Source organism: Streptomyces sp. TOM-9 (assembly GCF_056858595.1).
In genome coordinates this window covers 57,672-113,691 of the sequence record NZ_JBXEQB010000001.1, presented here as the reverse complement: position 1 = coordinate 113,691, position 56,020 = coordinate 57,672, and the positions used below count along the sequence as shown (strand labels likewise).

The 56,020-nt window shown below is 67.5% G+C and carries 52 protein-coding genes and 9 pseudogenes (2 of these 61 only partly in view); 28 read left to right on the top strand and 33 right to left on the bottom strand.

The annotated features are described in order from the left end of the window. From AC1VWI_RS00545 to AC1VWI_RS00530, 4 genes are all read left to right on the top strand, one after another. Positions 1-489, top strand: partial view of a TRAP transporter substrate-binding protein gene (locus AC1VWI_RS00545; RefSeq protein WP_499508861.1) — the final stretch only. 891 nt of this gene lie to the left of the window's left edge; only the last 489 of its 1,380 coding nucleotides appear in the window; its start codon lies beyond the left edge, outside the window; its stop codon occupies positions 487-489. Between the two features lie 101 nt (positions 490-590). Then, positions 591-926: a response regulator gene (locus AC1VWI_RS00540; protein WP_499508860.1), complete on the top strand. Its 336-nt coding sequence runs from the start codon at positions 591-593 to the stop codon at positions 924-926. A gap of 7 nt (positions 927-933) precedes the next feature. After that, the gene (locus AC1VWI_RS00535) at positions 934-2,475 is read left to right on the top strand and encodes a sensor histidine kinase (RefSeq protein WP_499508859.1); all 1,542 of its coding nucleotides are present in this window, start codon (positions 934-936) and stop codon (positions 2,473-2,475) included. Then, positions 2,472-3,122, top strand: a complete 651-nt coding sequence (locus AC1VWI_RS00530) for a LuxR C-terminal-related transcriptional regulator (RefSeq protein WP_499508858.1) — start codon at positions 2,472-2,474, stop codon at positions 3,120-3,122. Before AC1VWI_RS00535 ends, AC1VWI_RS00530 begins: the two co-directional genes overlap by 4 nt. 180 nt (positions 3,123-3,302) lie before the next feature. Here the strand turns inward: AC1VWI_RS00530 and AC1VWI_RS00525 are convergent, their stop codons facing one another. The 4 genes from AC1VWI_RS00525 to AC1VWI_RS00510 all read right to left on the bottom strand — a co-directional run bounded on the left by AC1VWI_RS00525 (position 3,303) and on the right by AC1VWI_RS00510 (position 6,656). Continuing rightward, a complete protein-coding gene (locus tag AC1VWI_RS00525; protein WP_499508857.1) occupies positions 3,303-3,845 on the bottom strand; it encodes a DUF302 domain-containing protein in 543 nt (180 codons plus the stop codon). 96 nt (positions 3,846-3,941) lie between these two features. Then, positions 3,942-4,445, bottom strand: coding sequence for a winged helix-turn-helix transcriptional regulator (locus AC1VWI_RS00520; RefSeq protein WP_499508856.1), 504 nt, complete (start codon positions 4,443-4,445; stop codon positions 3,942-3,944). A gap of 335 nt (positions 4,446-4,780) precedes the next feature. Next, positions 4,781-6,187, bottom strand: a complete 1,407-nt coding sequence (locus tag AC1VWI_RS00515; RefSeq protein WP_499508855.1) for an amidase — start codon at positions 6,185-6,187, stop codon at positions 4,781-4,783. 100 nt (positions 6,188-6,287) lie between these two features. Next, positions 6,288-6,656 carry a hypothetical protein gene (locus AC1VWI_RS00510; protein WP_499508854.1) on the bottom strand — a complete coding sequence of 123 codons (369 nt, stop codon included), beginning with the start codon at positions 6,654-6,656 and terminating at the stop codon, positions 6,288-6,290. 26 nt (positions 6,657-6,682) lie between these two features. Here AC1VWI_RS00510 and AC1VWI_RS00505 point away from each other — a divergent pair, with 26 nt between their 5' ends. Then, entirely contained in the window at positions 6,683-7,288 is a 606-nt protein-coding gene (locus AC1VWI_RS00505) for a TetR/AcrR family transcriptional regulator (RefSeq protein WP_499508853.1), read from the top strand. Between the two features lie 324 nt (positions 7,289-7,612). Continuing rightward, positions 7,613-8,383, top strand: coding sequence for an SDR family oxidoreductase (locus tag AC1VWI_RS00500; protein ID WP_499508852.1), 771 nt, complete (start codon positions 7,613-7,615; stop codon positions 8,381-8,383). A gap of 545 nt (positions 8,384-8,928) precedes the next feature. On the opposite strand, the gene AC1VWI_RS00495 is transcribed toward AC1VWI_RS00500, so the two are convergent. The 9 genes and pseudogenes from AC1VWI_RS00495 to AC1VWI_RS00455 all read right to left on the bottom strand — a co-directional run bounded on the left by AC1VWI_RS00495 (position 8,929) and on the right by AC1VWI_RS00455 (position 17,191). After that, positions 8,929-10,155: an acyl-CoA dehydrogenase family protein gene (locus AC1VWI_RS00495; protein ID WP_499508851.1), complete on the bottom strand. Its 1,227-nt coding sequence runs from the start codon at positions 10,153-10,155 to the stop codon at positions 8,929-8,931. Continuing rightward, positions 10,152-10,574: a hypothetical protein gene (locus AC1VWI_RS00490; RefSeq protein ID WP_499508850.1), complete on the bottom strand. Its 423-nt coding sequence runs from the start codon at positions 10,572-10,574 to the stop codon at positions 10,152-10,154. Before AC1VWI_RS00490 ends, AC1VWI_RS00495 begins: the two co-directional genes overlap by 4 nt. Beyond that, positions 10,571-10,990 carry a hypothetical protein gene (locus tag AC1VWI_RS00485; protein WP_499508849.1) on the bottom strand — a complete coding sequence of 140 codons (420 nt, stop codon included), beginning with the start codon at positions 10,988-10,990 and terminating at the stop codon, positions 10,571-10,573. Before AC1VWI_RS00485 ends, AC1VWI_RS00490 begins: the two co-directional genes overlap by 4 nt. Beyond that, positions 10,987-12,597, bottom strand: coding sequence for a hypothetical protein (locus AC1VWI_RS00480; protein WP_499508848.1), 1,611 nt, complete (start codon positions 12,595-12,597; stop codon positions 10,987-10,989). Before AC1VWI_RS00480 ends, AC1VWI_RS00485 begins: the two co-directional genes overlap by 4 nt. Further along, positions 12,585-13,265, bottom strand: coding sequence for a nitroreductase (locus tag AC1VWI_RS00475; RefSeq protein WP_499508847.1), 681 nt, complete (start codon positions 13,263-13,265; stop codon positions 12,585-12,587). The genes AC1VWI_RS00480 and AC1VWI_RS00475 overlap by 13 nt, the downstream gene beginning before the upstream one ends. Beyond that, the gene (locus AC1VWI_RS00470) at positions 13,262-14,758 is read right to left on the bottom strand and encodes an arsenate reductase/protein-tyrosine-phosphatase family protein (RefSeq protein WP_499508846.1); all 1,497 of its coding nucleotides are present in this window, start codon (positions 14,756-14,758) and stop codon (positions 13,262-13,264) included. Before AC1VWI_RS00470 ends, AC1VWI_RS00475 begins: the two co-directional genes overlap by 4 nt. A 339-nt stretch (positions 14,759-15,097) precedes the next feature. Continuing rightward, a pseudogene (locus tag AC1VWI_RS00465) lies at positions 15,098-15,496 on the bottom strand (IS701 family transposase); the annotation flags it as partial. A gap of 449 nt (positions 15,497-15,945) precedes the next feature. Beyond that, complete coding sequence (locus AC1VWI_RS00460) at positions 15,946-16,656, bottom strand: TRADD-N-associated membrane domain-containing protein (RefSeq protein ID WP_499508845.1); 711 nt, start codon at positions 16,654-16,656, stop codon at positions 15,946-15,948. A gap of 253 nt (positions 16,657-16,909) precedes the next feature. Then, positions 16,910-17,191, bottom strand: coding sequence for a hypothetical protein (locus tag AC1VWI_RS00455; RefSeq protein ID WP_499508844.1), 282 nt, complete (start codon positions 17,189-17,191; stop codon positions 16,910-16,912). Positions 17,192-17,441: 250 nt separating this feature from the next. On the opposite strand from AC1VWI_RS00455, the gene AC1VWI_RS00450 reads away from it, so the two are divergent. Together AC1VWI_RS00450 and AC1VWI_RS00445 are read left to right on the top strand one after the other, a co-directional pair. Further along, the gene (locus AC1VWI_RS00450) at positions 17,442-18,455 is read left to right on the top strand and encodes a helix-turn-helix domain-containing protein (protein ID WP_499508843.1); all 1,014 of its coding nucleotides are present in this window, start codon (positions 17,442-17,444) and stop codon (positions 18,453-18,455) included. Positions 18,456-18,774: 319 nt separating this feature from the next. Continuing rightward, positions 18,775-19,758, top strand: coding sequence for a helix-turn-helix domain-containing protein (locus AC1VWI_RS00445; RefSeq protein ID WP_499516688.1), 984 nt, complete (start codon positions 18,775-18,777; stop codon positions 19,756-19,758). A gap of 140 nt (positions 19,759-19,898) precedes the next feature. On the opposite strand, the pseudogene AC1VWI_RS00440 reads toward AC1VWI_RS00445, so the two are convergent. Together AC1VWI_RS00440 and AC1VWI_RS00435 are read right to left on the bottom strand one after the other, a co-directional pair. After that, a pseudogene (locus AC1VWI_RS00440) lies at positions 19,899-20,093 on the bottom strand (transposase); the annotation flags it as partial. A gap of 24 nt (positions 20,094-20,117) precedes the next feature. Then, on the bottom strand, positions 20,118-20,639 hold the full coding sequence (locus AC1VWI_RS00435; protein WP_499508842.1) for a carboxymuconolactone decarboxylase family protein: 522 nt from the start codon (positions 20,637-20,639) through the stop codon (positions 20,118-20,120). Between the two features lie 46 nt (positions 20,640-20,685). Here AC1VWI_RS00435 and AC1VWI_RS00430 point away from each other — a divergent pair. Further along, positions 20,686-21,087 (top strand): annotated as a pseudogene (locus AC1VWI_RS00430) (3'-5' exonuclease); the annotation flags it as partial. A 93-nt stretch (positions 21,088-21,180) separates the two neighbouring features. On the opposite strand, the gene AC1VWI_RS00425 reads toward AC1VWI_RS00430, so the two are convergent. From AC1VWI_RS00425 to AC1VWI_RS00410, 4 genes are all read right to left on the bottom strand, one after another. After that, entirely contained in the window at positions 21,181-21,642 is a 462-nt protein-coding gene (locus tag AC1VWI_RS00425; protein WP_499508841.1) for a hypothetical protein, read from the bottom strand. 269 nt (positions 21,643-21,911) lie between these two features. Next, positions 21,912-22,703 carry a helicase associated domain-containing protein gene (locus AC1VWI_RS00420; protein WP_499508840.1) on the bottom strand — a complete coding sequence of 264 codons (792 nt, stop codon included), beginning with the start codon at positions 22,701-22,703 and terminating at the stop codon, positions 21,912-21,914. Then, a complete protein-coding gene (locus tag AC1VWI_RS00415) occupies positions 22,700-23,347 on the bottom strand; it encodes a helicase associated domain-containing protein (protein WP_499508839.1) in 648 nt (215 codons plus the stop codon). Before AC1VWI_RS00415 ends, AC1VWI_RS00420 begins: the two co-directional genes overlap by 4 nt. A gap of 287 nt (positions 23,348-23,634) precedes the next feature. Then, entirely contained in the window at positions 23,635-24,003 is a 369-nt protein-coding gene (locus AC1VWI_RS00410; RefSeq protein WP_499508838.1) for a DoxX family protein, read from the bottom strand. 1,897 nt (positions 24,004-25,900) lie between these two features. Here AC1VWI_RS00410 and AC1VWI_RS00405 point away from each other — a divergent pair. The 4 genes and pseudogenes from AC1VWI_RS00405 to AC1VWI_RS00390 all read left to right on the top strand — a co-directional run. After that, positions 25,901-26,233: a MerR family transcriptional regulator gene (locus AC1VWI_RS00405; protein ID WP_499508837.1), complete on the top strand. Its 333-nt coding sequence runs from the start codon at positions 25,901-25,903 to the stop codon at positions 26,231-26,233. Positions 26,234-26,388: 155 nt separating this feature from the next. Further along, positions 26,389-27,192, top strand: coding sequence for a PAQR family membrane homeostasis protein TrhA (gene trhA / locus AC1VWI_RS00400; protein WP_499508836.1), 804 nt, complete (start codon positions 26,389-26,391; stop codon positions 27,190-27,192). Between the two features lie 41 nt (positions 27,193-27,233). Continuing rightward, positions 27,234-27,422: a hypothetical protein gene (locus tag AC1VWI_RS00395; protein WP_499508835.1), complete on the top strand. Its 189-nt coding sequence runs from the start codon at positions 27,234-27,236 to the stop codon at positions 27,420-27,422. 71 nt (positions 27,423-27,493) lie between these two features. Further along, positions 27,494-27,943, top strand: a pseudogene (locus AC1VWI_RS00390) (helix-turn-helix domain-containing protein); the annotation flags it as partial. Positions 27,944-28,667: 724 nt separating this feature from the next. Here AC1VWI_RS00390 and AC1VWI_RS00385 read toward each other — a convergent pair. Continuing rightward, a complete protein-coding gene (locus tag AC1VWI_RS00385) occupies positions 28,668-28,940 on the bottom strand; it encodes a hypothetical protein (RefSeq protein WP_499508834.1) in 273 nt (90 codons plus the stop codon). 1,025 nt (positions 28,941-29,965) lie between these two features. Between AC1VWI_RS00385 and AC1VWI_RS00380 the strand changes: the two genes are divergently transcribed. The 4 genes from AC1VWI_RS00380 to AC1VWI_RS00365 all read left to right on the top strand — a co-directional run bounded on the left by AC1VWI_RS00380 (position 29,966) and on the right by AC1VWI_RS00365 (position 33,861). Next, complete coding sequence (locus tag AC1VWI_RS00380) at positions 29,966-30,262, top strand: hypothetical protein (RefSeq protein WP_499508833.1); 297 nt, start codon at positions 29,966-29,968, stop codon at positions 30,260-30,262. Between the two features lie 88 nt (positions 30,263-30,350). Continuing rightward, positions 30,351-31,046: a hypothetical protein gene (locus AC1VWI_RS00375; protein WP_499508832.1), complete on the top strand. Its 696-nt coding sequence runs from the start codon at positions 30,351-30,353 to the stop codon at positions 31,044-31,046. 328 nt (positions 31,047-31,374) lie between these two features. Further along, positions 31,375-32,508, top strand: a complete 1,134-nt coding sequence (locus tag AC1VWI_RS00370) for a hypothetical protein (protein ID WP_499508831.1) — start codon at positions 31,375-31,377, stop codon at positions 32,506-32,508. A 72-nt stretch (positions 32,509-32,580) separates the two neighbouring features. After that, positions 32,581-33,861, top strand: coding sequence for an IS701 family transposase (locus AC1VWI_RS00365; RefSeq protein WP_499508830.1), 1,281 nt, complete (start codon positions 32,581-32,583; stop codon positions 33,859-33,861). A 97-nt stretch (positions 33,862-33,958) separates the two neighbouring features. On the opposite strand, the gene AC1VWI_RS00360 is transcribed toward AC1VWI_RS00365, so the two are convergent. The 4 genes and pseudogenes from AC1VWI_RS00360 to AC1VWI_RS00345 form a co-directional block, all read right to left on the bottom strand. Further along, positions 33,959-34,639, bottom strand: coding sequence for an alpha/beta hydrolase (locus AC1VWI_RS00360; protein ID WP_499508829.1), 681 nt, complete (start codon positions 34,637-34,639; stop codon positions 33,959-33,961). A gap of 62 nt (positions 34,640-34,701) precedes the next feature. Further along, positions 34,702-35,320, bottom strand: a pseudogene (locus AC1VWI_RS00355) (transposase); the annotation flags it as partial. Between the two features lie 359 nt (positions 35,321-35,679). Continuing rightward, positions 35,680-35,868: a hypothetical protein gene (locus tag AC1VWI_RS00350; protein WP_499508828.1), complete on the bottom strand. Its 189-nt coding sequence runs from the start codon at positions 35,866-35,868 to the stop codon at positions 35,680-35,682. Positions 35,869-36,157: 289 nt separating this feature from the next. Further along, positions 36,158-37,363: an MFS transporter gene (locus AC1VWI_RS00345; RefSeq protein ID WP_499508827.1), complete on the bottom strand. Its 1,206-nt coding sequence runs from the start codon at positions 37,361-37,363 to the stop codon at positions 36,158-36,160. 134 nt (positions 37,364-37,497) lie between these two features. On the opposite strand from AC1VWI_RS00345, the gene AC1VWI_RS00340 reads away from it, so the two are divergent. Both AC1VWI_RS00340 and AC1VWI_RS00335 read left to right on the top strand, forming a co-directional pair. Continuing rightward, complete coding sequence (locus AC1VWI_RS00340) at positions 37,498-37,851, top strand: MerR family transcriptional regulator (RefSeq protein WP_499508826.1); 354 nt, start codon at positions 37,498-37,500, stop codon at positions 37,849-37,851. A 319-nt stretch (positions 37,852-38,170) separates the two neighbouring features. Then, positions 38,171-38,737 (top strand): TetR/AcrR family transcriptional regulator, encoded by a 567-nt coding sequence (locus AC1VWI_RS00335; protein WP_499508825.1) that lies wholly within the window; start codon positions 38,171-38,173, stop codon positions 38,735-38,737. Positions 38,738-38,758: 21 nt separating this feature from the next. On the opposite strand, the pseudogene AC1VWI_RS00330 reads toward AC1VWI_RS00335, so the two are convergent. Next, positions 38,759-39,337 (bottom strand): annotated as a pseudogene (locus tag AC1VWI_RS00330) (leucine zipper domain-containing protein); the annotation flags it as partial. A gap of 857 nt (positions 39,338-40,194) precedes the next feature. Between AC1VWI_RS00330 and AC1VWI_RS00325 the strand changes: the two are divergent. The 3 genes from AC1VWI_RS00325 to AC1VWI_RS00315 all read left to right on the top strand — a co-directional run bounded on the left by AC1VWI_RS00325 (position 40,195) and on the right by AC1VWI_RS00315 (position 43,169). Further along, positions 40,195-40,575 (top strand): hypothetical protein, encoded by a 381-nt coding sequence (locus AC1VWI_RS00325; RefSeq protein WP_499508824.1) that lies wholly within the window; start codon positions 40,195-40,197, stop codon positions 40,573-40,575. Between the two features lie 624 nt (positions 40,576-41,199). Further along, on the top strand, positions 41,200-42,276 hold the full coding sequence (locus AC1VWI_RS00320; RefSeq protein ID WP_499508823.1) for an NADH:flavin oxidoreductase: 1,077 nt from the start codon (positions 41,200-41,202) through the stop codon (positions 42,274-42,276). 155 nt (positions 42,277-42,431) lie between these two features. Then, positions 42,432-43,169, top strand: coding sequence for a mycothiol-dependent nitroreductase Rv2466c family protein (locus AC1VWI_RS00315; RefSeq protein WP_499508822.1), 738 nt, complete (start codon positions 42,432-42,434; stop codon positions 43,167-43,169). An 86-nt stretch (positions 43,170-43,255) separates the two neighbouring features. Here the strand turns inward: AC1VWI_RS00315 and AC1VWI_RS00310 are convergent. Then, positions 43,256-43,514, bottom strand: a pseudogene (locus AC1VWI_RS00310) (IS5/IS1182 family transposase); the annotation flags it as partial. A 259-nt stretch (positions 43,515-43,773) separates the two neighbouring features. Here AC1VWI_RS00310 and dxs point away from each other — a divergent pair. Beyond that, positions 43,774-45,705 (top strand): 1-deoxy-D-xylulose-5-phosphate synthase, encoded by a 1,932-nt coding sequence (gene dxs, locus AC1VWI_RS00305; RefSeq protein ID WP_499508821.1) that lies wholly within the window; start codon positions 43,774-43,776, stop codon positions 45,703-45,705. A 417-nt stretch (positions 45,706-46,122) separates the two neighbouring features. Here the strand turns inward: dxs and AC1VWI_RS00300 are convergent, their stop codons facing one another. After that, the gene (locus AC1VWI_RS00300; protein WP_499508820.1) at positions 46,123-46,257 is read right to left on the bottom strand and encodes a hypothetical protein; all 135 of its coding nucleotides are present in this window, start codon (positions 46,255-46,257) and stop codon (positions 46,123-46,125) included. 334 nt (positions 46,258-46,591) lie between these two features. On the opposite strand from AC1VWI_RS00300, the gene AC1VWI_RS00295 reads away from it, so the two are divergent. Further along, positions 46,592-47,290: a DsbA family oxidoreductase gene (locus tag AC1VWI_RS00295; protein WP_499508819.1), complete on the top strand. Its 699-nt coding sequence runs from the start codon at positions 46,592-46,594 to the stop codon at positions 47,288-47,290. Positions 47,291-48,243: 953 nt separating this feature from the next. Next, positions 48,244-48,552, top strand: a pseudogene (locus AC1VWI_RS00290) (transposase); the annotation flags it as partial. Positions 48,553-48,699: 147 nt separating this feature from the next. On the opposite strand, the gene AC1VWI_RS00285 reads toward AC1VWI_RS00290, so the two are convergent. From AC1VWI_RS00285 to AC1VWI_RS00270, 4 genes are all read right to left on the bottom strand, one after another. Continuing rightward, positions 48,700-49,077, bottom strand: a complete 378-nt coding sequence (locus AC1VWI_RS00285; RefSeq protein WP_499516687.1) for an ATP-binding protein — start codon at positions 49,075-49,077, stop codon at positions 48,700-48,702. Positions 49,078-49,821: 744 nt separating this feature from the next. Then, entirely contained in the window at positions 49,822-50,010 is a 189-nt protein-coding gene (locus AC1VWI_RS00280) for an alpha/beta fold hydrolase (RefSeq protein WP_499516686.1), read from the bottom strand. Positions 50,011-50,037: 27 nt separating this feature from the next. Next, the gene (locus AC1VWI_RS00275; RefSeq protein WP_499508818.1) at positions 50,038-50,196 is read right to left on the bottom strand and encodes a hypothetical protein; all 159 of its coding nucleotides are present in this window, start codon (positions 50,194-50,196) and stop codon (positions 50,038-50,040) included. 48 nt (positions 50,197-50,244) lie between these two features. Next, positions 50,245-50,862, bottom strand: coding sequence for a CGNR zinc finger domain-containing protein (locus tag AC1VWI_RS00270; RefSeq protein WP_499508817.1), 618 nt, complete (start codon positions 50,860-50,862; stop codon positions 50,245-50,247). Between the two features lie 439 nt (positions 50,863-51,301). On the opposite strand from AC1VWI_RS00270, the gene AC1VWI_RS00265 reads away from it, so the two are divergent. From AC1VWI_RS00265 to AC1VWI_RS00255, 3 genes are all read left to right on the top strand, one after another. Next, positions 51,302-52,141 carry a sulfurtransferase gene (locus AC1VWI_RS00265; protein WP_499508816.1) on the top strand — a complete coding sequence of 280 codons (840 nt, stop codon included), beginning with the start codon at positions 51,302-51,304 and terminating at the stop codon, positions 52,139-52,141. A 249-nt stretch (positions 52,142-52,390) separates the two neighbouring features. Then, on the top strand, positions 52,391-53,185 hold the full coding sequence (locus AC1VWI_RS00260) for an alpha/beta fold hydrolase (RefSeq protein ID WP_499508815.1): 795 nt from the start codon (positions 52,391-52,393) through the stop codon (positions 53,183-53,185). A 556-nt stretch (positions 53,186-53,741) separates the two neighbouring features. Next, complete coding sequence (locus AC1VWI_RS00255; protein ID WP_499508814.1) at positions 53,742-54,200, top strand: acyl-CoA thioesterase; 459 nt, start codon at positions 53,742-53,744, stop codon at positions 54,198-54,200. 157 nt (positions 54,201-54,357) lie between these two features. Here the strand turns inward: AC1VWI_RS00255 and AC1VWI_RS00250 are convergent, their stop codons facing one another. Then, positions 54,358-54,501 (bottom strand): hypothetical protein, encoded by a 144-nt coding sequence (locus AC1VWI_RS00250; RefSeq protein WP_499508813.1) that lies wholly within the window; start codon positions 54,499-54,501, stop codon positions 54,358-54,360. Between the two features lie 484 nt (positions 54,502-54,985). Continuing rightward, positions 54,986-56,020: pseudogene (locus AC1VWI_RS00245) on the bottom strand (IS256 family transposase) (its annotated part continues 124 nt past the right edge of the window); the annotation flags it as partial.

The following is a 56,020-nucleotide window of genomic DNA, read 5'->3' as shown; positions in this document are numbered from 1 at the left end:
GCCGTGGCACCGGTCTACGCCAGACTGCGCAAGAACAAGCAGACGGCCGACTGGCTCGAGCAGATCCAGTACCTCAAGGAGACGACCGGCGTCGGACCGGACACCGCCTCATGCCCAGCCAAGTCGACCACCGCCGGCCCCCTGGAAGGACGCTGGACGCGCACCATGACCGAGGGCGACTGGCGGCACTGGCCAGGAGACGAGAACTGGACCGAGCACCCGCCGGCGGGCACCTGGACACTGACCTTCGACAGCGGCATCGTCACCAAGACCGACCCGGACGGCGAGGTGGAACGGTGGCCCTACCAGACGTTCCGCGACCGGATCCATCTTGCAGGGTCCTTCACGTTCAACGCCACCTTCCGCCTGACCGGCGACCAACTGACCTTCGACAACTTCGACTTCGGCGGCTGCACCGACTGCGGCGGCTACGCCGTCACCTTCGGCGGCTCCAAACAGCCCTGGACCAGGACCTCATCGGCGAGCTGAACAAGACCGGCTGTGACGGCGGCCGCGCGTCGGGGACAGCCCTGATGCGCGACCGCCGCCGGTGCTGCCACCATCGGGCTGTGGGCCCAACGCTGCTGATCGTGGACGACCACGCAGGCTTCCGTACCTTCGCCAGAGCACTGCTGGAGGCGGAGGGATTCGACGTGGTCGGGGAAGCCTCGGACGGCGCGTCGGCCGTGCTCGCAGCCGAGCAACTGGCCCCCCGGATCGTGCTGCTGGACATCGTGCTGCCCGACCTCGACGGCTTCGAAGTCTGCGCACGCCTGACCGCCCACGCACGCACTCCGCCCGCGGTCGTCCTCACCTCCAGCCGTGACGCCACGACCTACGCGGACCGGCTCCGCCGCTGCGCCGCCCGCGGGTTCATCGCCAAGGACCAGCTGTCGGGCACCTCACTGCTGGCACTGGCGGGGTGAGCTCGCCATGCCCGACCGGATCCTGACGGCGGCCGACGTCGCGGTCGGCACGATTCTGCTCACCTCCGGCACGGTGGCCTGGGCGGGCCGACGCCACAGCCGTGCCGGCCTGCTCATGGCCGTGGCCGGGGCCTGTTGGTTCCTGGGCAACGCCTTTGCCGCCCTGGTGTTCCTCCACCGCGGACCGCTCATCCATCTCCACCTGTCCTATCCGACGGGACGACTGCATCGGCGGCCGGCCACCACCGCGGTCGTCATCGCCGCCTACGCCGTGGCCGTCTACGAGGGCTACACGCAGACCCCGTGGCTGACTGCCGGACTGTCGGCCCTCGTCGTCGTGGCCGCCCTCGACGTCTTCGCCCGCACCTCGGGACCCACCCGCAGGGCAGGGCGGCCGGCGCTGGCTGCCGCACTGGTCTTCGCCGGCGTCCTCGCCCTGGGCAGCGCCAACGTGGCCCTGCAATGGGGTGCGGACCGCGCCGTCCTGCTGACCTACGACGCGGCCGTCGCCGTGGTGGTGCTCTGGCTGACGGTGGATCTGCTCCACGGGCGCTGGAGCGAGGCCACCGTATCCGACCTCGTCACGCAACTGGGCCGGCGTACGGACACCTCGGGACTCCAGGCCCAGCTGGCCAGGACGCTGGGCGACCCCGGCCTGACGCTGGGCTACTGGATGCCGCAGCAGCAGGCATACGTCGACGAGGCCGGCCGGCCGCTGGACGTCGAACGCCGCGCCGCCGGGCGGGTGACGTCGGCTGTCGAGGACGACGGGGAGCCCGTCGCCATCCTCATTCACGACCCCGCGGTACTCGACGACGAGAAGCTGGTCGCCGGGGCGACCGCGGCGCTGCGCCTGGCCGTCGCCAACGCGCGGATGAGGGCCGAGGTCCGCGCCCGCGTTGCCGAGCTCGCCGCTTCCCGCCGCCGCGTCGTGGAGGCGGCGGACGCCCAGCGACGGGCCCTGGAAGCGGAGCTGGCAGCCGGCGCACAGCAGCACCTGACCCAGGCGGCGCACCATCTCGCCGCCCTTCAGGCCGAAGCGGACGACGAACTGCGAGCCATGCTGCCGCAGGTGCTGAGCGAAGTGACCGCAGCTCGGTACGAACTCGCGGAGTTCGCCCAAGGGGTGCGGCCGCACAGCCTCACCGCGGGCGGACTTCACGCCTCCCTGCCGCTGCTTGCCGTCCGGTCCGGGGTGGAGGTCAAGGTGGTGGTCGGCGTCGGCCGGCTACCGCCCCCGGTCGAGGCCGCGGCGTACTTCCTCTGCGCCGAAGCACTGACGAACATCGCCAAGCACGCGGCAGCCACATCCTCGAGCGTCGAGGTCGTCGCGCAAGCGGACAACGTCGTGGTGCGTGTGACCGACGACGGCCGCGGCGGTGCCGACCCCGACGGCTCGGGCCTGCGCGGGATCGCCGACCGTGTCGAAGCCCTGGGCGGCAGCATCACCATCGGCGGCGGTGCCACAGGCGGGACACAGCTCGTGGCCAGGATCCCGGCCACGGGGATGCAGCACTACGGAGATCGGGAACAGGGGGACGTCCGGTGAAGATCGTGATCGCAGACGACTCGATGCTGATCCGCGAAGGCCTGACGCGACTGCTCGCAGAGGCCGGCTGTCAGGTGGTGGCCACCGCCGACAACACCACCACACTGATGCGCGAGCTGGACTTCGTTGTCGCCGATGCGGTGATCATGGACATCAAGATGCCGCCGACCTATACCGACGAGGGCCTCCTCGCGGCTCACCGACTGCGATCCACGCATCCCGCCATGGGCGTACTCCTCCTGTCGCAATACCTCGAAACCCACTACGCCATGCGGCTGATCAGCAACGCGCCCGATCACCTCGGCTATCTCCTCAAGGAACGCGTATCGGACGTCGCCCTGCTCGTCGACGCGCTGCGCCGCGTCATCGAGGGCGAATGCGTCATCGATCCCACGATCGTGACCACGCTGATGCGCAGGCCACGCGACCCCAGCCCCCTCACGAGTCTCACCGCACGCGAACTCCAGGTGCTGGCACTCATGGCCGAGGGGCGCTCGAACGCCGCCATCGCCGGGAACCTCTCGATGAGCCCCAAGACACTGGAAGCCCACGTCCGGCAGATCCTGCAGAAACTGTCCCTGCACCAGTCGCCGAACGACCACCGTCGCGTGCTCGCCGTCCTGAAGTACCTCCAGACCACGCGCTGACATCGCGCGACGTGTGGCGTGGTCCACGTCCTCGGCCGGATCCGGGGTGAGGCCGCGGGCCCCACGAGCGCGCGGTCCCGGTGGTGTGTGGTGCTGACCAACCCGTTCGCCGGCGCCGCGAGCGTGCCGACGTCGGCCACCGGTCCGGCGGTCCGGATGTTCAGGGGCCTCGCCGGCCGGTCAGGTCAGTTTGTCGGGCACGGGGACGCCGAGGTGGGCGAGCAGCGCGCCGACCTTGCGGTCCAGCTCGCGCCCCACTTCGGTGATTTCGGGCCGGCCGAGGGCGCTCACCGTGTCGCTGGGACGGTCGATGGCGAACATCGCCTCGCCCGTGGGGGATTCGTGGATCGTGGTGCGCAGGGGTGCGTACATCAGGGCCCCGGCATCGTGCCGGTACATGCGCTCGGCGATGGTGTGATTGCCCATCAGGTACTCGGTGCAGCGGGCCTGGTCGCCGGCGACGCCGAACAGCGGCTGGGCGTCGAACTTCCAGTAGATCATGAACCCCAGTGGCGCGTTCTCGTCGGCGAGCTTGCGTACGGCGCTCCACGAAGCCCGCTCGGTGACGAGCTCGAAGGTGCGCCGGTAGTCCAGCGGCGGGACGGCCTGCTCGAAGCGGGCCCGGAACTGTTTGTAGTTCGTTCCGGCCGGGATCTCCAGTCGGGTGACGGAGCGGGGGAGTGCGCGGATTGTCGGGTGCGTCGTCGTGGTGTGGTGGGCCATGACGGCTCCCTTCTGGCTTGCCTTGTAGGAGCCAGTCTAGGACGCAGGACGAACTCTCTCAACAAAAGCCAGCATTTCGGGCATTGCGGGGGTGGTTCACGGGGTTCCGGCGGCGCCCAGGACCTGGGCGGGGTCGCCCTGCCAGGGCCTGACCCAGGCGGTCTCGGAGCGCGGCACCGGCTTGCGGCAGTGTGGGCAGCGGCGGCCGGGTTCGAACGACTGCCCGCAGGCGCTGTGCACGAGACGCATCGGCTGGGTCGGTGACGCGGGCTCGCTGTGGCTGTTCCCCCACACCATCATGGCGTGCAGGACGGGGAGCAGGTCCTCACCCGCCTGCGTCAGCCGGTACTCCTGGCGGGTCCGGCCGCCGCCCTCGGGCCGGTAAGGGGCGCGTGTGAGCAGCCCCGTTTCGACGAGCTGCCGCAGACGGCTGGACAGGACGTTGTCGGCGATGTCCAGTTCGGCCTTGAACTCGTCGAAGCGCGTCATCCCGATGGTGGCGTTGCGCATGATCAGCAACGTCCACCGGTCGCCCAGGATGTCGGCGGCCCGTCCGATCGGGCATGGTCCATCGGCGGTTCCGCGGCGGGGTCCCGGCATGGCACACCTCCAGACTTGCTTAACGCAAGCCTATGGCTTTTGCCGCCGGGCGCGAGGCCGCCGTCGTCCCCGGGATGTGACCGTGGAGCCCGATGTGGCGGAGGCGGCCGATGCGGCCTCGGTGGCCGGGCAGGCTGCACGTCGCCTGCGACAAGGCGGCCCCCGCGGGCGGCCCGGTCACCGGGGCCGGCAGTACGGACCGCCATGGTGGCCCCCGGTGCCACCGCAGACCTGTGCGCACGCCTGTCCGGCAAGGGGACCGGTCACTGGTACGCGGCGGCTTTATGCTCCAGTCGGCGCCGCAGCACTTCTTGCGGTGGGGCCCCTCGCGGTTGTCAGAGGGCGGGGTGCTGGCCGCGCACCGGGCTGAGTGTCTCCAGCAGCGAGGCGATGTGCAGGATCGTCGATTCCGCGTGCCAGGTGGCCGCCAGCTGGACGCCGATCGGCATGCCGTCGCCGCTGGTGCCGAACCGCATGGACAGGGCCGGCAGTCCCGTCAGGTTGAACGGGACGGTCGTCGACGACACGTGGAAGGGGCCGACGGTCTGGCCGTCGAGGGTGAACTGCCCGAGCTGGTGCTGGTGTGCGGGGATCGTGGTCACCGGGAGCAGCAGGATGTCGTAGTGGTGGAAGTACTCCGCGAAACCGTCCCGGAGCCGCTCGATGCCCTGTTCGGCCCGGACGTAGTCCTCCACGGACGTGTCGGGCATGCCGGCCAGCGTCTTGGAGTAGGTGAACATCTGCTCTTCGTGACCTTCGGTGACCTGGTGGAAGGCGGGCTTGACCTCCATGACGTGCTGCAGGTTGAACAGTTCGAGAGGGTTGTCCCGCTCAAGGGCCGGGATGTTGACGGCGTCGACCGGTACTCCGGCACTCTGCAGGGCGTCGGCGGCCGCCCGCACCGTTGCCGCGACCTCCGTGTCGGTCGGACCGAGTCCGGAGTCGACCAGCCAGCCCACGCGCACGGGCCGGTCCGGCCAGGTGCCCAGGCCGGCGTCGAACTCGCGGGGGGCGGTGGCAAAGCCGTCGGCGCCGTCGGGGCCGGCCAGCAGCCCGTACGCGAGCGCGAGGTCGCGGATGCTGCGGGCCATGGGACCGACGTGCCAGTCACGGCGCGGCTCGCGCGGCCAGATCCCCGTCATCGGGATACGCCCGTGCGTGGGCTTGAAGGACACGACGCCGGTGTCGGCCGCCGGCCCGCGCACCGAGATGGACAGGTCGGTCGCGAGTCCCAGCGGCGACATCCCCGCCGCGATCGCCGCGGACTCCCCGCCGCTGGAACCGCCGGACGAGCGGTCGAGGTCCCAGGGGTTGTTCGTCCTGCCCGTCAGGAGGTTGTCGGACTCCACCCAGTACGAGAACTCCGGGAGATTGGTCTTCGCCAGGAGGATCGCCCCGGCCCGCTTCATGCGCGCCACCGCGGTGGCATCCGTGTCCGGGATGCGCCCGGCGAAGATCGGCGAACCGCGCTGGGTGAGCACTCCGGCGGTGTCGAAGGAGTCCTTGGACGTGAAGGGCACACCGTGCAGCGGCCCCACGTCCCCGCCCGCCGCGAGCTCCTCGTCCGCCGCCCTCGCGGCCTTCAGCGCACCCTCGGCGAGCGTGACGATGGCATTGAGCCGCGGATTGACCGCCTCGATTCGGTCGAGGTGCGCCTGGACCACCTCGGCGGAAGACACCTTCCCGGTACGGATCAGCTCGGCGAGTTCGCTTGCGTCGAAGTAAATGAGATCGGTGGTCATGATGAATCCCTGTCCTCGACCGGTCTGCTCCACCAGTTGAGACCGGTCTGCTCTTTGGTTGTGCCGCCCGGGCTCGGTGAGCCGCAGGCAGCAGGGCTCGTCAGGCGTGCAGGGCCTGGCGGGTGACCGTCGTGGCGCGGCCGGGCCGGCCGGGGCTGCCATGGATTTTCGCGATCATGCCCGCCCCGATCCGGGGGCCTGCGGCGGGCAGCGTGAAGGTCATCATGATGAACACGACGATCCACTCCTCGCAGCGGGGGCCGAACCGGAAATCGTCCTCGGGCCGGGCTCCCCTGCACAGTCCGGTTACCGGTGCCTCGTGCGCCGCCCGCGAGACTGCCTCGATGCGGGCGGCAGGCTCGCCAGGGGGCAGTGAAACTTCAGCGAAAGGCACGAGAGGCTCCTCCTCGATCGAGGTGGCTGCGCTCTTGGGCTTACCGCCCCGTACAGATACTATGTAGGTCAGCATACATGCTACGTGGAGAGGGTGCAGGAGTGGGAAGGCGAACGGACGCCAAGCAGAAGATGGTGCAGGCCGCCAAGCAGCTGATGCGGCAGCGCGGCTACAACGCGACGGCCTTCTCCGACGTGCTCGAGCTCAGCGGCACCTCCCGCGGCTCGGTCTACTTCCACTTCCCCGGAGGCAAGACGCAGCTGGCGATCGAAGCCGCCGAAGCCCACGCCTTCGAGCAGGTCGAGATCATCGACCGGGCCGCCGGACAGGCCACCTCCGCAGTCCAGTTGATCGAGCTCTACGTCGAACTGGGCCGCGACGGCATGATCGTCGGCGACTACGGGCGAGGCTGCGCCGTCGCCCCGCTGATCACCGAGGGCGCCACGCAGGACTCGGCCGAGATCGCCGAAACCGGCCGCCGGGCCTTCTCGCAGATGACCGACCGGCTCGCCTTCCACTTCGTCGCCTTCGGTGTCGAGCGCGCCTCTGCGAGAGTGCTCGCCGACGCCGTGATCGCGGGCATCGAGGGAGCGATGATCACCTCCCGCGCCCTGCGCAGCCCCACTCCGTACGAGGCGGTACGCACCGTTCTGGTCAGCCACGCCGCGAGCGTGTCCCCGAAGAGCGCCGACCGCATCCGTACCTGAAGCCCGCCACCCCACGGGCCGGGCCGACCGTTCAGTGCCACCACGCGTCGTCCCCGCAACCTGACATGTCCGGCCGCCACGCCCTAGCGCTGCGGTGACCGCGCACGCCCTGAAACCCCCAGAGCCCCGGCGCACGCGTGCCCGCGAGCCTCCCTCCGGATCGCCGGGTCGGCCTGCGCATCCCTTGACGCCTACAAACTATGTATGTTGCCCTACATAGCATCTGGTGTCGCGGGAAACGGCAACCACAGCCGATTGGCGATGCCTTCCGTCGCGTGCCGCCCACCCACAGGCCGCCCGCCAGCAAAAAAAGGGGTTCCACTCATGGCCCGCGTACTCATCACCGGCGCGTCCCGGGGCATCGGCAAGGGCACCGCGATAGCGCTCCACGAACAAGGCCACGAGGTCATCGCGACAGCCCGCGACGTGACCATGCTCGAAGACCTGCCGGCGGCACAGAAGTTGCCACTCGACGTCACCGATCAGGCCTCGGTCGACCGGGCGCTGGCCGAGGCCGGCCACGTCGATGTCCTGGTCAGCAACGCCGGAGCGACCGTGCGGGCACCGCTGGAGACGATCCCGCTGGCCGCGCTGGGCGACCTGTTCGAACTCAACACCTTCGGAGCCCTGCGCGTCGCGCAGGGCCTCCTGCCCCAGATGCGCCGGCGCGGGAGCGGGCAGCTGATCTTCATGTCCAGCATCCAGGGCCGCCTGGTGATCCCGCTGATCGGCGCCTACAGCGCGACCAAGCACGCCCTGGAGGCCTTCGCCGAGGTCCTCGCCATCGAAACCGGTCGCTTTGGAGTGTCCGTGCACGTCGTGCAGCCACCCGCGGTGACCTCCGGGGGCGCCGAGCGCGCCCAGGTCCACCTCGACGACAGCAACCCCTACCGCCCCCTGCTGGACAGACTCGGGCCGTTCCGCGCGGCACCCGTCTCCGTCCAAGAGGTCGCCGACGTCGTGACAGCGACGATCGCGCAGGGCGACAAGGCCCCCTTCCGCATTCCCGTCGGCGAAAGCGCGAGGACCATCCTCAGCGCACGCAAGGCCGCACCTGAACACGCACCCTTCCTCGCCGCACACCTGGACTGGTAGTCGTACCCGGCACAGCACAGGCAGCGACGGCGCTCAGTCATGATCCTGGAGTACCGGCCTTCCATTGGCCCGGCCCAGGCGTAGACGCCAGGCGCGCGAAGCGAACGGTGCACGACGGCGCGCCTTGGGATGAAACAGAAGGAGTGCGCCCAAGACGGTTACCCCATCGCCCCACTTGCGTCATCAGCACCTTCATAATCGGCAGTCCCGTAAAGGACCGGCCTCACACCAGACGAAACTAGAACACCAGAGGTTAAAACACCCTTTGAGAAGGTGTTGATGTCGCCGGTCAGCTGCCGATTGACGGCGCCCACTGCCCCGACGGCCAGCACGATGACCGCTGCCGTGGCGGCCAGGAACAGCTTCTTGCCGGGTAGGTCCCGTACGCGGCCGATCTCCCCCGACCCTCGCCTGGGGCACGTCCACGGCGAGTTGTGGCCGTCACCGTCGACGGCCGGCCCTGATCGCGACGACGTGGCGGCCCACCCGGGCGGATCGGGTGACCCGCCGTCGTGCGGTGGTGTGACGCGAGGCCGGTGCGGACGTCAGAGTCTGTGGAAGAACGGGTCGTACGGCTCACCGAGGACTGCCCGGCCGATGGTGGCCAGCACGTGGTCATCGTTGTCGTGGAGCTTGTACAAGGTCAGATCGCGCAGGATCCGCTCCACCGGGCTTGGGCGGATCAGGCTGCGGGCGCCGCACGCGCGGATGACGTGGTGCACCGTTTCTTCCGCCAGATGCCCGATCACATGCCAGGCCCTGCTGCCGGCGATCCGGGCCTCGTCGAGGTTGCCTTCGTCCCACAGACCTGCGACCTGGCGCAACCAGAGGCGGGCGGTCTCGACATTGACCGCCATGCTGCCCACCCGCTGCTGCACATAGGGATCGCCGCTCTTGCCCTGCCGTTTCACATACGCGAGCCCGTACTCGTATGCGGCCAGGGCGCCGCCGAGGAAGCTGGCCGCGTACTGCGGGACGAAGGCGGTCTGCCACTGCCCGTCGAAGTAGCCGCCGGGGCTGCCGATGAGATGCTCGCGCGGTATGACGGTGTCGTGGAAGCGCACCACGTGGCTGGCCGTCGCGCGCATACCGACGGGATCCCACCACGACGTGTCCACGGTCACGGTCGGGTCCGACAGGTCGCAGGCGAGCAGCAGGAGCCTGCCGTGGACCTCCCGGCTTTGGCGTGCTCCGCCGGGGCCGGCCGGATCGACGAGGAGGATCGCCCACTGCGCGCCGGTCGCGCCGGTGGCGAACGCCTTGCTGCCGCGGAGGGTCCAGCCGCCCCGGACGGGGGTCAGCGTGGTGCCGAAGCGAGCGCTCTCGCCCGGCTTGGGGGTCTGGGGTTCGCCGCTCCAGGCGGCCCATTTCTCCCCGTGTTCCACCACGCCGGTGAACCAGCGCCGCTTCTGCTCCGAGGTGGCGAGGGCGTCGATGAGGACAAGTGAGTTGGCGTGCCCTTCCCAGCAGCGGGCCAGCGACAGATCGGCCTTGGCCAGCGTGGTGGTCATCTCCCACAGGGGGAGGGTATTGCGTTGCGCGGGGCCGTAGCCCAGTCCGCCGTACCCCCGGGGCACAGCGGCGCCCAGGAGACCGTCGGAGAACAGATCGTCGAAGTCCTCGGTGGGAAAGGCGGTCGTGCGGTCGTACTCATCGGCACGGGGGGCGAATCTGTCTTCGGCGAGCTTCGCCACGGCACCGAGAACTGCCTGGTCGTCGCCGACCGCCAGTTTGCGGGCCGGACGGGTGGCGTGGCCCAGGTCGTCGGTCATATGGGGGTGGCCTCTTCGAAGCGGAAGAAGTGGGCGCGGTACATCGTGTTGGGTATCCGGGTTCCGGCGGGATGGACGGTATGGACGGTATGGACATCGATGGTCAGCAGGCCGCGGTTGAGGTAGCCGACGAGGACCACCTGCCGGGAGTCGAGCGGGCCTTCGGCGAGAAAGGCCACGGCCTCGGTGGCGTCGATGTCGTCGGCCAGCGGGACGGCGGGCAAGATGGCTCTGGTGACTGGCGTCGTGGTCGACGCGAGCGCGCCTTGTGGGGGCTCCGGGCCGCCACGCTCAGTGATCCGCAGCGTGAGCCCGCTGCGGTCGATCGCGGCATCGACCACGTGGATACCGGTGGCGGTGGTGTCGCAGTTGACCCAGCCGCCTGCCAGCGTTCCCGGATCGACGGCATGTGCCGTCATGGCCGTGCCTCTGCCCGGTGGAAGAACGAGCGGGCCCAGTGATCGGTACCCTCGCCGGCGTCGCTGAAGACGGTGCATGTGGTGGTCACCAGGACGCCCGTCTTGTGGTACGCGCCTACAACGGTGCGCTGCGAGCCGAAGTCGTAGACCACCGAGAACGACGAGGCGACCGACGGTGTGTCCGGCATGGTGTAGAGGACCGCCGACGCCTCACCCCAGTCGCGTGGTTGCGGGCTACCGGTGCCGAAGGCCCTGACGAACATGCCCCCCTCGTGCCAGGTCACGCTCAGCCGGTGGGCGCCCTTCAAACTGCGCTCGTCGGTGTTGACCCAGTCGCCCAGCAGCGCCGAGACGTCCGGCATGCCGGGCGGCCGCGGTGTGGCCGTTCCGGCAGAGGACGCGGAACGGGTCGTCATGGTGCCTCCCTGCTCGTAGGGTGCGTCGGGGCGAGTCCCGCTGATTCGGTGAGGTCGTGGGCATCGGGCGGCTCGGCTTGGCCGAAGCAGACGGTGTGCAGAGGCAGTGCCTCGGGCAGCGGATGGCCTGTCAGCAGCTTGAACTGCTCCTGTACTTCGATGAACAGGACCTCCCAGCCGTCGATGCCGATCAGTCCTCGGGCGCGGGTGGCGCCCATGAGCGCGGTCGGCGGATTGCGGTAGGCCATCTCCAGCACCGCCGCGTCCCAGCCGACGGTGGAGACCGGGAACGGCTCCTGTTCCACCAGGGGCGTGGCATGAGCGAGCACGGTGTACCCCGCCGGGGAGAACCGGGACAGCGGCACATAGGGAAGCCCGAGACGCGAGGAGGCTGCCCGGCCCAGCGCGAGTCCTCGGTTGACCAGGGTCACCCGGGCTCCGGCCTGGCACAGGGCCAACGCGACGGCCCGCCCGGCACCGCCGCAACCGATGACGGCGGCCCTGCGGCCGCTCGGATCGACTCCGGCCCGGGCGAGGGTGTGCAGGGCAGCGGAGGTGTCGGTGGTGGCCGCGCGCCAGCGTCCGGCGTCGAGGCACAGCAGGTTTGCCGCCCCGCACCCCCGTGCCTCCGGGTCGGCGATGTCGGCCGCTTCGAGCGCGCTCTCCTTGTGGGGGGCGGTCACGGTCAGCCCGCGCAGCGGCGGTCCGCCCAGCGCCCCGAAATCCATGGCCTGGTGCAAGAATCGGGAGAACACATCCACCTGGAAAGGCAGGTAGAGCGCGGGCAGCCTCAACTCCCGCAACGCCGCGTTGTGCAGCCGGGGCGACAACGACCGCCCGGGGGCACGCCCGGCAATGCCGAACAGGCCGCTGAGCGGGGGCAGCGCGGGCAGGCCGTAGTCGGTGAGGAGTTGGCTCACGCTGGGCATCCCGTCCGCCCCGGCGATACCAGCCCGGCCGAAGACTACGGGTGCCCCCAGCCACGGCGCCAGCACCCGGGTCCAGGTGCCGGCCGGACCGGACGCGAACGCCGTCACATCGGTACGTCCTAGCCCGGTGAGCAGCAGCGGCGCTGCCCATCCGCCCTGTGTGCCCGACTGCGGCACGAGGAGGTACTGGGCCGCTGGTACGGCGGTCATCGCGGCGAACCGCTCGAGCAGTGCCGCCGAGCCATGGAGCAGACCGGACCGGAGGCCAGGGTCGGCCCGTTGCTCCGGGTTCGGGGGCGCGTGCCAGGAGATACGCCGCTGCTGGGCCGCGATGTCCGCCAGCAACTCCGGCGCCACGTCGTCCATGGCCTCCAGATCGACCAGGTCGTAGTGGTCCGCTGCGCGCAGCAGCCGGGTGCGCCGCTCGACCGGGCCGGCGGTGGAGCGGCCGCCGTGTCGCGGCGAGCGCAAACTGTAGGTCAGCGGTCCGGGAAAATGCCGGCGCAGCCGGCGCGGATCGGGATCGCCGATGAGGTCGGCGCGGACCTCCAGCACGTCGGCCACTCCTGCGAGGGCACGCAGGCGAGCCGCGGTGAGGTCTTCCGGTTCGGCGATCACCGCCACCAGACGGGCCCGACGCCCGACGCCGGCACCATATCCGCTCGTCAATCGCGCCACTGGACGTACTCCTCCAGACCGGCCCGCCGCGGAACGAACCGATTGACCGGGGCCGCCTCGTCCGCGTACCCGACTGCCAGAGTGCACACGACGAGCCGGTCGGCGTCGATTCCCAGCTTTAGGCGCAGCACATCCCCGTAGCCGGCGACACTGAACTGCGGGCAGCTGCTCAGGCCCCCTGCCACCAGTCCGAGCATGACGTTCTGCAGGAAGAAGCCCATCTCCAGGAAGGTGCCCGGCACCGCGTTCCCGGGCAGATGGCAGACCAGTGCGGTCGGTGCCCCGTAGAAGCGCAGGTTGTCACGGAGGTGGGCCCGAGCGGCGGCGTGGTCCGGGGCGGCATGGCCCTTGGCGAGCAGTACTCCCGACGCGGCGTGCCCGGCGCGGCGCTCGACGGCGTCGTCAAGCGACGGCGGCCGGTTGGCGTAGTCCGGTCTGGGCGGATCACCGCGGTCGAAGCTCTCGCACAGGGCAGCCACCAGCGCCTCCAGGGCGCTGCCGGTCACCACCGTCACCTGCCACATCTGGGTGTTGCGGCTCGAGGGTGCGTGGCCGGCGGCCAGGAGTACCTCCGCCAGGACCTCCCATGGCACCACCCGGTCCAGAAAGGCTCTCGTGCAGTGGCGGGAGGTGATCAGGGACAGACCGTCGCGGAGCCCGGGCGTCATCCGTAATCACCCTCGTCCGAGCGCGGGGCCGCAGCGCCGTCCGGGACGCCGAGGAGCTCGCAAAGCCGGACGTGCACGGACCGCTGGATGTGCCGGGCGCACCTGCGGTGCACGTCCAACGGCTGCCCCTCCGGATTGGGGATGTCACGGAGCGGGTCCAGACACAAGGCGCGGCCCTCGGCCTCGGGCGCCATGGCGATCACCCTGTCGCGGTGGGCTCGGGTCATGCAGTAGATGACGGAGCTGACCCGGCAGACCTCCGGGGTGACCGGGCGTGAGCGGTGGCGGCGCGGATTCCCCCGGCCCGGCACCCGCTGCAGACCGAGTTCAGCGAGCGCGGACCGGGCGTCCTCAGTCATCGGGCTCGCAGGCTGCGTCGTCGCGACACCCGCGCTGGAGAACCGGAAGAGGTGTGGGACTCCCGCCTCCGCGGCCTGGGCCCACGCGATGACCTCGGCCATGGGCGAACGTGAGGTGTTCCCGCCGCAGACGAACAGCACGCGGCATGCCGTGCCGGTGCAGCGGGTCCGCCACCAGACGACGGCTGATGGATAGGACAGGGCCCCCGCCGCGCCGACACCGAACGCGAGCGCGATCAGCTGAGAGGTCCCCGGAGTTTGGAGTCCGGCCACCCACGCGAGCGAGAATGAGGCGACCAGGCCGGACATCAGGCTGGCGAACGCCCATGCCGGCACACCCCAGGTGTACTCCCGCCGGTCGAGATAGATCAGCGTAGCGAAGACGAACAGCACCTCATATGCCACTCCTATCCCCGCTGCCGCCAGGGCGGCAGGGGTGCCGAGGAATGTGGTGAAACCCGCGCGCAGTTGCGGTTGCCCGACCAGCGCCCCTGCCCCCAGCAGAAGAACCAGGCATACGGGTGCCGCGACATGCTCCTCCGCGAAGTAGCGGCGGTCCGTTGCCACAACCCCGTTCTTGGCCACCCGGATCATGATCTCGAACCGGCCGAGGTAGCCGACGAGGTAGGTGAGGACGCTCAGCGCGGCAGCGAGCGGGAGGAGATAGCTGTGCACATCGCCGAGAGCCACCGAAACCGCTATCAGGCTGAGGCACAGCGCTACCCAGGAGGGCGTCGTCACCCGCCGCTTGCGGGTCATGTCGACCAATGGGGAGAGGACCAGGACTCCTCCCCGCATCAGCAACAGCATGAAGAGGATCGAGACACCGGAAAAGGTGTAGTTCATCGTGGTGGAGCCGATGATGAGCGACGTAAAGAAGCCGGCCGTCAGCGTCTCCCGGCCCGGTACCGGTATCCGCGCGTTGCCGATCCCGCTCCGCCGCATGTGCCGCCACCGACCAGTGAGGCCGAAGAAGACGGTCAACGCCGCGAGCTGTCCGAGGACGGCTGCGGGCAGCAGCTCGAAACCGTTGACCGGTTGAGTCGACAGCGGAGTCACGCCGCTGGCCAGTGCCTTCACCAGCATGGCGTAGGGAATGTACGAGACGAAGTAGCCGAAGGTAAGCCAGCCCATGTGCACAACCCGTCGCTGATCGAACGTCGAGGTCTCAACACGGTGAGTCCGGGATCGACACGCCTGACCGACACCTGGCCGGAGCACGTGCCGGACAGCTTTCTGGACGGTTGACCTCCGCGCACAAGGCAGTCGCGAATGCTGCCCCTTTGTCGAGGGGTATATTGTGGACAGCCGCGAATCCCCGGGACCGCTTCAGAAAAACGAGCCGCTCCTCCTGGGGTGCACGAATTTCCGCGGCCCAACAGGACCTACCAGCCCAGCCAGTCCCGTACGCCTTTCAAAAGGCTACCTCCGGCAGGCATGTACGGCCAGCGCGCGCGGCGCACGTACCCGGCCCAGGGTGATGTGCCTGTGACAGGCGGTCCAGTGCCTGACCTGGTGTTGCTCCAGTCCCGTCTGTCCTTTGGCGGCCTGGAAGCACTCCTCGATGCTCCAGCGGATGCCGCCGACACGGATCAGCTCGGACAATGCCACCGCGTCTGGTGACCAGCACGGGTAGAAGGCCAGCTCACGGGCGCTGGGGTTGCGGCGGACGAGCAGGTAGCAATGGTCGTCGTCGCCGATGTGGACCCAGGCCCAGTCGAAGTAGCGCAGGCCTTTCGCGCCTGCTCCTGCGCTGTGCCGGTGCCAGGCGAAAGCGGGCAGTCGGTCGGCGACGATCTGTGCCTGGACCGGGCTGCGGCCGTCATTGATGCGCACCCTTGTGGTGCAGGCGACCGCGAGGACGTAGCCGACCTTGAGGGACGTGCACACCGGACCTGGCAGCGGGTTGACGGCCGAGCCGCTCTATACCGGGAAGACCGCGCGTGGGTTCTGACTGGCGGCGAGCGGCGCCAGGGCCGCCCGTGATCCGTACCTCCCCCTGGGACCGGCAGTACCTGCCCCCTGCGGCCAGGCCCGCCTGGCAGCCGACTGTGTACAGCCGCCGGAAATCGGGTGTGAAGCCTCCACGACCAAGCCGGCGAACGTGGCTGCCGCCGCTCTCAACCTTCCGGGCGCGGAACAGGCGGCCCGGGCCAACTTGCCTTGGCAGCGTTCCACTTCATCGGCAAACGCGGACCCAACTCACCGCACGGCCTTTTGCCTGCACGTGCCCGTTGAACGCCACCGAGGTGACCGCGGCGGGCGGGGTGACGGCGAGGACCTCGTCCCCGTCACGCAGTTCCATTGCGTGACGGGGGGACCTATGCGGCCTGTTGCTCCTTGTTGGCAGCTACCGGTGCAGCCGCCGGGGCGACCATGGCCTGAGCGATGGCCACCACAACCTCGCGCCGCTGCTCGGCGGTCAGACCGGCATCGGCCACGAGCCTTTCTGCAGCGAGGAACCTGGAGAACTCCAACGGCTGGTCGAAGTACGACCTTGGATGTGTAGCCGCAGCCTCCTGGGACCGGACGAACGTTTTGCTGACGTAGCCGGCCAGGGCTGCGGAGACCGCGCCGAGGCCACCGGCGACGATGCTTCCCGCAGTAGTGCTCGCCTTCAACGCGACGATGACAAAACCGACGAGTAGAGCAAACCCTAGCCCCATTGAGATCTGGGCATTCCGGAAAGACTTCTTTGCCTGCTCCAGTGCGATCTGGTGGTAGAGAACGAGCCGCGCGTGCGTGAGTTTCCACTGCTCTGCCAGGGTCAAGCGGTGGCTCTCGGCCTGGCTTGCATACGGGTTGCCGTAGTGCCCAATGGGGGTGTTGTTCGATGAAGGCGTGGTGACGGGGGGTCCGTCGTTACCCACGACGATGGTATGCGCGTGGAGGCGAACAGCATTCTCTAGGTCGCGCTCCGCTTCCCGGACGCGAACGCGACTAGCCTCAATTGCAGACTTATTGGCAAATAGGACGCTAACCCGTATCGCGAATAGCGCAATTGATATCGCGAGTAGCGCGGTGGCGATCAACTGCACTTCCGGTGAGCCAAATTGGACGACGGCCCAAACGCCGACCGCAGAGGGCAAGAGCGAGCCGAAGGCTTGCCAGGGCCTCATACGAGGCCGCGCCGTACTTGTGCCCCTGGTGGTCGGCGCCTGGGGCTCATCGCTGCTCGGCATGAGCAACAGCATGGCGACCGCCCCGGGTGTCGTCCACCCGTTCCGTGACACACGGCAATGCGGCCCCTGCCGTGCACAGGTGGCGGCCGCCGCTCGACGCCGGTCAGCCGGCGGTCGGTGTCTGTTCCACGTCGACGACCTTCACCGACCTGTTACTGGAGACCTTGCCGTTTGTGATCTCCTCCTCTGGCGGGACCGTGTTGCCGGTGTGGACCATGCCGACGCCGAGCTTGTTGGCCGTCCCGCCCGTCCCTCCGAGGTTGTCGCCGTCCTTGTCCAGCCACAGCACGCAGCAGGGCAGCCGCACGGCGCGGTCGATGGCGTCGGGCAGTACGGACTTGCCGTCTGGGGTGATGAGAGTGTGCTCGGGGAGCGGGCCCCGCATCGCCTCGTGCGGGGCTCGGGTCTCCCGGCGCCGGACTCCGGCACAACTGGCCGGCCGGGGTATCCGGGTTTTCCCGCAGTTTCCCGATCGCATGTCTGGGGGTGTCCCGCAGTCTCGGCCGGGAGGCGGTCGGTGACCGCGGCTGGGCTTTACGTTGGCAGGGTACGGGCTTCCCGGCGTCGCGCGATGCGTGGACGCGTTGCGCAGGTCCCGGGAACGCAATGGCTCCCTGGCAATTTGCGAGGGCATCGTGATCCAAGCATTCCGCACTGACAGCAAACCGCCCGATGAGCGGACCGAGTACTGGGCAGACGCCGTGGGCCAGGCGTTCATCCAGATGGAGGTCCGTAGCCTGGGAGAGGCCATGATCCATGGCGCCATTCGACGGGCATGCGTGGCGGGCGTCCAAGCCGGCGTCATCGAGACAAGCCCGCAACGGCTGGCCCGGACCGCGCCGCTCATTGCCGCGGACGGCGACGAGTCGCTGGTGGTGAGCCTGCAACGAACCGGTGCCGGCGTCGCGCGTCAGGACGGCCAGGAGACCCCGGTCGCCGCCGGCGAGTTCGTCATCCTCGACACCCGCAGGCCCTACGCCGTCGAGTTCACCGGCCCGGTACGACGGCACCTCGTCACAGTCCCGCGCGAGATGCTGGATCTCCCCGACTCGGCACTGCGCCTGGCCACCGGCCGGACCTACTCAACCGGCCAAGGCATCAGTGGAATCCTCGCGTCGTACGTGAACGGACTCGTCACGATGACGGATCACTGCATCTACGCGCCGACTGCGAAGGACTATCTCAGACGGGGGATCGTCGACGTGCTGACGGCCCTGGTCGCCCTGCAGGGCAACATCAGGGACGAAGCGGCCACGCCTGCGGCGGAGGCGGACCTGTTGCGACGCCTGCGCAGCTACATTCGCGCCCACCTGCAAGACCCCACACTCTGCCCGGCCTCACTCGCGGCCGCACACCACATCTCCGTTCGCTACCTGTACCAGCTCTTCCAGGACGAGCCCATGACCGTCGGCCGTTGGATCCAGCGCCTCAGACTCGAGGCATGCCGAAGGGACCTCGTGTCCCCGGAACTCGCGGGGCAGACCGTGGCGGCCGTCGCACACCGCTGGGGCTTCGCCAGCCACGCGCACTTCAGCCGCACCTTCCGTGCGGTCTACGGCGTGTCTCCCGTGGAGTGGCGGCAGGTCGGCGTCTTGCAGACTGATCCTTTGCAGGCCTTCGATCTCCCTTCTCACCAACACGGCGGGTGATCGGTGCTGCCGTACCGATCCGCGCCACGCGATGCGGGCGCATGCGTGGATCAGGCAGGCTCGTCCTGCGGCCTTCGCCTTGGATGGCTCGGCGCAGCCGAGGGTTGGCTTGCCCGAACTGGTCGGCGACATGCGCGCTGGACTTGGTGGCGAAGGAGGCGGCCCGGTGCCGCCTGAGCCGGTTGATCGCTCGCTCGACAGCCAAGCAGAAATAAAGATGCGCAATGCAGTAAAACCTGCGAAATGGGCCACTGGCCGCAGTACCACGGAAAATGTGCCCGCTACGCAGGCTCCGCGACCTGTTCAGGAGGAAGTCCGCATGGTAGTTCGACTCGACGCCGCGTCGTTGGCTCCTGGTCATCGTGCGGACGCGATCCGTGAATTCTCGTGGTCCATCAACGGGCGCGTAGAGGTGGACCTTCCGCCGAATCCGCATCGCCAGCGGGCCTATGTGACCACCAACGCGCTGGGGTCGGTGAAAGTCTCGGAGATCGGCTGGAACGTGGCCCGCCTCCTGTGCACCGCTGCCCCGGTGGACGAGGACATGGTGCCGCACGTTCTCGTCCATCTCCAGGAGGCGGGGGTCTCCGATGTCCGCCAAGGGGGTAGGCACGCACTGAGAAGGGCTGGGGATCTCACGGTGCTGGACAATGCGAAGCCCTATGAGGTCCTTTTCCACGGCTCAACAGATTCGGTTCTCGTGCGCGTGCCCACGCATGTCCTGGGGCTGCGGCCGTCCTTGCTCGACCAGGTCACCGCCGTGCCACTCAGTTCGGAGCGCCCGGTCGTGGGTGCCACAGCAGCATTCTTCACCCGGCTGGCCCGCCAGCAGGCCGCGGCCGGCGAAGCTGAGACCGCCCTGTTCACGGAGCCCAGTGTCGACCTGATCAGGGCTGTGGTCACCGTGGCCCTGGACCGGGACGATCTGGCCAGAGCGCCTTTGAACAGCACACTTCTTGTGCGCGTTCAGGAATACGTCCGCCTGCATCTGGCAGACCCCGACCTGACCGCCGAACGTATCGCCGCCGAGCACGACGTTTCCGTACGCTGGCTGTACGTGACCCTGTCCCGAGCGGGTATCACCCTCAGTGATTGGATCAGGACGCAGCGCCTCGAGGAGTGCAAGAAAGAACTGGCCTCGCCAGTGCATCAGTTCATGACGATCGAGGCCATCGCCCACCGGTGGGGGTTCGCCAGCGCGGCCCACTTCAGTCGCGTTTTCAAGACCACGTACGGTGTGAGCCCCCGCGAGCTGCGGTTGCAACACACGGCGGGGAGAGCCAACTCTCACCAGCCTGACTGACGCCGGGCCCCGTGCCGGGCTTCCGTGACCCAGGGGGTTCCAACGCTCGGGACCGGTGGGCGACGACACCCGCCGGCCTCAGGGCGCGAGCGCGCCGAGGCGGTCGGCGGACCCGATCACCCAGCCGAGCAGCTCCAGACATAGACCGTCTTCCACGGCCCGAACCGTTCCGGCAGGTCACGCCACTGCACACCGGTCCGGACCCGGTGCAGAATCCCGTCGATCACCTGCCGGTGATCCCGCCACCGGCCAGAACGCCTATTGCTGCTGACCGGCAGGAATGGCCGCGACCGTTCCCGCTCTGCATCTGTCAGATCACCCCGCCCCGTATTCACATCAACGACCCGGACACCGAGCAGTCACGTGGTCGGCCGGGCAAGTCCTCGTTGTTCTGGCCGGTGGCGTCGCGGCGGGCGAAGACGGTTTCGGCGGCCTGAAGGGCCTCGTCGGCCTTGACGAAGCCTGCGACGGCTGCCGTCAATGTGAGGGGCCGCGACGATGTCCTTCCGGAGCACGCCGGCGTTGAGGGCCGCCTCGATGTGGAAGGCAAGCTGCGTGGTGGCGCCACCGAGGGCAGTGACGGCCGAGAGCAGGCACAGACGCCTGGTCGGGTCGTGCAGGCCGATGCCGGCGAGAAGGTCACCGTAGAGGTGGCCGACAGCCAGCTGGTGCAGGCCCGGGGCGTACTTCTCGGCGATGTCCCATCCTTCGCTGCTGGGCAGGGCCTCGGGGTTGAGTGCCGCGAGCATGGCCGCGCCCTGGGTGAAGCGGGCGTCCTCGGCTGTGCGGCCGGTGTCGGCAGTGAGGTGTTCGTGCGGCTTGGCTGTGCCCTGGTCGTCGCGCTGGTCGAAGACCTGCTTGCCGTAGCGCAGGGCGGTCATGGCGTTGGTGATGCCGATGCTCAGCGCGAGGTGGGTGAAGATCTCGCAGCCCCTGGTCGACCTCGTCGACTACCACGGCGCCGACGCCGTCCTGGCCGTGGTCAACCGACTGGTCCGCGAACAGGACGCGCAGGTGACCGTGTCGACCGCGCACAAAGCCAAGGGCCGCGAATGGCCCCAGGGTGAGATCGCCGACGACTTCCACCCATCCGAGGACAGCGACGAAACCGACGAGCACTGAAACCCTCTGCCCGGTCCGATCGACGACGCCGACGCCCGCCTCGCCTACGTTGCCGTCACCCGCGCCCGTACCCGCCTCGACCTCGGCGGGCTGACCTGGATCAACGACCCCCCCGATGGCAATCCGCAGTGGTCGCAGGATCCGGCTCGAACCGTCTGCCGAAATGACTCTGGCACGCGTAGCGTGAATCCGGCGGCGACATCGTAAGTCCATTGCGAAACCGCCCACCTGCCCGTGGACCTGGGGGCGGCCCAGCCCATGGCCCGCCCCCAAAGTGCCGTTTCAGCAGAGTGTGTGAGGCTATGCGGTGTAGCAGTGAGGCCGGCCGTAGTAGTCGAGTTCGCAGATGACCCTGTCGTAGTCGTGGAAGCGTGTCCACATGAAGGCCGTGGGGGACTGGGCCCAACTGCCGTCCTGGTAGATGTAGTTCGATTCCACCATGACGCCGTCCGCGTCATAGAACCAGCCGAATTCGCTGTCGCTGGACTTTCCGGACGGGAGCCATCGCGTGTTGCAGTTCCAGGTGGCCCGAACCACGTTGGCGCTGCCGTCGTTCCCGCCGCTGGGGTTCCAGATGTTGCACTTGCTGGCGCCGTCGCTGAGGAAGCGGGCGGTTTTGACGGTGTAGCTCGACGGCAGCCTGTTCTCTACCGTCCCGAACGCTCCCGCGTGAGCCGTTGACACCGGGCCTGCGAGGGTGAGGGCGTTCGCCCCGAGCGTGAGGAGGGCGATGGCTGCGATGCGAAGCTTGTTCTTGATCAAATTCTCCCCCTGTGATGCCGTTTCGACGGGCTGATTCTGGCGACGAAGAAATGGCATGTCAATGTCAAGAGCTTTTGTCTCAAGCGCAACAACTGCATGCAGATCTCGCCGTGGTCGTCGGCGTCACCGTGGCAGTCAAGGCACCCGGCTGGCGGATCCGGTGGGCGGACACCACCACGGGCGCTCGTTCTGCACGTCCCGGAAGCCCGCCATGCCTTGAAGCCCTGTGCTGGTCTGGTTGGCGGGTCGGGGCCGGCGGGCCTACAGGGTCAGCCGGCCCCGGATGTCCGGTCGGTGTGCCGGGTGTGGTGGCATACGGCGTCAGCTGCGCCGTGGCCGGGCCGCGATGTGGGAGAAGGCCTGGCCGACCGCCACCTGAGCGGAGTGGCGCCACATGACAGATCTGCCTCGCCCGGACCGCCGAGGGCCGAACCGCCGTAGGACTGGGTGGCCGCCCTGACGACAATCCTGCGTCGCCAATGAGGTCTCCTCGGCGCCCGACAGGTTGGGCACCTGGTCGGTCGGCGGGCGGCGCTGAGGTTGGCGGCCCAGATCTGTGTCCGGGTGCGTTTCGGCTTTGCAGCCCTCAGGGCCGGCGTGCGTTCCTCCGGAGCGGTGGTGATGCCGAGGATCTCGGTCAGGAGCCATTGCTGGACGGTGGTGAGGGTGTCCCACTGGGTTTGCTGAGTGTGGATCCAGCGGCCCATGTCTTCGCCGTGGATGACGAGCTGGGCGTCCCGGTCAGGGAGTGTGCCGCCGGCGGTGTGGTAGGTGCGGGCGAGGTGGAAGCAGCGTTGCCACACCACGGGCCAGGTGGGGCACCAGGCGGGGTCGATGTCTTCGAGTGCCTGCCGCCGGTCGCGGTCCAGCCCTGCGGCCTTCCGGCTACCAGCTGCACTGCTGCAGCGGGCTGCTGCGCGCTGGTTCTTCAGCCATTGGCCGATGGCGTAGCCCTGCCAGGTGGCGTCGGTGGGGGCGAGGGCCTGGCCGTGTTCGGCGGCCCAGCCGCGTGCAGCGGCCAGGCCCTCGGTGAAGGCGAGCTCCCCGTGGCTCCAGATCATGCCGAGCTCGGCGACTGCTGAACCCGTTCGGCGTCGAGAAGGCTGCGGGTGTGGGCTTGGCGCTGGCGGGTGATCCACACACCGAGGGGGAAGCCGTCGGGAGTGCGGTGTCCGTAAGGGACGCGCAGGTCGCCGTGGTCGCCGTGGTAGGCGAGGGCTGCCTGCAGGCCGCGCCGCCAGAACTCGGACTCCGGCTGCAACACCCGCAGGCTGATGAACGCCGCCAGCTGCGCAGGGTCCCGCGGCGCGGAGAACGACAGCAGTCCACTCGCCGGCGCACTGACGCCTCCCAACTCGCCATGCCCTCCACCGGCAGCCCCAGATGGGGCGGACCGCCGCCGGGATGCCGCCTGCGGGGTGGCCAGCTGCTCGACGGCCTCGGTGTCATGTGCGCGCAGTGCGGTCAGGGCCTTGGTCAGGCCCTCGTAGGAGCGGGAAGAGAGCATGTCGTCGGAATCCTCGCCGGGGCTGAGGAAGACCGGGACGATCGCGGAGGCCGTTTTGCCTTCGCCGGGCTGCATACGCAGGGCCCGGCCGACGGCCTGGACGATGTCGACCGTGGACCCCAGGACGTCCGCGAAGACCACCGCATCACAGTTCTTGGTGTCTACGCCCTCACCCAGCACCCGCACCGAGGCCGGCACGCACCGCTCCATCACCGCCCCCTCGGCGGTGGCATTGGTGAAGGGCCCCCGATTCCGCCGCGCACCCAGTCCCCCTTGCTGGCTAAGGGGGTGGGAACGACGTAGGGCCAGGTCCCCGAAGCCATGGGGCCAGCGGTGAGAACCGGGGCTGGCTGTGCACCCGCTGGCGTCGGCCTGCGCGGACGGTGGGCGAGGTTGTCGCCGATGCCCACGGCGAGGTCGGCGAGCCGATGCGGTTGAATTCCGCAGTGGGAGCGTCTCACCTTGGAGCCGGGTGAGGGCAGCTCCTACAGTGACGCGGCCAGCGTGAGAGCCGTGGCCGCGGCCATGGGCAGCAGCGCGATAGGGGTGATCGCTGCATTGCGGGTGGCGCTGTCGCTGTACTCGCCCTTCTTCGCGTGGAAGCTGATCGCGCCGATGAGTACCACTACCGCGCCGGCAGCGGCTGCGATACCCAGCGGCTGCCACCAGATGCCGATACTCAGCCCGACAGCCGCGGCGACCTCCGAGAGCCCTACGAAGCGGACGAAGCCGGAGCTGAGCCCCTTCTGGATGAGGCCGTCTGGGACGGCGCCCTTGAGCTGCACCTTGGGAGCGCCGGCGGCGAGGAAGACGAGAGCAAGCAGAACACTGAGGATGACAGCGGCTATGTACACAATGATTCCTAGTCGAAAAGAGCACGTGACGACGGGTCCACACGAAGGCGTGGCATGCCTTGTGATGCGCTCCGGTGAACTTTGCGTCGGTCGACAAGCAGTCTGTGCTTGTCGGTAAGACAGACCTGGCGGCACCGACTCCTTGAACACGCGCAGGCGATCGACGATCAAGGGGAGCACGGAAAGGTTCGGTTCTGTCTGGCCCGGGTTCGGCAGGACTGGTCCGACTCGTGATGCGGCGCCCAACCTCTTCAACACGTGGCAGAGCGACCCACTCCGAGGGCCGAACCCTCCCGCACGCCATGAAAGCATTACTTGACGCGTCAAGCAAACTTGTGCTCGGTCGAGCTCATCGCGAAGCGGGGTTGAGTCCCCTCGGCGCAGAGCCATGAAGCGGTTACTCATTGACGCGTCAAGGAGTTAAGCTGTGCCAGCAGGTGCCGACCGCGCAGTCCCCCGTCGCGGTCGGCGCTTGCCCTTTGCTGCTCAGGGGTCGCTGCCCCTCGCTAGCGAGCGCGCTGCTACGGGTCGAGGCTCCATCTGAATTGAGGTCCGTCGCTGCAGCACCTCGAGGCAACCCTGGCAGTGGGTGCAGCGTTCCTACGGGGAGATGGGCCCCGTCGCCTGCGCGCCGAGCCGAGGAGGCATCCGTGCCCCGGGGCCGATGGGTTTCGTTCGACCCCGCCCACTCCCGTCCTGGCGGTACGGGCCGATCTGGACTAGGAGCTGGTGCCGGGTGGCTATCGCAGGCCCCACGGTGTCCGTCTACCTGAGCGGCAGAGAACGTAGTTCGGGGAATCGGGGCGCACACGAGTGCGCACGGCGCACTGCCAGATAGCGGAGAGAGGCTCCCGTTCCGTGGACAAGCAGCAGTTGCGCCCAGCTCCCGGCGCGCCTGCCGGAATGGACCTGCGCATGTGTCGTCGCCTCGGGGGGGGGGCTATCGCGTGCGCCGGACGGCGGATGTCGTGGAGCGGGCGGTTACGACTTGACGCTCATTGCGTTTCTCCCCCCGGGTCTCAGGATCGTCGATGCCCGGTCGTGCCCTGCCGGGTGCTTGTGCCCAGGCCCGCGGCCCGTCAACCCGGCGCTGGCGGCCCCGCGGTTGTCCCCGTTCGCAGCCGATTACCTCAGTGTCGAACACGCAGAAATCTGTGTTGGCTGAAGTAGACATTGGACGGTGGTGTGGTTATGGTTTCTCTCGTAGCCCAGAGGGACCAGAGGGCCTGGCAGAGACGAACTGCCGGTCAGCAGTATCCGCAGTACAGCTAGTTGCAGTGTGCAGGACGGTGCGGTGGTGGAGTTCCGAAGCCACGGTCGTTGCAGGGCGGCGACGGGACTGACGACCGGACCGGGTGGCCCGCAGTGATCAGGGGTCGCCGTGAGCAGTACCTGCAAGTTCAGTTCGCACTACCCAGCAGTGAAGTGAGTGGGCAGTACCTCGGTGAAGGCGTCGGGCTGCGGACGCGCGCACCGGGAAGTTCGGCAGTTTGGTTCTAGGCCAGAGCAGGGGCCACGGGCGACGGGGCTTGCTGCCGGAGAGTGGCGCTGTCGCAGGCCACTGAGCAGTTCGCATCACCAGTAGTACGCAGTACCAGCAGTATGCAGTGCCCCCTCTTTGGCAAGCAGTTGATCACCGAGGGAAGAACGGAGGAGCCGAGCGCCATCAGGATCGCCCGGGCGGACATCTTGAGCCTGGGTACCGCAGGACATCGATAGTGAGGTGGTCTCCGGTCAAGCAAATGCGATCCCCGCACCCCCGGCAGCATTCCGGTCGGGTGGGCGGAAACAGAAGGCCGGCGCAGTACCAGGGCCGGCAGATGGTGTAGCAGTTCCTTCGGGGCCCTGGTGCCATACGGCACCAGGGCCCCTCCGCGCGCTTTCGCAGAGAGGTGCAATGACAGCAGACGACTCGTTCAGCCGGCTTGACGACGACGATTACCCCGCCTACACGATGGGCCGGGCCGCCGAGATACTCGGCACCACCCAGGGCTTCCTCCGCGCCATCGGCGAAGCCCGCCTGATCACCCCGCTCCGCTCCGAGGGCGGCCATCGCCGCTACTCCCGCTACCAGCTGCGCATCGCCGCCCGCGCCCGGGAGCTCGTTGACCACGGGACCCCCATCGAGGCCGCCTGCCGCATCGTCATCCTCGAAGACCAGCTCGCAGAGGCGCAGCGCATCAACGCCGAGTACCGCCGCGCCGCATCCCGGCAGGCGTCCGACCGCTGACGCGCAAATAGATTCGTTCCAGGTCATCAAGGCCTTGATGCCTTCGATGTGCCCGCCCCAGGGCGCCTGGCGAAGCCGCCCTGGGCCGCTGACCCCGCAGTCCGGCAGGACCTGCCGGGCCGCGCATTCTTCCGCCGACTCCAGAATATGAGCGCATGATCGCCGAAGAGACGCAGCAGCCGGCACACGGGCGGGAGCCCCAGCCCCGCCCCGGCACCACGCCAGAAGCCCTCCACACCCCGGCGGTTGATGCTCCTGTTGGCGCAACCGGCCGGCTGACTGCCGGGCAGAGCGCCGCGGGTCTGGAAGGCGGGGTGGAACGCGCGGCGGCTGCGCTGAAGCCGAGGATGCGCGGCTGGCTGCACGCCGGCGTGTTCCCCCTCGCTCTGGTCGGCGGCATCGTCCTGATCGCCGTTTCGCGTTCGGCTGCGGCCGTTGCGGCCTGCTCGGTGTACGCGCTGTCGGCCTGCCTGCTGTTCGCTACCAGCGCGGTCTACCACCGCGGAACCTGGGGGCCCCGTGGGGAGGCGGTCCTGCGCCGGCTGGACCACGCGAACATCTTCCTGATCATCGCCGGCACGTACACCCCGTTGGCGGTACTGCTGCTGCGCGCAGCCCAGCAGCTGGTGCTGCTGGCCGTGGTGTGGGCAGGCGCCTTGGCCGGCATCGCCTTCCGCATGCTGTGGATCGGGGCTCCCCGGTGGCTGTACACCCCGTGCTACCTCGTGCTGGGCTGGGTGGCCGTCTTCTACCTGCCCGACTTCGCCCACACCGGCGGCACCGCGGTGGTCGTACTCGTCATCGCCGGTGGCCTGCTCTACACCGCGGGCGCCGTCGTGTACGGACTCAAGCGCCCTGACCCCTCACCGGCCTGGTTCGGCTTCCACGAGGTCTTCCACGCCTTTACCATCGCCGCGTTCACCGCGCACTACACGGCTATCGTCCTGGCAGTCGCATGACAGCGTTCGAGGCCTCAAGGGACCTTGACGGCTAGTGTGACGTGGCTGGTGGTGGACGGGAGGAACAGCACCGCACGGTGACGGTCGCGCCCGCCCCCAGCGAGGTTGCCCGGCTGACCCGCGCGCAGATCCAGAGCGCGCTCAAGCGCACCGGCCGCAAACGCAAGCTCGAGGCCGAAGTCGAACGGCACCTGCGGACCGGACGGGCCGGGCTGTGGCGCAGATACTGACATCGGCTCGTTGGGGTGAACTTCGGTGATGCGCCTGATAGCCCCGGTGTGGTGTCTGTATCCCGGGGTGTGTGAGATATGCGGATCGGGGCGGCATGACCGCAGTGGGAAGTCAGCGCCGTGAGTCGGTGCGGATGCAGGCAGCCGAGCTGTTCGAGCAGGGCATCAAGCCGTCGGAAGTGGCACGGCATCTGCGGGTGAGTACGCAGTCTGCTTATCAATGGCACCAGTTGTAGCGGGATGGCGGTGCGCAGGCTCGGCTTCTCGTGGCCCGAGCGGGTCTCGATGCCGTTTGTCCCGACGCTGTCTGGAGAAGCTGGTCGCGTATCTGGAACAGGGCCCGGCTGCGCATGGCTGGGTGGAGGACCAGGTGTGGACCGCGGCGAGGGTGGCCACGCTGATCGGCCGGAAGTTCCACGTCTCCTACAGCGTCCCCGGGTGCGACGAGGCTGATGCACCGGCTCGGCTTCAGCCCGCAGGTCCCCGGACGACGGGTCGCCGAGCGGGACGAGCAGGCCGTGAGCCGCCGGGCTTCCGACGGCAAGCACCACGGGAGGCCGACGGCTGAGGCCCCCACTGCATTCGCTGCCGCGGTGGGGGTCTCGTCATGTCCGGGCATGAGGCAGCCCCCGCCACAGCACCGGGGCAGGGGCGAGCCACGTGCAAGGGCCTCGACGGGTGGGGGATTGACGGACCTCAAGCACTAAGCCCAGCGTTGCCCCGGCCGCACGCGGGCGCCAGCCGAGCAGCTCACGAGAGTGACGAGCGGTCCCGCCCACGGCAGCAGGGGAGGTCCGGGGGCGAAGCCGCGTCCGTGGGGCCCGCCTGGCCGCAGCTTGGGCCCCGCACGGTCAGGCGGGCGTCTGAGCGGCCCCGCCCGGCCAGAGCCAAGGGGAAGCCAGGCGGGGCCACCCTCTCAGGATGCGTCCAGGCAACAGTCGGGGCAGCCTGATGGAGCGAGTCGAGTGGTCGTCCAACCGCCTCCGACGAGCGGTAGCCGGCGCGTCCGTGGATCGGGCAAACGCCCTGGAGGCTAAGGCTTCCGGGACTACTGGGCGCGGCGGCCATAGAGCAGGCCCCTCCTCGTCGCCTCGGAGGGGCCTGTCTCGCGTGCGAGTACCGCGTCTGGGGGGTAGACGGGCGCTCAAGCGCTGCGACCTTATCGCCGAGGACGCCCTGCGCTGCGCCCTGCCCTGGCGGGACGCAGCGCGTGAGGACTGGCAACGCGACCGCACCCCGCGCCTGTCACAGTCCTCGCTGGCCGCGATACGCCGCCACCACCGCACCCGCGTTTTCGAGGCCGACCAGCGGCTCCGTCACGCCCTGACCGTCCTTGCCGGGGCCGATGCGCTCACCGACGCCTTCACCGCCGAACTGCGCCGCCGCTTGGGGACGCCGGGCCGGCGCGCGCAGCAGCCCCCGCACCCGTCCGGCATACCGGACTGGGTCGCCGACCGCACCGCCCAGGACCATCCCGACACCCCCGCCCACTGGCGCCACCACCTCGCCGTACGCCACCGCATCCTCGCCTGGGCCCTGGCCCAACGCGGCCACACCCTTGCCGGCTTGCCCCCGGCCTGGGCCCGGCCGCTGGGCCCGCCCCCACCCGCCGAATCCATTGAGCGCCGCACCGCCTGGGAGCTGACCTGCGCCCTGACCGAACTGTGGCGCACCCGCCACGCCGTCACCACGGTGCCCGGACTCGGCCCCCGCCCGGACAACCCCGTTGATGCCGCCGCCTGGGACGCCATGACCGCCCGCATCCGCGCTCTGACCCCCAGCCCCGGCGCTGCTGCCCGCCCCCAGGCCCCCGGCGAGCCGGCCCCAGCACTGACGCCCGCACCCCCCGCCCGTCCCAGCAGACCACCCACCGTCCCCGTCCCCACCCCGCTGCCCCCACCGCCGGTCCCGCCATCCAAGGTTCCTGCGCCGCCGCCCGACATTGCGGCCCCGGTCGTGCCGCCCCCACCGCCAGCACCGCCCCTCAGCCCCGGCCCGTACTGCGCTGTGCGCACGGACAACGCAAACGGCGCGGCGAGTGCCGCCCGGGTGAGCAACATGACCTGTTCGTCCTCAGCATGCCGACGCCCACCGGTGAGAAACCGCGGCGTTTCAAGGTTCTTGACCCACTCGACCACTGCGTCTGCCACCTGGGCGCGCAAGGACTCTTCGATGCCCTTGCGGACGGCGGTCGCGGGATCATCGCCAAGCCAGTGATCAGGATCAGTGAGCTTGCTGAAGTCGTCCTGCGGCATCCCGTGACGGGGATTCTCCTCGTACTCACCTGTCAGTTTCCCCCTCCCGTCCACCAACCACGCGCCGCGGATCGCTTCGGCGGGTACGTAGCCGTTCGGGTCGTCGATATACCTCGTGTCGATCTCGGCGACGCTGCCACCGGGATTCTCAGCAGCCGCAGCCAGAAGCGCCGGCCGGTATGCCCTTACGTCGGCTTCGCAAGCCAAAACGCCCCACGTTCCCACCCCCACCGTTGCCCGCCCAGTCGACCGCGATTGTGCCGCATCGGTCAGGACCCATGAGGGGGTGTGCCTGACGGCGACGGATGGGCGGGAAATCTCAGCGAGCAGATCTGTCCCACCCGCAAGCAAGGGGTGGGGGCTTTCAAACAAAGAGCATCATCTGCGTCGGGGGTCCGGCCTGGCCTGGACAGGGATGTTCTCCTGGAGGAGGCGCGTCGTCTTGATGCGACTGTTCGTGCCGGCGGCGGCCGCAACGCATCCAGGGGTGTGTCGCTGCGGCAGTTGCAGACGCAGCTGCACATCGGTCAGCGTCGCGCGCAGCGCTTGCAGCGTCTGCTCGAGCAGGACCTGGATCAGCGGTGACCCCCGGGGTCGAAGCTGTCTGGTGCTGTGACCGGGAACGTTCACCAGGTCGCGATGCCGGTTAGGCGTGGGCCCGTAGCCTTGGCGGATGCCCGATGACATCCTCGCCCTGTGGCCTCTGGCGCCCGCCTCCGAGACCGAGTGGCTCGCCGAGCTCGCCCGGGACGACGGCCTCACCGGCTATGAGGCACCCCGCTGGCCCGACGCCGCCTGGGTGCTCGGCGGCATGTACGAGCGTGGGCCAACCGCGGGAGATTCCGTCAACCACGCCCAAAGCCGTTACGAGCACCCCGGCCCGGGTTGGGAGCGGTTGCGCTGGGCAGAGCTGGCCGCCCGCACCGGCGATCCGGTCGTGCCGCCGGGCCTGTATCCATGTTTTCGTTGCTTCCCCTCCGCGAGCGAGGCGGGCATCCACCCCGGCTCCGTCGAATGGCCGGCAGAGGGCGGCCTCGACAGGCCGACATGGGACCAGCTGATCCGCTTCCTCACAGCGCACAGCCCTCACGGAGCAGACACCGCCTGCCAGGCCTACTACAACCCGATCATCACGCAGGACTTCGAAACGGGACAGGTCCGCTCCGGCCGCCTGGGCGACGCCCCATCCCTCTTCGACAACCCGGACATCCTGTACACCCCGTCAAACCTGTGGTCCTCGGACCGCTCCTGGGTCGTCTGCACCGACTACGACCTGTGGGGCACCAAAGTCTGCGGCCCGCGCCCGCTCATCGAGGACCTGCTCACGGACCCCACGCTCGAAGCCATCCGCCTGCCCTGGACCAGCTAGTGACCTGCCGAGCACCGCGACCCGGTGAACCCTTCCAGTCACGGCACGAGGCCGCTTGTCTTTCCCTGAGCCATCGTCATTTTCCGGCGTTCTGGCCCGCAGGGGCTGGTGTGACATGCCGGGCTGTGTTCGTGCAGGGTGCGGGCGGGAGTCTGCGGTCGTGATCGTCGGTACCGGCGGCATGGTGACGCGCTAGGGTGCAGCTCAACTCGACGGCACATCCGTTCGATAGCTGTGCCGGTCGCTTGAGTCATCGTGTTGAGACGTCAGCGTTGTCCACGCCTGGCAGCCTGGCTCCACGCTGCACCATCCCTGGGGGGAACTGGTCATGACCGAAGCCCGTATTGACACTGTCGATACCACCGTCGCTGACGACGTCGACGACGATGCGGACCGGGAGGCTGTCGAGCATGAGCGGGAGGAGATACGGGAGTTCGTCAAGGGGCTGAGCGCGGACGACATCAAGTCGGGTGGCTGGTTCACCAAGCTGAGCGCTCAAGCTTTGAGTTCCTACACCGACAAGGTCGACTGGCAGTATTTCCAGGAGCGGTATGAGGGTGTGCCCGCGGATGCCATCGTCGATCAGCGGATGAAGATGGCGGCCCGCTACGCCGCGCTCGAGGGCGGGCTGTCTGCCGGGGCTTATACGGCGGCCGTCATCGCCACCCTCGGAAGTCTTGGCGGTGCCTCGCCGGCCACGGTCCCGGCCGCCGTCGCCACGATGATGGTCGACGTCGCCTACATCAGCCGGCTCCAGCTGCGCCTGGCCTACGACATCGCAGTCCTCTACCGGGTCCCGCTGGACCTGTCCGACCCCGAAGACATGTGGAAGCTCATCCGGGTGGCCTTCACAATCAAGAGTGGAGAAGCGGTCCGGGAAGGTGCGATCAAGGTAGTTCCGGCCCTCGTGCGTCCCCTGATCAAACGCTTCTACTCCGGAGGGGTACTGACCGCCTCAAGGGGCCTCCCGGTCGTGGGGAAGTTCCTCCTGCAGAAGAACGTCATCAAGATTGGTATCCCCCTGGTCGGCGTTCCCCTTGCGGTGCTGCTGAACCGCTATACGACGCTGCTCGCGGGGCGGCACGCGCAGGCCGTCTTCCGGAACGAGGCGCGGGTGATCGAACTCGCCGAAGGCCTGAGCAAGCGGAGCCGGCACCCGCAGCTGATGCTGTGGGTCACCTGGCTCGTCATCATGGCGGACGACAAAATCACCGACGACGAGGCGCTGTTGATCCGGCACCTGGTCAGGGTGGTGCGCGATCACCATCAGGTGGTCGACGAGCAGCTCGCTCACCTCGTCGACATCGACCCCGCCGAGGTGTGGCGGCGCATCGACGCCGAGCCGGGGGACCTGAGCGACATCCTCGACGCGGCCGACCGGGTGGCCACGGTGGACGGTGACGTCAACAAGTTCGAGAAAGCCGTCATCTCCGGACTCCGAGTGCGCTGCCTGCGAGCCTGACGCGGTCACGTGCCACCTAGTAGGACTCCGTTAGGTCTTCCCGTCGGGCTTGTTCAGGAGCATGTTGGGTATGTGGATGCATATCAAGTGGGGCGGGTTCAGGCAGGGTTGGCACTTTTCGTGGCTGATGTGTTTGCGTCGGTTCCGCGGAAGGACCAGCGGGCCAAGAGTGACTGCTACCTGCAGGGGCTGATGCTGGATGGCCGTCGCAAGTCGATTCAGGCGATGGCCGGGCGGTTGCCGGACGGCAATGAGCAGAACCTGCAGCAGTTCGTGAATCAGTCGACGTGGGATCCGGTGCCGGTGCAGCGGCGGATCGCCGAGCGGATGCTGCCTCTGGTCGCTCCGACGGCCTGGGTGATCGACGATGTGTCGATGCCCAAGGACGGCCGGATGTCTGTGGGAGTGGCTCCGCAGTACTGCGGCTCGCTGGGCAAGCGGGCCAACTGCCAGGTCGCGGTCAGCGTGCACGCTGCCAGCGACACCGCTTCCTGCCCGCTGGGGTGGCGCCTGTTCCTTCCACAGGAGTGGGCGGCCGACACCGACCGTCGGACCAGCACCCGCATCCCGCCTGAGGTCGGTCACCGCGAGAAGTGGCGCCTGGCCCTGGACATGCTCGACACACTTGCGACCTGGGGCATGACCCCGCCAGTCGTCGTGGCCGACGCCGCCTACGGCACCAACGCACACCTGCGGACCGCACTGGCCGAACGCGACATCGCCTACGTCCTGGCGATCCGCGCGGACGTGACCGCCCACCTCTTCGACACCGAGCCCGAGGCTCCTGAGCGCCGCGGGGACATCGGCTGCTGGCCCCAGCCCCGCTACCGACGCCCCGCACCCTCGGCGGCAGAACTGGCCGCCGGCCTGGAACGAGAAGCCTTCACCACGGTGACCTGGCGCCAAGGATCCCGAGGAGACTTACGCTCCCGCTTCGCGGCCGTGCGTGTCCGTCCCGCCGGCAAAGCCGTCGAACGCCCCATCCGAGCTGCCGCCTCGGCGGAACAAGGCTGGTGGGAGGGCGTCCTGCCAGACTGCTGGCTCCTGATCGAATGGCCCGCCGGCGCCGAGGCCCCCACCGACTACTGGCTGTCCAATCTGCCGGACGACACCCCGATCGCCGAGCTGGTCCGGCTGGCCAAGGTCCGCTGGCGCATCGAGCACGACTACCGCGAACTCAAGCACGGCCTGGGCCTGGACCACTTCGAAGGCCGGTCCTGGCCGGGCTGGCACCACCACGTCACCCTCGTGACCGCCGCCCACGCCTTCCTCACCGAACGACGCCTGTCCCCAAAAGCGTCAGCGCCGGCCTCACTCTCTACCGCCTCCTCGACACCCTCCAGGACGTCCTGAGGTGCTGGACCGGCATCTGCACCACGTGTCAGCAGCATCTCCGCAGGAGGACACACACAACCTTAAGATCAAGACAGACCTAACAGAGTCCTACTAGCTAGCCGAGGAGTTCTGTCGAGGCGGCCACGATGGCGGTGGGGGTGTGGCGGTCTGGGCTGTGTTCGATGTGGTCGACGTTGTATCCGTCGTTTTCGAGTGTGGTGATGAGGTGTTGGCCGGTTGTCGTTGTGGTGGGGTCGGTGTCGTGCGGGCTGTGGGAGATGAAGATCGTGGGTCGGCCGGTTCTTGGGCCGGTCAGGGTGCGGGTGGGGGAGTAGGCGAGGATGCGGGTGAAGAGTTTGCCGTTGGCCAGGCCCAGGGCGAGGGCGTAGGAGGCGCCGTCGCCGGTGCCCGCGATGGCGATGCGGTCGCGGTCGACGCGGAAGTAGCTGAAGACGGTGGCCATGGCGTGCTGGACGCTTGCCGCGTCCCGGCCGAACCGCTGGTGCGCGGTGGCGTCCCAGGTGGTGGCCTTGGCGTGGGGGGCCAGGAGCAGTACTTTGCGGCGTTCGGTTTCTGCGCGCAGCAGGGCGAGTGTGTCGGCGGGGGTGCCGCCTGCCGGGTGGAAGCCGACGAGGAAGGGCAGTGGTCGGTGCGGTAGGTGGTCCGGTACGTGGAGCAGGGCGGGCCTGGTGGGTGTGGCCAGTCGGTACAGCCCGGCTTTCAGCGGTGTGTGCAGGGGCGGGGCGGGGTGAACGGCCAGTGTGCCGTGGGTGAGATCTGGTGTGGTGGTGCGCACGGTTCCTCCGTGAGGCGCGGGCTTCCTGTTGCCGCTGTCGGGTTCTGGCGTTGGGGCGTGCAGTAGGTGCGTGAGTCGGGGTCGTGCAGGGCGGCGAACGCGGACAGGAACATCGCCTGCTTGAGCTGTCGGTTGCCGCCTAGGGGTGCGTGTTCGCCGTGGATCGAGGTTCCGGATTGATTGATGGCGGGAGCGAGGCCGGCGTAGGAGGCGAGGGAGCTGCCGTCGCCGACGGTGACCAGGAGGACTGCGGCGGTCCAGTGACGTCAGGATCTGGGAAAGTGAGTGAGCCTCCAGCAGGTTCTCGATCTGGGCTTCCAGAGCCCGTTGTTGTTCGTGGACGGCCGCCAGGGACTTGGCCGGCGAGGGGATGACGAGGTCGAGGTGCCGGTCCCTGGGATCACGACGGTCTGCTCGTCGAGTGCGTCGAAGACGTCGTCTCAGCCGGGTGGCCATGCGTGGGGCCTTGGGCCGGATGACCTCGGTGAGTTTGCGGCGACCGGCCTTGCGTAATGCGGCCGGGGATCCGTAGCGCGCGAGGAGCCAGGTCACGGCGGGGTGGTCCAGGCGAGGCCCGAGGATCCGTTGCAGCCAGGGGTGGAACTGGGTGAGCAGGCCGCGGATGCGGTTGGAGGTGCGGGTGGCCTCGGCGGCGAGGTCCTGGTCGAAGCCGACCAGGACGGCCGCATCTGAGCGCGGTGCCAGCCTGGTGTCAGGGCCGTTCGCGCGCATCCACGTTATGCAGACCTGCCGCCCGGCCGGGTATGGCGCCTGGCCGGGCGGTGGTCGGACCTGTGATCAGCGTCTCTGACGGCACCCTTCGGGCCCGGTGACACCCCCATGTCATGCAGTCGACAGGGGGACGCAGTCATGCCGGGCCCGAAGGCCAGTGGCCCCGTTGCAGGACCGCCAAAAACGTAACGGGGAACCCGTGACGACAGCACTCGACCCGCAGACAGCGAGGCGACTGGCGTTCCTGCGTCTGGTCTACGGTCAGGGAGCGCAGCAGTCTCGGCTGCGTCCCCTGTGAATGCGACCCACTACTGTCCTTCCATGACGCCGCCGGACTGTTCCTCGTTCTGGTCGGCGATCACCCGGGCGCCCAGCTGGACAAGCAAACCAACTTCCTCGACTGCTGGGACCGGCTCAAGAAGGCCCCGAACGGGGTCCATCTGAACCAGATTGCAGGCATGCGTCGGCTGAACGATCACCGCAACGGCCTGAAGCATGCCGGCAACTTGCGCTGCCCGACGTCATCGACCAGGCGCGCACCGACGTCAGAGCGTTCCTTGACGAGAACGTGCCCCGCGTCTTCCCTCAGGTGTCCTTCGACTCCATTGGCATAGCTGACGTGATTCCCCAGGACGACGTACGCGCCATAGCAAAGAACGCGAGCCAGTATGTGATGACGCCGTCGCGTCGAGGGTTTGTCCCGCTGGTTCTGATCGACTCTCCGGCAATGGGATCTACGGCGACATGGCGTGATCCGCTACGGAGATCTTGAGCACCGTTGTGGCGTCAGCCGCTGACGGGGCTTCGCTTGGGGAACGCGTGACTGCGCGCGAGGATCACAATGAGTACGGTCGGTGCCAGGAGTACGACAGCCGCGATCATGAGGGACCCGGTGCCGAAGCCCGCCAAGAGCACGCCGCCGACGAGTCCACCCAGGCCGATTCCCATGTTCCAGGTGGTCACCATCGACGACTGGGCCGCGTCGGCGTGTTCACCTGCCGCTCTCATCAGTGCCGACTGCAGCAGGGTGGCTGCTCCTCCGAACGAGAGGCCCCATGCCGCGACCGCGGCATAGTCGACTGCGGGGCTGGAGGCGAACGCGGCCAGTGCTGCTGCGGCTACGGCGAAGAGTGCAGTGCTGAGGACGACCAGGGTGCGGTGGTGGCGGTCGATGAGTGCACCGGTGAGCCAGATGCTGATGATCGAGGCGATGCCGAAGGCGAGCAGAATCCACTGGACCTGGTCCTGCAGGCCGACGTCGCCGAGGATCGGCGCGATGTAGGTGTAGAGGATGGTGTGCGCGAGGACGAATGCGCCCGTCACCACAAGGACCGTGCCCAGGCCCTGCAGCCGCAGGATGCGGCGGAACGGGATCCTGTCCTCGGCCTTCTGGCCAGGGAAGTTCGGGAGGGTCCACAGAGTCCAGATGATGAGCAGTCCGGTCAGGGCGGTGACGATGCCGAAGGTGAGCTGCCACCCGACTACCTTGCCGAGATACGCCCCGACGGGAACTCCGAGAGACAGGGCCACGGGAGTGCCGGCCATGGCGAACGCCATCGCCCGGCCCTTGAGCCCGGGGCCGACCAGACGCGCTGCGTAGCCGCCGAGGAGGCTCCAGACGACGCCGGAGGAGGCGCCCGCGATGAATCGGGCTCCCATGGTGAGGGGGAAGCTGACAGAGACGGCGGTCACGAGGTTGGCGATCACGAATCCCACGAGCGCAGCCAGGAACAGATGACGCCTCGGCCAGGAGGCGGTGGCCAGCATGACGGGGATCGCCGTCAGAAGTGTTCCCACCGCGTAGATCGTGACCGTCTGACCGGCCACGGATTCCGAGACGCCGAGCGCGTGGCTCATCTGCGGCAACACACCTGCCGGCAGCGCTTCGGTCATGGTGGTGATCAGTCCGGCGGTGAAGAGCGCGATCAGGGGCAGGAGTGGCAAACGTTCCGCGGACGAGGTCCGCGGGACGTCCATCTGGGTGGTGGTCACGACTGTCCTTCAACTGGTCAGAGCCCCGGAGGAGATAGCCCCGGGCTCAGGTCGAGCCTCCGCAATCGCGGCGACCCGACTAGACTCCAACCTTGCCACCAGTGTGAAGGCAAATCGGTTCGCGTGGAGATGTGATGAGGATCAAGGAGCTGTCCGAGCGGACAGGCGTTTCCGCTCGGCTGCTGCGCTACTACGAGGAGCAGGGTCTCCTCAGTCCACAGCGTGAGGAGAACGGCTACCGCGATTACAACGAGTCCCACGAGGCGAGGGTCTGCGAGATCCGCAGCCTGCTGGATGCGGGCCTGACCACTGAGATCATCAGGGCCGTGCTGCCCTGCCTGGCCGAGGCAGCAAGCTCTCAGTATCCCGCCCCGGACTTCGTGAGCCGGATCTGCCAGGAGCGCGAGCGCATGGCCGAGCGCCTGGCAGCCCTGACGAAGAACCTGCAGGCCATGGACGACTATCTGGACGCTGTCGCCAAACGGTGACGCACAGCCACTGTTCGTCAGCCGATAGTGAGCGCCTCGTAGGCGATGCGGGACGAGCGAGAGCCTCGCTCGCTCGACCGGTACAGGCGGCAGCGAGTTCGTCTCCTCAGGGCGAACTGCGCCCGCGAACCGGGCTCCTAAAGCGCTGCTCGACCGGCGATCCGAACGCAACAATCCCCCTGGATCGGCGAGGGGCTGCTCTCATGATCCCTACTGCAGGCAGGGTGGCTCCCCCCGCACGCGAGCTCTCATGCCGCGACTGCGGCGTAGCTGTCGCAGCCATTCCGCAATATTACCGAAAGTTCGGTAACATTGAGGAATGGCGCGACCCCCTTCCATCGATGAAGCCCAGCTGCTCGACCTGCTTGTGCCCGTGTTCCAGGAGAAGGGCTTCGACGGGACCGTGATCGGCGACCTGTCGGCGGCCTCGGGGCTGCAGCGCGCGAGCCTTTACCACCGGTTCCCCGCCGGCAAGGAAGAGATCGCGGACACGGTCCTCACCAAGGTCGGCGAGCGCTTCCTGTGGATCCTGGAACCGATGCGGACGGACTCCGACATCGCGCGAGGGATCGCCGAGACCGCAAGCCGTCTGAGTGACTTCTACGGGGCGGGGACGCTGTCGTGCGTTCTCGACACGATGACGCTGGCGGGGACTCCGGCGAAGGTCCGCGACCACGCTCGCTCGCTCGCCGTGACATGGATCGACGCGATGGCCGAGGCCTCGCAGCGCGCCGGACGGCAGCCCGAAGACGCCCTGCACGCTTCCAAGGACGCGTTCCTGCGGATCGAGGGAGCGCTGGTGTTGGCACGAGTGCTGGGCGACACGGACGCTTTCACCGAAGCCGTGGCTCTCTTGCCGAGCCTGCTGATGCCCACGCAGACCTAGGTGTATTGACCCGCTGGCGGCCTTCTCGTCTGCGTGGATCTCGCTGTAGGCGAGGCGGCTGTGGTCGTCGATGGCGGAGTGGACGTAGTCGAAGCCCATACTGTGGCGCCGGCCCCGGCCGGCCTGGCGGCCGAGGACCTTGTGGCCGCCGCCGTCGGGGATCCGGCCGAGCTTCTTCACGTCGACGTGGATCAGTTCGCCGGGCCGGTCGCGTTCGTAGCGGCGGATGACCTGGCCGGTGGGCCGGTCCAGGTGAGCCAGCCGGTTCAGGCCGTGGCGGCTGAGGATCCGGTGCACGGTGGAGGCGGCCAAGCCCAGGATCGGGCCCAGACGCGCAGGGCCAAGTTCGCGGGCCTGGCGAAGTCGGCAGACCCGGGCCTCCACGGCCGCAGGGGTTCGATGCGGTGTCGGGCGGGGGCGACTGGAGCGATCGGCAAGGCCTGCCTCTCCCTCGACTCGCCAGCGCCGGACCCGTTTGTGCGCTGTCGCGCGGGAGATGCCCATTTCGCCGGCCACATGCGCGACAGAGCGACCCGCGCAGACACGCTCGACCAGCAGCCGCCTGCCATGAACAGTCAGCCGGGCATGACGGTGGGACACGAAGACCTCCGTGTGGTGCAGTCCTAGACAGCTCCACCACACCGGAGGTCTTCGCCTTGATCAAGCCCACCGGAGGCGCTCGCGATCAATAACCCCTATTGCCTGTTGGAAAAGTGGCGGGTGATGCTTCAGTGGCTGCTGATGCGGCCTGCCACTACGTTCCGAAGCCGCGACCGACAGCATGTATGTGGGCCATGCAAGCCCCGGGACCGGGATCACGGCATCACCGACATCTCAGGGCAAGATCCACACAAGTGCCTCGCCTCGCTCGTCCGCCGCATCGGGCGCTTCACAGCTGCCGTCCGTGATTCCCACTGGCAGTGATCAACGAGGCGTTCTTTGGTGATCGGGACCAGGGGTCGGTGCAGCTGGCCGTGACCGGGGCGTGATCGCCATATCTGCGATGGCCCTATGCCTGCCGCTCCACCTGGGGCTCGGGCCCCCAGGGCTCGACGCCGGTGCTCATGGGCAGTAGCGGTGCGATGCAGATGTCGCCCGCCACACACACGTAACCCTTCGCCGGCTCAACCGGCTCCTCGGCTCGCCGACGGCCGGCGAGGCTCGCTCCGTGGCGTGGTCGTGGATCCACATAGAGCTGCCGCCTCGTGAAGGCTGCGCCAACAGCACGTCGACGCGCCCCACTTCGGCCGATCCGCCGCGTTGCTGCACCGCGCGTACTGGCGTGTCAGTCGGTTGGGGAGTGCGCCCTCGATGTGGGCGCCCTGGACGTCACGCCAGCAGATCCGGTCTGCCGGAGGCCGTGAGCGAAGGGTGCGGTGAGCGTCACTTTGCAAAATTACCGAACGTCCGGTAAAAATGAATCCGTTCACCTCACCCGACCTTGAGGAGCATCTTTCATGAGCAGCAAGACCGCAGTCGTGGTTCTGTCCGACCCGTCGACCGGCACCGACGAAGCGCTGGGCCGGGTGTTCGACGCCCTCGCCACGGCGTGGGAGTTCGCGCAGGACGGCGAGGCCCTGGTGCTGTTCCAGGGGACGGGCACCCGCTGGCCTGCCGTGCTGGCGGACTCGGCCCACCCCGCGCACGAGCTCTACACGGCGGTGAAGAAGCAGGTCGCCACGGTGGCCTCCTCCGGCTGCACCACCGTCTTCGGCGCGAACAAGGGCATCGAGGCCGAGGGGATCAAGCAGATCGGCCAGAACCAGGCGCCCGGCACCCCCGGGGTCGCGAGCATCCGCGAGCTGGTGCAGGACGGCTACCAGATCCTGACCTTCTGACGCCCTGGCCCGCCTCGTCGACCGACTCGCCTTTCATCCAGGAGAGCTCAAAGCGAAGGAGGGCGGGCATCCGAGCGGGCGGAGAGGATCCGCCCGCTCGGCCAGGACGCCATCCCGCGTGGAGCGTGCATGTTCCGCAGGACTGGTGCCGGCGGACCCAATGGCCGAGGTCCTGCGAGTCGAGACGAAAGCCGGCACTCCGGCCATCGACCCAGTGGCGCCTAAGGGGCTGCGGATCAACGGCCGATGGCGGTCGAACGGCGAAGGCGCCGAAGTGGACGTGCATCGCACACTCGGCAACCGATCCAGGCTCGGGTCATCCAGAACGAGCCGCGGGGGACCGCCCCCGTAACGGCGCGATGCGCGGCACTTGACCCCACGGGTGCCGGTCCTTGTGCCGAACGCCGACACCTCTTCAGCACGACGGCCGTGGCAGCCTGCGGTTTCCCTTGATCTGCCAACGGCGGGCAACGGCGGACGCCTTCAACGTTCCGGTTGGCCGGGCCGCCGTGCTGAAGCCGGTCGCCTCGCTTTCGGACCCCGACTGACCACCGCAGCACTCGGAGCTGTCGGCGTGGACGAACAGACCCGGCACAAGGCCGACACTTCATCAGGAGATTTCCCATGTCAGTTACGGATTTGTTTAAACCGCTTACTCTTTCGCATGGCCCAGAAATGCGGAATCGTTTCATTCTGGCGCCGCTCACCAATCAGCAAAGTGAGCGCGACGGCTCTGCGTCCACATTTGACCAGGATTGGATCGGGCAACTGGCGCAGGGTGATTACGCCTTGATTCAAACCTGTGCTGCCACCGTCGAAGCCGGCGCCATAGCATTCGATCGCCAGTTGGGCATTCATAGCGATGCCCACCTTCCCGGCCTGACCGAGATGGCTGCCTTGATCCGGGAAGGAGGGGGCCTGTCTGCGGTGCAGTTGCACCACGCCGGCCACCGCGCTCGACCGGAACTGGGGGGAATTCCAGCCCCCGCTTCCAGCTCCACGGTCCCGGGAGTCAAGGCGCTGACAATCGAACAGGTGGAGCGAATCCGCGACAGTTTCATCATGGCTGCAAAGAGGGCGGAACAGGCAGGGTTCGATGGCGTTTCGGTGCACGGTGCCTTCGGGTGGATTCTGTCGGAGTTCATGTCCCCCTTGCTGAACGACCGCACAGACAAGTACGGCGGTAGCACCGAGAACCGGGCCCGTCTCACCATAGAGGTGATCGAAGGAATTCGCCGGGCATGTGGCCCTGATTTCCAGATCGGTTGGCGCTTGTCGGTCGAGCGCTACGGGCTGCTCCTGGAGGAACTTCGTGAAATCACAGCCGAGATTCTTGATCGAGAACTGATCGACTACCTCGACCTGGCCCTGTGGGACACTGCCCAGATCGTTCAAGAAGGAGCGTTTCAGGGGCAGACCATGCTCAGTGTCTTCACAGACCTTCCCCGCAAGGGCGTACGTGTTGGGGCGGCGGGCAAGATCATGAGCGCCCAGCGCGCCGGGCAACTGCTCGAAGAGGGGTGCGACTTTGTCGTGATCGGCCGGGCAGGAATTCTCCAGCGAGACTTCCCTCGGCAAGTACAGGAAAACCCCCTGTATGAGAGCCCGAAGCTTCCGGTGACGGCGCAGTACCTGCGCTCGGGCGGATTGAGCGAGCGCTTTATCAACTACCTGCAGGGATGGCAGACCCTCGTCTACTGAACCGACGTGTGAATAAACTCATCTGCCGACCTATTCACGGTCCTTGACCAAGGAGCCGTCGTCACGCGGCCAGTGATGAGCGCGGCAGGATACCGATGAATTCACACCGTTCCAGCAGTTGTCACATCGAAGGCCAGTCGACCAGGATCGTGGACATGAGCATGAAGCCGGCAAAGAACGCTGACATCAACTTCTATTTCGACCCCATCTGTCCGTTCGCGTGGATGACGAGCAAGTGGATCCGGATCGTCCAGGCGCAGCGCGACTACACCGTCGACTGGCGGTTCATCTCACTGCGCCTGATCAACTCGCACATCGACTACGACACCCACTTCCCCGAGGAGTACCACGCCCAGCACACCGCGGGCCTGCGACTGCTGCGGGTGGCGTCTGCGGCGCGGGAGAAGCACGGCCGCGAGGCGATCGGTCCTCTCTACGCGGCCTTCGGCGCGCGCATTATGGAGATCGGACCCGACGAGGGCCGGCCCCCCGGCTGGCAAGGCACCCCCGACCTCGCCGCCGAGGCCCTCGCCGAGGCCAACCTGCCGACCTCGCTCGTTGACGCACTCGACGACACGACCCGCGACGTCGAGATCCAAGCCGAGTCCGACGAGGCGCTGTCGCTGACAGGCAGGGACGTCGGCACGCCGATCGTGCACTTCGAGCCGCCCGAGGGCGTCGCCTTCTTCGGACCGGTGATCAGCCGATTGCCTGACGAAGAACAGGCGGGAGTGCTGTGGGATCACGTCATCGGCCTCGCCCGGTTCCCCGGCTTCGCCGAGCTCAAGCGCAGCCTGCGCGAGCGTCCGCAGCTGCCGTCGTTCGGCGTCACAGCACAGGAGACCGGCAAGACCGAAGACTGGCACGCAGGAAGCCGCAGGCTCAAGAAGTAGCTCAGCCGGGGCGCACCTTCGTCGGCTAAAGGGTGTTGCACAAGGCTCTGTTCGGGCAGGCCGGAGCGGGTGAGCAGCGTCGTGTGTCACGAGGCGAGGGCGAGGTTGTGCATGTGGCGACAGCCTGGACGGCGTGATGGAGGCCGTCGCCGCGCTGCCGACAGTAGCGCAGGATCTTGTCTCCATCCGGCCGATGACGTGTTCCACACGCGCACGGACCTTGCGGTGGGCGGCGTTGTCGTCCACCGCACCCGGGGGCAGAGCCCTCCCAGGACGTTCGCGGTGCGGCACAGCCATCTCGCAGTTGAGATAGGCGCCATCGCCGAGCACCGTCACACCATCGCAGTGCCCGCGACCTCGACCGGGGTTTCCGCCACCCCTGACCGCCGGTACGTTCCGAACCCGGCCATCAGCGGACGGCTGGGGGCTCAGGGCAGCACCTCCGGGCCGTACGAGCCGCAACTGCCCCCCGCCTGACGGGCGGCACTCCGAGGGCCGACGTTCAACGGCAGATGGCGGACGCCCCCCAGACCGCCCTCACTCCGCGAAAGCGGAATATTTGACTCGACAAGCCCGGCAACAGCTCTACTGCAAGGAGGCACGGGTGCCGCTGCTGACCCGCATCACGGGACCGCGCGATCTGGACCGGCTCAGCCTGGAGCAGCTGGACCAGCTGGCCGGCGAGATCAGGACCTTCCTCGTGGACGCGGTCTCCAAGACCGGCGGCCACCTCGGCCCCAACCTCGGTGTCGTGGAGCTGACCCTCGCTCTGCACCGCGTCTTCGAGTCGCCGAAGGACAGGGTGCTGTGGGACACCGGCCACCAGTCCTACGTCCACAAGCTCCTCACCGGCCGTCAGGACTTCTCGCGGCTGAGGATGAAGGGCGGACTGTCCGGCTATCCCTCGCAGGCCGAGTCCGAGCATGACGTGATCGGGAACTCGCATGCCTCAGCGGTCCTCGGGTGGGCCGACGGTCTGGCGAAGGCGAACGAGGTTCTTGGCCGGGACGACCACGTGGTGGCCGTCATCGGTGACGGCGCCCTGACCGGGGGTATGGCCTGGGAGGCGCTGAGCAACATCGCGGACGCCAAGGACCGCCCGCTAGTGATCGTCGTCAATGACAACGAGTGGTCGTACGCCCGGACCATCGGCGGCCTTGCGGACCATCTGGCGACCCTGCGGACCACCGACGGCTACGAGCGCTTCCTGGCCCGCGGCAAGGACCTCCTGGGGCGTACTCCGGTCGTTGGCAAGCCGCTCTACGAGACGCTGCACGGCGCGAAGAAGGGCCTGAAGGACTTCATCACCCCGCAGGGCATGTTCGAGGACCTCGGCCTGAAGTACGTCGGTCCGATCGACGGCCACGACATCGAGGCTCTGGAGTCCTCGCTTGCCCGCGCCAAGCGGTTCGGGGGCCCGGTCATCGTGCACTGCCTCACCGAGAAGGGCCGCGGTTACCAGCCCGCCCTCCAGGACGAGGTGGACCGCTTCCACGGCATCGGTCCCATCCACCCGGACACCGGTCTGCCCGTCAAGGCGTCCGGTGCCGACTGGACGTCCGTCTTCGGTGATGAGATGGTCGCGCTCGGCAAGGAGCGCGAGGACATCGTGGCGATCACTGCCGCGATGCTTCAGTCGGTCGGTCTGAGGAAGTTCGCGGACGCCTTCCCGAACCGGATCTACGACGTCGGGATCGCCGAGCAGCACGGCGCCGTGTCCGCGGCAGGTCTCGCGACCGGCGGACTCCACCCGGTCTTCGCTGTCTACGCGACGTTCCTCAACCGGGCCTTCGACCAGGTCCTGATGGATGTGGCCCTGCACAAGTGCGGTGTCACCTTCGTGCTGGACCGTGCGGGTGTCACCGGGACCGACGGCGCCTCGCACAACGGCATGTGGGACATGTCGATCCTCCAGGTCGTGCCCACCCTCCGGCTCGCCGCACCGCGCGACGCCGACCAGGTCCGCGCCCAGATGCGCGAGGCCGTCGAGGTGACGGACGCGCCCACCGTGGTCCGCTTCTCCAAGGGCGCGGTCGGCCCGGCCGTCCCCGCCGTGGGCCGGATCGGCGGCATGGACGTCCTGCGGGCGCCCGGCACCGACGCACCGGACGTGCTCCTGGTCTCCATCGGCGCGCTCGCCCCGATGTGCCTGGAGATCGCCACGCTCCTCGACCAGCAGGGCATCTCCACCACCGTCATCGACCCGCGCTGGGTCAAGCCGGTCGACGAGGCCATGGCCCCGCTCGCCGAGCAGCACCGTGTGGTCGTCACCGTCGAGGACAACTCGCGCGTCGGTGGTGTCGGTTGGACGATCGCCCAGGCGCTGCGCGACGCGGGCGTCGACATGCCGCTGCGCGACTTCGGCATCCCGCCACGGTTCCTCGATCACGCCTCCCGCGCCGAGGTCATGGCGGACATCGGGCTGACCGCGCCGGACATCGCCCGGCAGGTCACCGGCCTCGTCGCCAAGCTCGACGGCCGCTACGAGCGGAATACCCCGCAAGCCGTGGACGCGGTGGAGCCGGCGCGCGGCTGACGCGCAGACAGCAGTTGCAGGCGAGGAACGTCGGCGAAGTGGGTTTCGCCGATGCGTGCCGCCACCAGCTGGGCGCCGAGAATAGTCGTGCACTCCTCGGCTCGGATGTCCACTTCGGACAGTGCACTGCGGGCGTCGGAGGTGGTGTTCGTGCCGGCGCACGCCGTCGGCCAGGAAGCGTTCCACGTGTAGCGCGCCGGGGATCCGGGAGCTGAGGGATCGAGCGAGGGGGTTGTCCTGTCCAACGGGCTGCATGACGAATACCTGGACCAGGGCACCGTGGCCATCGATGCCACGGTCCGTCCAGCAGCGACGCGTCGATGTGCTCGGGACCGGGCCTGCACCGGGCCTGCACCTTCGGCAGCTCCCACAACGCCTCCACCAGCGGCGTACCGGCCCGCGTCGCACCCCACGGGATCACCTCGCCAGCAGCGAGGTGAACGGCCGCACCGTCGCGTACCGCTCCAGCAGCTGCTTGCGCCAGGCACTATCCGCGTCCCCATCCGTGCCCTCGTGCAGCAGCTCGCCGAGTTCCACGATCGCCTTGGCCAACTCCCTCGAGAGTGAGGGGCTCGAAGAGGTCTCAAACGGTCACGGACAATCTCCGTTTCAGTAGCGGTCAGCCGACGGATGGGGGCTGCCGTCTCGTCGCTCGTCGTCGGATCAGCGCCGCATGACCTACCTTTACACCTTCACATCAATGTGAAGGCAAGTCGCTGAGACTCTCGACGAACACCCCCCGAAGGCCGGCTCGCGGGCCGGCTTGCATTCACACCGGTGTCAAGGTTGCAGTATCTTCTCGGCCCCGCAATCGCGGTGCGCTGAGACGTGGCAGGTCGTCGAGCTTCGGCTTCGGCATGCCAGAGAAGGAAGAAGAAGTGACCACATGACCACTGATCAGAACGTCGACTCGACGTCCGCATCGTCAGCAGGTATCGATTCGATCAGAGTTGACGTATGGTCGGACATCGCTTGCCCCTGGTGTTACATCGGTAAGCGAAAGTTTGAAAGCGCCATAGCCGAAACCGGAATTCCGGTGGAGATCGAGTACCACGCGTTTGAACTCGCGCCGGATCTGCCCGAGGAGTTCGAGGGAAGCGAACAGGACTACCTAGAGATCCGCGGATACTCGGCCGATCAGGTTCAGCCCCTGCTTGCCACGCTCGTTGGCGCGGCGAAGTCCGTTGGACTGGACTTCGATTACGACATCATTCGGCACACGAACATGCTGAAAGGGCATCAGCTGATCCAGTGGGCCAAGACGGAGGGGCGCCAGCTTGACATGGTCGAGCGGATTCTCGCCGCCCATTTTGAGGAGGGGCGTCACGTCGGCCGAGTCGAAGATCTCGCCGACCTCGCCGCCGAAATCGGACTCGACCGCGAGAAGGCGCTCAGTGCACTCAAGGAGGGCCGGTATGTCGAAGACGTGCAGGCTGACGAAGCCCGGGCTCGACAGCTCGGGATCCGGGGTGTTCCGTACTACGTGTTCGAGAATGCCTATGGAGTCTCAGGTGCACAAGATCCGGCGACGTTTGCCGACATTCTGCGCCAGCTTGCCGAGAAGAAGCGGGAGGCCGCTCAGTGACCGAGGACCGCTCAGTGACCGAGGAAGAGTCCAGCCCGATCGTCCAGCTGGCGGTGCCGGCGGCCGCTACGTGCATCGACGGCGTGTGCACAATGCCCGATGCCTCTGATCATTCGGAGGATGAGCCGGGGTGCTGATAGCTGCCGTCCGTGGATTTCCCACGGGCGGCAGCCCCCTGTCTCGACAGTGTCGCGAAGCGCTCAGTAGCCGAAGCGCTCGACGCTCACGTTCTCGCCGACCAGCCACCCCATGACGGATTTACTCATGCTGCGACCGGTGCCGACTTCGAATCGTCGTCGTGACCTATTTCCCGCCGCCAGCACGTCAGTGCTCTGAATCCTTCGGATGTGCACCCGAATTCCGAGACGCGGGAGATGGCGCATGTGCTTTCGGATTTCTGCATCGCTTTCCCCAGTCACGAACTCCCTCCAGCCGGCTCAGGATGTCGACCGCCGGTGGCAGATCATCGATTCTGATGCTCTAGAGGAGCGTCAGCGGGCGCCCGGTCAACGCGGCCGCTGGTCCTCGGATCGGGAAAGGTGTAATGCTGACGCCCGCAGCGACATTGATGATGTATTCGACGTCCTGGGCTGACGCATCTCTGGACTCATAGAGGCCATCGTCTCCGCCAAATCCGAGGAAAGCAGCTCTCAAGACTTCACCCCGATTTCAAACTCGATGTCGAGCAACGAACTCGGATGCTCAGCATCTTAAACGCCCGTCACGGATCTTTCCGGCGGAGCGCTCGAAATCGCGAACGACCTGATGAAGCCGTAATTAAGACCAGTGTCCTGCATGGTCAGTTTAAAGGGTCGTTTTCATCCAATTTACACTGGCACAACCGCCTCACTGGGGCGTTGGCGCCTTTGGAGTGCTGGATTGGCGAGGGCATCCTTTGGGATGAGACGGAACTTGCGGGTGCGAGCTGCAGGGACAGGGGCATGGACATCGGCCGGCCGCCCGAGCATGACCTGCGCCGCCTCATGGACGCCATCCTCTACGTCGACTGCACCGGCATTGCCTGGCGTTACCTGCCTCACGACTTCCCGCCATGGGAAACGGTCTACGGCTACTTCGCCGCCTGGCGAAAGGAGGGCGTTTTCGACCAACTCAACGGCCTGCGGCGCCTGCTCCGGGAGGCCGAAGGCCGCGATGGCGAGCCAACCGCCTGCGTGCTGAACGCGCAGAGCATGAAGACGTCCACGAACGTGCCCGCCGCCGGTCAGGGCATCGATGCCGGCAAGGAAATCGCAGGTCGCAAGCTTTGAGAGCGCCCAGCCGTTCTGGTCTGTCGCGCTGACCTTGCCAACGGCGGTGAGCCAGGAGGCTGGAGAGTCAGGGACCAGGATCACGGCTGGCTGCAGGGAGATGCGCGGCGAGGGAGGCGATGCGCCTTAGGGCCTGGTGATCTATGCGTAGATTTCACACCAGACTCGTTTACCGGTTCCGTGCGTCTCGATGCCCCATGACTTAGCGAGGGCTTCGACCAGTATCAGACCGCGTCCGGAGGTGGCGTCCGAGTCGGCATCCTGGCGGGCAGGCATGGACGGAAGTGCGTCATGGACTTCCACCCTCACCCCACATTTCAGTGGTATCACCGCCAGAGATGCAGGCCCCCTTGCATGCTGAAGAGCGTTGGTGACCAGCTCAGACACGAGCAACGTCACATCGTCGCTAATCGGGGTCAGGCCCCAATGCAACGCATGCTGAGCAACTGCCCTGCGCGCAGCGCACAGGGCAGCGAGGTCGTGCGGTTGGATCTGGAGGACCAGGCGGGAGTGGCGCATGCGGGTCCAGATCATCCAAAGCTTCCATCCGCGGCGCGTGTCGGAGCGTGAACGATCAGGATCGCTTGAGATCGCGTGCTGTGCTGTCAAGGGCATTGTTCGACCCTCCGCTCGTTGTAACCCAGATACTCAACCAGTAAACCCCATTTAGACGGTTGTAGGCAAGGGGTCCCGAGAAGCGACAGTTGTTGTCCGGCGGGCAACCGGGTTACGCGGCAGGCCGAGCGCGGCAAGCTGAACATCACGTCTCGGAACCGCAGCTGAGCTGCGTCTGTCCGGTCCCGTAGTGATGGCGGCACCTTGATCATGGGGGTGTGGACGATGCGGGAGGCTTTTGGCGTCCTCGGCGAACGAGTCCAGGGGAGAGCCGATCGTTCTGGTGAAGCCGGTTGGGTCCTGGAGAGCCACTGCCGGGGAACCGCGGCACCTGGCTCGCGGGGTTCCCGGAGTGCAGGTCGTCGACGCAATAGGGCGGGACGAGGCTTCCCTGTTCCCCTCGGACGAACAGCACGTGCCCACCGGGCCCCCGCAGCTCCTGCCATTGATCAAGGTCTACGGATCCGTGGAAGATTCGGTGCAGGTGTGCCGGATCCAGCGCGGGGAGCGCGCTTGTGCGTTCACGCCCATCTGATCGAGCAACACTTCCGCCCCGGTGGACACCGCCGGGGCGGAGCAGGAGGTCGTAGAGGGCGAGTCTGGCGCTGCGCTCCGCGAAGCGGAGGGCGCGGAAGGTGTTCACGATCGTCAGCGACTGGACACGCCGTGGCTGACGCGCTGCGAACGCCAGGCTACGCGTGCTCCCATGGACAGCCCCACGACTGCTGGGCGCTCGATGCCGTAATGGTCCAAAGCGGCGCCAATGGCTGCCGGATAGGAACTGAACGGCACGGCGGTGCCACTGGACAGTCCATGTCCGGGCAGGTCAAGGGCGATGACGTGGCGGCTGGCGGAGAAATAGCGTCATTGATGGAGCCGGTTGCCGCTCCTGCCTCCGAGGCCATGCAGGAACAGCAGCGGCGTCGGCTGCGCAGTATGCACGTCCGGCGTCTCCCCGGTCAACGATGGCCGTGGGCTTTCGTCGGTGTAGTGGAGGCGGTGTCCGTTCCATTCGAAGATCATGGTGAAACCTGGGCCGCCCCGGGGGGAGCGCGGTGGCGCATCGTGCTCTTATGCGCCTTCGGATGGGCCGCCGGCCGCAGTGGCCCTTTCCCGTCTGGGGGTGCTCTGGTGGCGTTCATAATGCCGGCGGGTCTTGGCACGGTTGCCGCAGGCCGTCATGGAGCACCACCGGCGGCCTCCGTTCTTGGTCGTGTCGTAGAAGCGCAGGGGGCACTCGGGGTTGGCGCACTTGCGGATGCGGTCGGGTCCCTCCTCGAGCAGGTGCAGGTAGAGGTCGGCCGTGCGCCACGCCGCGACCCAGCCGGGAGTGTCGGTCTCCACGAGCGTTTCCGGACCTGCCGTCCCCAGTAGGCGCCGAATGCGGCCGTGACCGAGTGTGTCGTTGAGCATCTCCCGAGACCGCTCCAGGTCGGGTCCGTCACTTGCCACGATCGAGCTCAGTGCGGTCCGGGTGGCCAGGAGGGCACCGAGGGTTTCCTGCGTGTCCGGCGCGATGTCGGCAAGGCCGGCGGACGAGAGCCAGATCGCGAGACCACCAGGGCGTTCCAGCAGGTCGTGGGCACCGCTGTCGTCGATCCAGCGTGTGTTCAGCAGGTCCAGCGGAAGAGGCTCCCCGAGGAGAGGGCGGGGATCCGCATCCGCGGTGGGGGCTGGATCAGTGTGCATGCGGTGCGCCCCTTCGGGTCGAGGTCCATGCCAGCATAACCTGCTAAGAGAATTTTAGCGGTTGCCAAAACTTAGGTCAACCGGTAACGTGCCCTTTGTAGGTTAGGTTGGGTACTTTGCTCGGGCCCACCGGCCATGTCCTTCCACTCCTTGGAGGAACCTCATGGCCACCTCCTTTCACCCTGCCACCCTCAAGACAGGCCACGTCGGCCTCAGCGTCACTGACCTCCCGCGTCGTTGTCCTCGTCGCCCAAGCTCTCCAGCGACGTGACTGACAGTCGGGGCTCCTCTAGCGCAACCTCGTAGTAGATCTCTGAGGCGCCCGAACGCCGCCCTCACATCAAATATTTGCCTTCAGGGCAACGAACTTGCCGGGTAGGTGATGCGCTATCTATATCTGAATCAGAGCAGCAGTAAGACGATTCCCATGGAGAAAAGTATGAGCCGAGCCCGCACACTGGTCGACGCCGAATGGGTCCACAAGCACCTTGATGACCCTCGCGTCGTTCTCATCGAAGTTGATGAGGATACGGCCGCTTACGACACCAACCACATCCGCGGGGCGCTGAGGATCGACTGGCGTTTGGACCTGCAGGATCCTGTTCGCCGAGACTTCGTGGACCAGGACGCCTTCGAGAAGCTCCTGTCTCGTAAGGGCGTAGAGTGCGACGACACGGTGGTGCTCTACGGCGGGAACAACAACTGGTTCGCGGCATTCGCATACTGGTATTTCAAGGTGTACGGACACCAGGACGTACGACTGCTCGACGGCGGCCGCAAGAAATGGGAACTCGACGGCCGAGAGTTGGTACAGGAAGTGGCTTCCCGCCGGCCCACCACGTACAAGGCATCAGCTCCGGACTCGTCCCTGCGTGCGCTGCGGGATGACGTCCTGGAGGCCATCGGTTCAATCAATCTCGTGGACGTGCGCTCACCCGAAGAGTTCTCGGGCAAACTCAGTGCCCCTGCCCACCTGATCCAGGAGGCAGCCCTGCAGCGAGGGCACATCCCTACCGCAGTGAATGTGCCATGGTCCAAAGCCGCCAACGAAGATGGCACCTTCCGCTCCGATAACGAGCTCGCGGCGCTGTACGGAAGTCTCGATTCCGGACGGGAGACCATCGTCTACTGCCGCATCGGGGAAAGAAGCGCACACACGTGGTTCGTGCTCAGCGAAGTCCTCGGATACGAGAACGTGCGCAACTACGACGGATCGTGGGCCGAATACGGTTCCCTCGTGGGGGTTCCCATCACCCTGCCGATCGCAGACGAAACCTGATCCACTCTGTCCTTCCCCACCTCGCTCGGTGAACTACACAACCAACAGATGGGGATCCGGGCATGACGCTCGGCCTGGCCGAGCAGACCGAGGTCAGGGTGTATGCGGACTTCGTGACCGGCGCACCGGCGCCAGTGCGGGAGTCGCTGGGCATCGGCATGCTGCGCGTCGGCTCGGCGCTGGCGATTCGCGAGGACCCGAGCCGCTTCTTAGGAAGCGGACTTACGGACCGGCTGGAAGGTACGAGGGATGGAACTGAGTTGGTGCGGGGAGACCCTGCACTACACCGACGAGGGTGCCGCCGACGACGCGATCTTGTTCCTCCACGGTCTTGGTGGCAATGCGAACAATTGGCTGCATCAGCGCCGAGCCTTCGCACAGCATCATCGCGTGATCACCCTGGACTTCCCCGGCCACGGGCGATCCACGGGAACGAGAGTCCCATTCGGGCAGTACACGAACGCCGCCCAGGCAGTACTCGATCACCTCCGAGTGAACGAAGTGTCGGTTGTGGGGTTGGCGATGGGCGCCAGAGTGGGGATCACGCTCGCGGCACGATCGCCGCGCCGTGTCAGGCGTCTGACGATCGTGAACGGGTACTTGGAGCTTCCGCCGCGCGAGCACGAACAACGCGTCGAGCTCTATGATCTGCTCCTGCGTCCGGGTGGTGCTCGCGAATGGGCGGAGCTGCTGCTCGAAGGCATGGGAGTCTCCGGACACGCCGGCATAGCGAGAGGTTTTCTGACGTCAGCAGATCGCATCGATCCTGCGCACGTGAATGCCGTCTTCCATCAGGTTGACCGGGTCGATCAGGTGGAGGAGTTCCGCGGGCTGATCATTCCTGTGCAGCTGATCGTGGGAGAGCGAGATCATCTTGTCCCCTCATCGTCCACCGAGCAGTTGATCGCGCTCGCCGTGGGGGCGACGATCAGTCGCTTCCCCGACAGTGGACATCTTCCCTATCTGGAGGAACCGGCGAAATTCAATAGTGTGCTCGAGGACTTCATGCACTGTCAGGCAGCATCAGCAGATGGCTCGACCTGAGACACGACGCTCAGGTAGTAGAGCATGGATATTCTGCGTCAGAACGGTGACGTGTTCCCGCAGCCAGTCTCGTTCTGCTGCGATCCGGCGAACGAAATCATACTGAGAGCGCGCGGCGGCAGCCAAGCATGGGAGAACCTCTCGGATGATCTCAGTGGTCAGCCCGGCTCCCAGCAGACCGGGAATCTGCGCGACCCTCTCTACAGCCGCCTCTTCGTGGTATCGGTAGCCGTTCTCTTCCACGACGCGGGGCGAGAAGACAGACCCGCTCTTCGTAGTAGCGCAAGAGGCGGGCGGACACGCCGACCCGCTCCGAAAGCTACTTGATTCTCATCATCGCACCTGCCGCTTGACATCACGTAGGTGTGAATGTTCCACCATTAGTTCAGCCTCAACAGCGCGCAGCGCTCCCCGATCAGGGAGACACCCTGGCCAACCCCGTCAATGTGACGCAACCCTGCCGACGGACGAGGCTCAGTAGCCCGGCAGAGGCATAGCCGGTGCCCGGCGGGTACGGCGACCGCAGAAGAGTAAACAGCACGAAAAGGACTTTGCAATGATTGACGCGACTGCATCATCTCTCGTATTCGATTCGGTCGACTACGGCGTCTTGATTCCACTGGATGTCTACTTCGACGATCTTGACCCATACGGGATGCTGCACAACGGTCGTTACACCGTGATGGCCGAACGTGCTTTTAACACGTACGCGTATAGCCTGGGCTTCGGCGGATCCGAAGTGGCCGTGCCGACCTATTACGTGGTGAAGGCGGTCGCCATCGAGTTCGACCTCCCTTTGATTGGCAACGGGGAAATCGCCGTCCACCTCTGGACCGAGCGGATAGGCCGCACCTCGGCAACGACCGGCTTCCGCGTGCGTAGCCGTGATGGCAGCAGCACGTATGCACATGGGACGCGGACCATCGTGAATGTAAGCGGGGAGACGATGCGCCCCACCGAGTGGTCTGAGGACCATCGAGCGGGGTTCGATCGAATCCAGGGCCCTGACGCCTGAGATCCTGCATTGAAGCCCCTCGGACCGGTGGGCTCGCCCGACTTCACGGGCCTCCACGTGTCTAGCGTGCCGCGTCAAACAACGTTTGGCCCGTTGGTGAGTTGACTCGCCGCCCGGGTGCTGTTCCGGGCGGCGTGCGGCTTTCCTGGGTTCCGGCTCACGTCGTCAGCAGCAGTACGCCCACGTACGAGACTGCCGCGATGAGCACCCACGAGGCCAGGCCGACCGCGGCCACCCGGCCACCGGTCCGCGCGAGAGCGGGAAGGAGCCCCGGGTGCAGCGGCAGGCATGGGGCGTCCATCGCAGATATGGCGATAGGCCCACCAGGACAGCAGCAGTTGTTTGTTGCACCTGCCCGGCGGTGTTGGGTTCCAGCTGCGGTGGCTAACTGGCCGCGGGGACGGTGTCTTGTGCGGGCTCCTCGGCTCGCCGACGGCCGGCGAGCGCGCTTCGTCGGTGCCGGTCGACGGGTCGGACAGAACCACGACTGCGGTCTTGCTGCTCATGAAAGATGCTCCTCAAGGCCTCGTCTTCGAGTCCGCCTTCGACGACCCCCGCATTGCGCCCGTGCTGAATCGGCTCACCCCCACTGAGAGAGCTGTGACGATGGCGTGGGCCCACCCCTCCATCGGCGGTTGGACCGAGGCGGTGCGATACGCAGGGGCCCCCGAGCCAGAAGCCTTCGGCGAGCGGGTCCGCCGCAAGTTGAAGCGACTCGGCGACCAGTACGGTCACGTCCGCTGGAGTGGTGTATCGACGGCCACTCGGTGATCTCTTCTTTGAGGCTATGCGGTGAGTTCGGTGGGCAGGGCGGTGTCGTCGGTCTGTGACTCGATCGGGTGGGGGCGGGCTTTGGCGAGGAGGTCGCGGCCCATGTAGCGGCGGGCCTTGGTCCATTCGTCGTTCTGTTCGGCCAGGACGGCGCCGGCCAGGCGGATCACGGTGGTGCGGTCGGGGAAGATGCCGACCACGTCGGTGCGGCGGCGGATCTCTTTGTTCAGTCGTTCCTGCGGGTTGTTGGACCAGATCTGCCGCCAGATCTGGCGGGGGAAGGCGGTGAAGGCCGGCAGGTCGTGGTGGCCGGCATCCAGGTGTTCGGCGGCCTTGGGAAATTTCGTTTCCAGGGTCTGCAGGACGTGCCGCATCTGGGCCTGGACGGCGTCTGCGTCGGGCTGTTCGAAGACGGTCCGTAGCAGCGTGGCCACCCATGGCTGGGCTGATTTCGGGACCTGGTAGAGCAGGTTGCGGGCGTAGTGGGTGCGGCAGCGCTGACACGAAGCCCCAGGCAGGACGGCTCCTGGCGTCGACGAGCCCGGCGTGGGCGTCGGAGACGCCGAGCTGGATGCCGGTCAGGCCGCGGGCGATGAGGGAGCGCAGGAAGGTCAGCCAGCCGGCGCGGTCTTCGGTGGTGGCGACGTCCAGGCCGAGGTTTTCGCGGTGTTTGTCGGTGTTGACGCCGACCGGGATCAGCGCGTGGACGTTGATGAGGCGGCCGTCTTCGCGGACCTTGTGGGTCGTCAGTGCGTCGACCCGGACGAAGGCATGCGGTCTGGCGTCCAGGGGTCGGTTGTGGAAGGCGGTGACTTGTTCGTCCAGGTGCTTGGCCATTGCGCTGACCTGGGACTTGCTCAGCTGGGTGACGCCGAGGGACTCGGCGGGTTTCTCGACGCGGCGGGTGGACACCCCGAGGAGGTAGGCGGTGGCGACCACCGAGATCAGGGCCTGTTCGGCCCTGCGGCGGCGTTCGAGGAGCCAGTGGGGGAAGTAGCTGCCGCTGAGGAGTTTGGGGATGGCCAGCTCGACGGTGCCGGCCCTGGTGT

Bases quoted from the DNA above. Each gene is read 5' to 3' on its own strand.
- AC1VWI_RS00535 (WP_499508859.1), top strand. From the start codon at position 934: ATGCCCGACCGGATCCTGACGGCGGCCGACGTCGCGGTCGGCACGATT.
- AC1VWI_RS00525 (WP_499508857.1), bottom strand. From the start codon at position 3,845: ATGGCCCACCACACCACGACGACGCACCCGACAATCCGCGCACTCCCC.
- AC1VWI_RS00520 (WP_499508856.1), bottom strand. From the start codon at position 4,445: ATGCCGGGACCCCGCCGCGGAACCGCCGATGGACCATGCCCGATCGGA.
- AC1VWI_RS00515 (WP_499508855.1), bottom strand. From the start codon at position 6,187: ATGACCACCGATCTCATTTACTTCGACGCAAGCGAACTCGCCGAGCTG.
- AC1VWI_RS00510 (WP_499508854.1), bottom strand. From the start codon at position 6,656: ATGCTGACCTACATAGTATCTGTACGGGGCGGTAAGCCCAAGAGCGCA.
- AC1VWI_RS00500 (WP_499508852.1), top strand. From the start codon at position 7,613: ATGGCCCGCGTACTCATCACCGGCGCGTCCCGGGGCATCGGCAAGGGC.
- AC1VWI_RS00495 (WP_499508851.1), bottom strand. From the start codon at position 10,155: ATGACCGACGACCTGGGCCACGCCACCCGTCCGGCCCGCAAACTGGCG.
- AC1VWI_RS00490 (WP_499508850.1), bottom strand. From the start codon at position 10,574: ATGACGGCACATGCCGTCGATCCGGGAACGCTGGCAGGCGGCTGGGTC.
- AC1VWI_RS00485 (WP_499508849.1), bottom strand. From the start codon at position 10,990: ATGACGACCCGTTCCGCGTCCTCTGCCGGAACGGCCACACCGCGGCCG.
- AC1VWI_RS00475 (WP_499508847.1), bottom strand. From the start codon at position 13,265: ATGACGCCCGGGCTCCGCGACGGTCTGTCCCTGATCACCTCCCGCCAC.
- AC1VWI_RS00470 (WP_499508846.1), bottom strand. From the start codon at position 14,758: ATGGGCTGGCTTACCTTCGGCTACTTCGTCTCGTACATTCCCTACGCC.
- AC1VWI_RS00455 (WP_499508844.1), bottom strand. From the start codon at position 17,191: ATGCGGGGCCCGCTCCCCGAGCACACTCTCATCACCCCAGACGGCAAG.
- AC1VWI_RS00445 (WP_499516688.1), top strand. From the start codon at position 18,775: ATGGTAGTTCGACTCGACGCCGCGTCGTTGGCTCCTGGTCATCGTGCG.
- AC1VWI_RS00435 (WP_499508842.1), bottom strand. From the start codon at position 20,639: ATGACCGCCCTGCGCTACGGCAAGCAGGTCTTCGACCAGCGCGACGAC.
- AC1VWI_RS00420 (WP_499508840.1), bottom strand. From the start codon at position 22,703: ATGATCTGGAGCCACGGGGAGCTCGCCTTCACCGAGGGCCTGGCCGCT.
- AC1VWI_RS00405 (WP_499508837.1), top strand. From the start codon at position 25,901: ATGACAGCAGACGACTCGTTCAGCCGGCTTGACGACGACGATTACCCC.
- trhA (WP_499508836.1), top strand. From the start codon at position 26,389: ATGATCGCCGAAGAGACGCAGCAGCCGGCACACGGGCGGGAGCCCCAG.
- AC1VWI_RS00375 (WP_499508832.1), top strand. From the start codon at position 30,351: ATGCCCGATGACATCCTCGCCCTGTGGCCTCTGGCGCCCGCCTCCGAG.
- AC1VWI_RS00370 (WP_499508831.1), top strand. From the start codon at position 31,375: ATGACCGAAGCCCGTATTGACACTGTCGATACCACCGTCGCTGACGAC.
- AC1VWI_RS00350 (WP_499508828.1), bottom strand. From the start codon at position 35,868: ATGCTTCAGGCCGTTGCGGTGATCGTTCAGCCGACGCATGCCTGCAAT.
- AC1VWI_RS00340 (WP_499508826.1), top strand. From the start codon at position 37,498: ATGAGGATCAAGGAGCTGTCCGAGCGGACAGGCGTTTCCGCTCGGCTG.
- AC1VWI_RS00335 (WP_499508825.1), top strand. From the start codon at position 38,171: ATGGCGCGACCCCCTTCCATCGATGAAGCCCAGCTGCTCGACCTGCTT.
- AC1VWI_RS00325 (WP_499508824.1), top strand. From the start codon at position 40,195: ATGAGCAGCAAGACCGCAGTCGTGGTTCTGTCCGACCCGTCGACCGGC.
- AC1VWI_RS00320 (WP_499508823.1), top strand. From the start codon at position 41,200: ATGTCAGTTACGGATTTGTTTAAACCGCTTACTCTTTCGCATGGCCCA.
- AC1VWI_RS00315 (WP_499508822.1), top strand. From the start codon at position 42,432: ATGAGCATGAAGCCGGCAAAGAACGCTGACATCAACTTCTATTTCGAC.
- AC1VWI_RS00295 (WP_499508819.1), top strand. From the start codon at position 46,592: ATGACCACTGATCAGAACGTCGACTCGACGTCCGCATCGTCAGCAGGT.
- AC1VWI_RS00285 (WP_499516687.1), bottom strand. From the start codon at position 49,077: ATGCGCCACTCCCGCCTGGTCCTCCAGATCCAACCGCACGACCTCGCT.
- AC1VWI_RS00275 (WP_499508818.1), bottom strand. From the start codon at position 50,196: ATGATCTTCGAATGGAACGGACACCGCCTCCACTACACCGACGAAAGC.
- AC1VWI_RS00270 (WP_499508817.1), bottom strand. From the start codon at position 50,862: ATGCACACTGATCCAGCCCCCACCGCGGATGCGGATCCCCGCCCTCTC.
- AC1VWI_RS00265 (WP_499508816.1), top strand. From the start codon at position 51,302: ATGAGCCGAGCCCGCACACTGGTCGACGCCGAATGGGTCCACAAGCAC.
- AC1VWI_RS00260 (WP_499508815.1), top strand. From the start codon at position 52,391: ATGGAACTGAGTTGGTGCGGGGAGACCCTGCACTACACCGACGAGGGT.
- AC1VWI_RS00255 (WP_499508814.1), top strand. From the start codon at position 53,742: ATGATTGACGCGACTGCATCATCTCTCGTATTCGATTCGGTCGACTAC.
- AC1VWI_RS00250 (WP_499508813.1), bottom strand. From the start codon at position 54,501: ATGGACGCCCCATGCCTGCCGCTGCACCCGGGGCTCCTTCCCGCTCTC.